Origin of the sequence: Kitasatospora sp. NPDC127060 (assembly GCF_042724935.1) — a bacterium.
Lineage (GTDB): Bacteria > Actinomycetota > Actinomycetes > Streptomycetales > Streptomycetaceae > Kitasatospora.
Window position 1 is genome coordinate 8,992 of record NZ_JBHXEG010000048.1, and the last position, 55,569, is coordinate 64,560.

Annotated in this window: 52 protein-coding genes and 3 riboswitches (1 of these 55 only partly in view); of the genes, 31 read left to right on the top strand and 21 right to left on the bottom strand. The window is 72.8% G+C overall.

Annotation, left to right across the window (positions count from 1 at the left end; translation table 11 throughout):
* Positions 1 to 1,433 (bottom strand): cysteine desulfurase family protein (locus ACFWIS_RS24505; RefSeq protein WP_380523992.1); only part of this gene is annotated, 1,433 nt, incomplete at its 3' end.
* Positions 1,434 to 1,802: 369 nt separating this feature from the next.
* Between ACFWIS_RS24505 and coxB the strand changes: the two genes are divergently transcribed.
* From coxB to ACFWIS_RS24525, 4 genes are all read left to right on the top strand, one after another.
* On the top strand, positions 1,803 to 2,657 hold the full coding sequence (gene coxB / locus ACFWIS_RS24510) for a cytochrome c oxidase subunit II (RefSeq protein WP_380463153.1): 855 nt from the start codon (positions 1,803 to 1,805) through the stop codon (positions 2,655 to 2,657).
* Positions 2,654 to 4,429 (top strand): cytochrome c oxidase subunit I, encoded by a 1,776-nt coding sequence (gene ctaD / locus ACFWIS_RS24515; RefSeq protein ID WP_380463156.1) that lies wholly within the window; start codon positions 2,654 to 2,656, stop codon positions 4,427 to 4,429. Before coxB ends, ctaD begins: the two co-directional genes overlap by 4 nt.
* Complete coding sequence (locus ACFWIS_RS24520; RefSeq protein ID WP_363436136.1) at positions 4,429 to 4,845, top strand: cytochrome c oxidase subunit 4; 417 nt, start codon at positions 4,429 to 4,431, stop codon at positions 4,843 to 4,845. Before ctaD ends, ACFWIS_RS24520 begins: the two co-directional genes overlap by 1 nt.
* Positions 4,846 to 5,023: 178 nt before the next feature.
* On the top strand, positions 5,024 to 6,280 hold the full coding sequence (locus ACFWIS_RS24525) for an Ig-like domain-containing protein (RefSeq protein WP_380458906.1): 1,257 nt from the start codon (positions 5,024 to 5,026) through the stop codon (positions 6,278 to 6,280).
* A 53-nt stretch (positions 6,281 to 6,333) separates the two neighbouring features.
* Here ACFWIS_RS24525 and ACFWIS_RS24530 read toward each other — a convergent pair whose 3' ends face one another.
* From ACFWIS_RS24530 to ACFWIS_RS24550, 5 genes are all read right to left on the bottom strand, one after another.
* Complete coding sequence (locus ACFWIS_RS24530) at positions 6,334 to 6,705, bottom strand: GntR family transcriptional regulator (protein WP_380458903.1); 372 nt, start codon at positions 6,703 to 6,705, stop codon at positions 6,334 to 6,336.
* A gap of 117 nt (positions 6,706 to 6,822) precedes the next feature.
* A complete protein-coding gene (locus tag ACFWIS_RS24535) occupies positions 6,823 to 8,481 on the bottom strand; it encodes a cytochrome bc complex cytochrome b subunit (protein WP_380458901.1) in 1,659 nt (552 codons plus the stop codon).
* On the bottom strand, positions 8,478 to 9,530 hold the full coding sequence (locus ACFWIS_RS24540) for a Rieske 2Fe-2S domain-containing protein (RefSeq protein ID WP_380458899.1): 1,053 nt from the start codon (positions 9,528 to 9,530) through the stop codon (positions 8,478 to 8,480). Before ACFWIS_RS24540 ends, ACFWIS_RS24535 begins: the two co-directional genes overlap by 4 nt.
* Positions 9,531 to 9,538: 8 nt before the next feature.
* Complete coding sequence (locus ACFWIS_RS24545) at positions 9,539 to 10,348, bottom strand: c-type cytochrome (protein ID WP_380458896.1); 810 nt, start codon at positions 10,346 to 10,348, stop codon at positions 9,539 to 9,541.
* A 187-nt stretch (positions 10,349 to 10,535) separates the two neighbouring features.
* The gene (locus tag ACFWIS_RS24550; protein ID WP_188303997.1) at positions 10,536 to 11,156 is read right to left on the bottom strand and encodes a heme-copper oxidase subunit III; all 621 of its coding nucleotides are present in this window, start codon (positions 11,154 to 11,156) and stop codon (positions 10,536 to 10,538) included.
* Positions 11,157 to 11,553: 397 nt separating this feature from the next.
* On the opposite strand from ACFWIS_RS24550, the gene ACFWIS_RS24555 reads away from it, so the two are divergent.
* From ACFWIS_RS24555 to ACFWIS_RS24565, 3 genes are all read left to right on the top strand, one after another.
* A complete protein-coding gene (locus tag ACFWIS_RS24555; RefSeq protein WP_380458893.1) occupies positions 11,554 to 11,979 on the top strand; it encodes a hypothetical protein in 426 nt (141 codons plus the stop codon).
* A gap of 117 nt (positions 11,980 to 12,096) precedes the next feature.
* Complete coding sequence (gene trpD / locus ACFWIS_RS24560) at positions 12,097 to 13,173, top strand: anthranilate phosphoribosyltransferase (RefSeq protein WP_380458891.1); 1,077 nt, start codon at positions 12,097 to 12,099, stop codon at positions 13,171 to 13,173.
* 179 nt (positions 13,174 to 13,352) lie between these two features.
* A riboswitch (SAM riboswitch) is annotated at positions 13,353 to 13,470 on the top strand.
* 52 nt (positions 13,471 to 13,522) lie between these two features.
* Positions 13,523 to 14,887, top strand: coding sequence for an aminotransferase class V-fold PLP-dependent enzyme (locus ACFWIS_RS24565; RefSeq protein ID WP_380458889.1), 1,365 nt, complete (start codon positions 13,523 to 13,525; stop codon positions 14,885 to 14,887).
* Between the two features lie 17 nt (positions 14,888 to 14,904).
* Here the strand turns inward: ACFWIS_RS24565 and ACFWIS_RS24570 are convergent, their stop codons facing one another.
* Both ACFWIS_RS24570 and ACFWIS_RS24575 read right to left on the bottom strand, forming a co-directional pair.
* On the bottom strand, positions 14,905 to 15,186 hold the full coding sequence (locus ACFWIS_RS24570) for an Lrp/AsnC ligand binding domain-containing protein (RefSeq protein WP_030240061.1): 282 nt from the start codon (positions 15,184 to 15,186) through the stop codon (positions 14,905 to 14,907).
* A 41-nt stretch (positions 15,187 to 15,227) separates the two neighbouring features.
* On the bottom strand, positions 15,228 to 16,010 hold the full coding sequence (locus ACFWIS_RS24575) for a rhomboid family intramembrane serine protease (RefSeq protein ID WP_380458886.1): 783 nt from the start codon (positions 16,008 to 16,010) through the stop codon (positions 15,228 to 15,230).
* A 230-nt stretch (positions 16,011 to 16,240) separates the two neighbouring features.
* Between ACFWIS_RS24575 and ACFWIS_RS24580 the strand changes: the two genes are divergently transcribed.
* The 6 genes from ACFWIS_RS24580 to ACFWIS_RS24605 all read left to right on the top strand — a co-directional run bounded on the left by ACFWIS_RS24580 (position 16,241) and on the right by ACFWIS_RS24605 (position 23,409).
* Positions 16,241 to 16,504, top strand: a complete 264-nt coding sequence (locus ACFWIS_RS24580) for a hypothetical protein (RefSeq protein WP_380458883.1) — start codon at positions 16,241 to 16,243, stop codon at positions 16,502 to 16,504.
* 130 nt (positions 16,505 to 16,634) lie between these two features.
* Complete coding sequence (locus ACFWIS_RS24585; RefSeq protein WP_380458881.1) at positions 16,635 to 18,071, top strand: NYN domain-containing protein; 1,437 nt, start codon at positions 16,635 to 16,637, stop codon at positions 18,069 to 18,071.
* Positions 18,072 to 18,272: 201 nt separating this feature from the next.
* Complete coding sequence (locus ACFWIS_RS24590) at positions 18,273 to 19,307, top strand: NlpC/P60 family protein (protein WP_380458878.1); 1,035 nt, start codon at positions 18,273 to 18,275, stop codon at positions 19,305 to 19,307.
* 336 nt (positions 19,308 to 19,643) lie between these two features.
* Positions 19,644 to 19,798, top strand: a riboswitch (cyclic di-AMP (ydaO/yuaA leader).
* Between the two features lie 10 nt (positions 19,799 to 19,808).
* A complete protein-coding gene (locus ACFWIS_RS24595) occupies positions 19,809 to 20,927 on the top strand; it encodes an NlpC/P60 family protein (protein ID WP_380458875.1) in 1,119 nt (372 codons plus the stop codon).
* 227 nt (positions 20,928 to 21,154) lie between these two features.
* Positions 21,155 to 22,201, top strand: coding sequence for an NlpC/P60 family protein (locus ACFWIS_RS24600; RefSeq protein ID WP_380458873.1), 1,047 nt, complete (start codon positions 21,155 to 21,157; stop codon positions 22,199 to 22,201).
* A 53-nt stretch (positions 22,202 to 22,254) separates the two neighbouring features.
* Positions 22,255 to 23,409 carry a hypothetical protein gene (locus ACFWIS_RS24605; RefSeq protein ID WP_380523993.1) on the top strand — a complete coding sequence of 385 codons (1,155 nt, stop codon included), beginning with the start codon at positions 22,255 to 22,257 and terminating at the stop codon, positions 23,407 to 23,409.
* Between the two features lie 58 nt (positions 23,410 to 23,467).
* On the opposite strand, the gene ACFWIS_RS24610 is transcribed toward ACFWIS_RS24605, so the two are convergent.
* The gene (locus tag ACFWIS_RS24610) at positions 23,468 to 24,841 is read right to left on the bottom strand and encodes a glycosyltransferase 87 family protein (protein ID WP_380458868.1); all 1,374 of its coding nucleotides are present in this window, start codon (positions 24,839 to 24,841) and stop codon (positions 23,468 to 23,470) included.
* A 212-nt stretch (positions 24,842 to 25,053) separates the two neighbouring features.
* Between ACFWIS_RS24610 and ACFWIS_RS24615 the strand changes: the two genes are divergently transcribed.
* On the top strand, positions 25,054 to 26,190 hold the full coding sequence (locus ACFWIS_RS24615) for a glycosyltransferase family 4 protein (protein ID WP_380458866.1): 1,137 nt from the start codon (positions 25,054 to 25,056) through the stop codon (positions 26,188 to 26,190).
* Positions 26,191 to 26,262: 72 nt separating this feature from the next.
* Here ACFWIS_RS24615 and ACFWIS_RS24620 read toward each other — a convergent pair whose 3' ends face one another.
* A complete protein-coding gene (locus ACFWIS_RS24620; protein ID WP_380458864.1) occupies positions 26,263 to 28,056 on the bottom strand; it encodes an AMP-dependent synthetase/ligase in 1,794 nt (597 codons plus the stop codon).
* A 358-nt stretch (positions 28,057 to 28,414) separates the two neighbouring features.
* Here ACFWIS_RS24620 and ACFWIS_RS24625 point away from each other — a divergent pair, with 358 nt between their 5' ends.
* From ACFWIS_RS24625 to ACFWIS_RS24645, 5 genes are all read left to right on the top strand, one after another.
* Positions 28,415 to 28,849: an SRPBCC family protein gene (locus ACFWIS_RS24625; RefSeq protein WP_380458862.1), complete on the top strand. Its 435-nt coding sequence runs from the start codon at positions 28,415 to 28,417 to the stop codon at positions 28,847 to 28,849.
* Between the two features lie 33 nt (positions 28,850 to 28,882).
* On the top strand, positions 28,883 to 30,055 hold the full coding sequence (locus ACFWIS_RS24630; protein WP_380458860.1) for an ArsA family ATPase: 1,173 nt from the start codon (positions 28,883 to 28,885) through the stop codon (positions 30,053 to 30,055).
* A gap of 93 nt (positions 30,056 to 30,148) precedes the next feature.
* Entirely contained in the window at positions 30,149 to 30,553 is a 405-nt protein-coding gene (locus ACFWIS_RS24635) for a DUF5304 family protein (protein ID WP_380458858.1), read from the top strand.
* Between the two features lie 192 nt (positions 30,554 to 30,745).
* Positions 30,746 to 31,687: an ROK family glucokinase gene (locus tag ACFWIS_RS24640; RefSeq protein WP_380458856.1), complete on the top strand. Its 942-nt coding sequence runs from the start codon at positions 30,746 to 30,748 to the stop codon at positions 31,685 to 31,687.
* A gap of 148 nt (positions 31,688 to 31,835) precedes the next feature.
* Complete coding sequence (locus ACFWIS_RS24645; RefSeq protein ID WP_380458854.1) at positions 31,836 to 32,594, top strand: endonuclease/exonuclease/phosphatase family protein; 759 nt, start codon at positions 31,836 to 31,838, stop codon at positions 32,592 to 32,594.
* Between the two features lie 20 nt (positions 32,595 to 32,614).
* Here ACFWIS_RS24645 and ACFWIS_RS24650 read toward each other — a convergent pair whose 3' ends face one another.
* Entirely contained in the window at positions 32,615 to 33,463 is an 849-nt protein-coding gene (locus ACFWIS_RS24650) for a hypothetical protein (RefSeq protein WP_380458852.1), read from the bottom strand.
* A 10-nt stretch (positions 33,464 to 33,473) separates the two neighbouring features.
* Entirely contained in the window at positions 33,474 to 34,268 is a 795-nt protein-coding gene (locus ACFWIS_RS24655) for an alpha/beta hydrolase (RefSeq protein WP_380458850.1), read from the bottom strand.
* A gap of 190 nt (positions 34,269 to 34,458) precedes the next feature.
* Here ACFWIS_RS24655 and ACFWIS_RS24660 point away from each other — a divergent pair, with 190 nt between their 5' ends.
* The 3 genes from ACFWIS_RS24660 to ACFWIS_RS24670 are packed head-to-tail and all read left to right on the top strand — an operon-like array spanning position 34,459 to position 37,272.
* A complete protein-coding gene (locus ACFWIS_RS24660) occupies positions 34,459 to 35,301 on the top strand; it encodes a lysophospholipid acyltransferase family protein (protein ID WP_380458911.1) in 843 nt (280 codons plus the stop codon).
* 34 nt (positions 35,302 to 35,335) lie between these two features.
* Positions 35,336 to 36,562: a MacS family sensor histidine kinase gene (gene macS / locus ACFWIS_RS24665; RefSeq protein WP_380458848.1), complete on the top strand. Its 1,227-nt coding sequence runs from the start codon at positions 35,336 to 35,338 to the stop codon at positions 36,560 to 36,562.
* Positions 36,562 to 37,272 (top strand): response regulator, encoded by a 711-nt coding sequence (locus ACFWIS_RS24670; RefSeq protein WP_380458846.1) that lies wholly within the window; start codon positions 36,562 to 36,564, stop codon positions 37,270 to 37,272. The genes macS and ACFWIS_RS24670 overlap by 1 nt, the downstream gene beginning before the upstream one ends.
* Positions 37,273 to 37,314: 42 nt before the next feature.
* Here the strand turns inward: ACFWIS_RS24670 and ACFWIS_RS24675 are convergent, their stop codons facing one another.
* Positions 37,315 to 39,255, bottom strand: coding sequence for an anthranilate synthase family protein (locus ACFWIS_RS24675; RefSeq protein ID WP_380458844.1), 1,941 nt, complete (start codon positions 39,253 to 39,255; stop codon positions 37,315 to 37,317).
* A gap of 302 nt (positions 39,256 to 39,557) precedes the next feature.
* Between ACFWIS_RS24675 and ACFWIS_RS24680 the strand changes: the two genes are divergently transcribed.
* Positions 39,558 to 40,907, top strand: a complete 1,350-nt coding sequence (locus ACFWIS_RS24680) for a class II 3-deoxy-7-phosphoheptulonate synthase (RefSeq protein ID WP_380458842.1) — start codon at positions 39,558 to 39,560, stop codon at positions 40,905 to 40,907.
* 223 nt (positions 40,908 to 41,130) lie between these two features.
* The gene (locus ACFWIS_RS24685) at positions 41,131 to 41,418 is read left to right on the top strand and encodes a bacterioferritin-associated ferredoxin (protein WP_380458840.1); all 288 of its coding nucleotides are present in this window, start codon (positions 41,131 to 41,133) and stop codon (positions 41,416 to 41,418) included.
* Positions 41,419 to 41,434: 16 nt separating this feature from the next.
* Here the strand turns inward: ACFWIS_RS24685 and bfr are convergent, their stop codons facing one another.
* The gene (gene bfr, locus ACFWIS_RS24690) at positions 41,435 to 41,914 is read right to left on the bottom strand and encodes a bacterioferritin (RefSeq protein WP_380458838.1); all 480 of its coding nucleotides are present in this window, start codon (positions 41,912 to 41,914) and stop codon (positions 41,435 to 41,437) included.
* Positions 41,915 to 42,144: 230 nt separating this feature from the next.
* Between bfr and ACFWIS_RS24695 the strand changes: the two genes are divergently transcribed.
* Positions 42,145 to 42,774 carry a molybdopterin-dependent oxidoreductase gene (locus ACFWIS_RS24695; RefSeq protein ID WP_380458836.1) on the top strand — a complete coding sequence of 210 codons (630 nt, stop codon included), beginning with the start codon at positions 42,145 to 42,147 and terminating at the stop codon, positions 42,772 to 42,774.
* Between the two features lie 13 nt (positions 42,775 to 42,787).
* On the opposite strand, the gene pknB is transcribed toward ACFWIS_RS24695, so the two are convergent.
* From pknB to thiO, 4 genes are all read right to left on the bottom strand, one after another.
* The gene (gene pknB / locus ACFWIS_RS24700) at positions 42,788 to 44,566 is read right to left on the bottom strand and encodes a Stk1 family PASTA domain-containing Ser/Thr kinase (protein WP_380458908.1); all 1,779 of its coding nucleotides are present in this window, start codon (positions 44,564 to 44,566) and stop codon (positions 42,788 to 42,790) included.
* A gap of 88 nt (positions 44,567 to 44,654) precedes the next feature.
* Entirely contained in the window at positions 44,655 to 45,452 is a 798-nt protein-coding gene (locus ACFWIS_RS24705) for a thiazole synthase (RefSeq protein ID WP_380458834.1), read from the bottom strand.
* Between the two features lie 3 nt (positions 45,453 to 45,455).
* On the bottom strand, positions 45,456 to 45,665 hold the full coding sequence (gene thiS / locus ACFWIS_RS24710) for a sulfur carrier protein ThiS (protein WP_380458832.1): 210 nt from the start codon (positions 45,663 to 45,665) through the stop codon (positions 45,456 to 45,458).
* Complete coding sequence (thiO, locus tag ACFWIS_RS24715) at positions 45,662 to 46,837, bottom strand: glycine oxidase ThiO (RefSeq protein ID WP_380458831.1); 1,176 nt, start codon at positions 46,835 to 46,837, stop codon at positions 45,662 to 45,664. Before thiO ends, thiS begins: the two co-directional genes overlap by 4 nt.
* 3 nt (positions 46,838 to 46,840) lie before the next feature.
* A riboswitch (TPP riboswitch) is annotated at positions 46,841 to 46,953 on the bottom strand.
* Between the two features lie 91 nt (positions 46,954 to 47,044).
* Between thiO and ACFWIS_RS24720 the strand changes: the two genes are divergently transcribed.
* The 3 genes from ACFWIS_RS24720 to thiE are packed head-to-tail and all read left to right on the top strand — an operon-like array spanning position 47,045 to position 49,305.
* Positions 47,045 to 48,244 (top strand): NAD(P)/FAD-dependent oxidoreductase, encoded by a 1,200-nt coding sequence (locus ACFWIS_RS24720; protein WP_380458829.1) that lies wholly within the window; start codon positions 47,045 to 47,047, stop codon positions 48,242 to 48,244.
* 42 nt (positions 48,245 to 48,286) lie between these two features.
* Positions 48,287 to 48,652, top strand: a complete 366-nt coding sequence (locus ACFWIS_RS24725) for an Rv2175c family DNA-binding protein (protein WP_375893249.1) — start codon at positions 48,287 to 48,289, stop codon at positions 48,650 to 48,652.
* Positions 48,652 to 49,305: a thiamine phosphate synthase gene (gene thiE, locus ACFWIS_RS24730; protein WP_380458827.1), complete on the top strand. Its 654-nt coding sequence runs from the start codon at positions 48,652 to 48,654 to the stop codon at positions 49,303 to 49,305. Before ACFWIS_RS24725 ends, thiE begins: the two co-directional genes overlap by 1 nt.
* Before the next feature lie 21 nt (positions 49,306 to 49,326).
* Here thiE and ACFWIS_RS24735 read toward each other — a convergent pair whose 3' ends face one another.
* Positions 49,327 to 50,433, bottom strand: a complete 1,107-nt coding sequence (locus ACFWIS_RS24735; protein ID WP_380458825.1) for a polyprenyl synthetase family protein — start codon at positions 50,431 to 50,433, stop codon at positions 49,327 to 49,329.
* 185 nt (positions 50,434 to 50,618) lie between these two features.
* Here ACFWIS_RS24735 and metF point away from each other — a divergent pair, with 185 nt between their 5' ends.
* Both metF and ACFWIS_RS24745 read left to right on the top strand, forming a co-directional pair.
* Complete coding sequence (gene metF, locus ACFWIS_RS24740) at positions 50,619 to 51,533, top strand: methylenetetrahydrofolate reductase [NAD(P)H] (RefSeq protein WP_380458823.1); 915 nt, start codon at positions 50,619 to 50,621, stop codon at positions 51,531 to 51,533.
* 165 nt (positions 51,534 to 51,698) lie between these two features.
* Positions 51,699 to 52,586, top strand: coding sequence for a hypothetical protein (locus tag ACFWIS_RS24745; protein ID WP_380458822.1), 888 nt, complete (start codon positions 51,699 to 51,701; stop codon positions 52,584 to 52,586).
* A 16-nt stretch (positions 52,587 to 52,602) separates the two neighbouring features.
* Here the strand turns inward: ACFWIS_RS24745 and ACFWIS_RS24750 are convergent, their stop codons facing one another.
* Positions 52,603 to 54,096, bottom strand: a complete 1,494-nt coding sequence (locus ACFWIS_RS24750) for a phytoene desaturase family protein (protein WP_380458820.1) — start codon at positions 54,094 to 54,096, stop codon at positions 52,603 to 52,605.
* Between the two features lie 11 nt (positions 54,097 to 54,107).
* Positions 54,108 to 54,722 carry a DUF4126 domain-containing protein gene (locus ACFWIS_RS24755; RefSeq protein WP_380458818.1) on the bottom strand — a complete coding sequence of 205 codons (615 nt, stop codon included), beginning with the start codon at positions 54,720 to 54,722 and terminating at the stop codon, positions 54,108 to 54,110.
* Between the two features lie 583 nt (positions 54,723 to 55,305).
* Here ACFWIS_RS24755 and ACFWIS_RS24760 point away from each other — a divergent pair.
* Positions 55,306 to 55,569: the 5' end (the start) of an SAV_6107 family HEPN domain-containing protein gene (locus ACFWIS_RS24760; protein WP_380458816.1), read on the top strand. Its footprint extends 282 nt past the window's final position; 264 of the gene's 546 nt are visible here — the first part of the coding sequence; it begins with the start codon at positions 55,306 to 55,308; its stop codon lies off the right edge, out of view.

Genomic DNA, 55,569 nt, shown 5'->3' on the forward strand with positions numbered 1-55,569 from the left:
TGCCCGCTCACCTCCGGGCGCTCGGACCCGGCGCCGACACTCTTCGCTCCGGCACTCCCTCCTGCGTCGGTCGCTTGTCCCTCATCGCTCTCGGCGCCGGCGCTCCCTCCGGCTCGCGGGGTGACCTGCCCGCTCACCTCCGGGCGCTCGGACCCGGCGCCGACACTCTTCGCTCCGGCACTCCCTCCTGCGTCGGTCGCTTGTCCCTCATCGCTCTCGGCACCGGCGCTCCCTCCGGCTCGCGGGGTGACCCGCCCGCTCACCTCCGAAGGGGCCTCCGGCGCGCTGACCGACGCGGGCGCGGGCAGGTCCAGCCCGAGCGGTGCCCGCACCCCGGCGATCAGCTCCGGCAGCACGGCGAGGAAGCGCTCCACGTCCGCCTCGGCCGTCCCGTACGGCAGCGAGACCCGGACGTTGCCCTCGGTGAGCACCCCCATCGCGGCCAGCACATGGCTCGGCGTCAGGGTGGAGGAGGTGCAGGAGGAACCGGAGGAGACCGCGAAGCCCGCCCGGTCCAGCTCGGTCAGCAGCACCTCGCCGTCCACGTACAGGCAGGAGAAGGTGACGATGTGCGGCAGCCGCCGCACCGGGTCGCCGACCACCTCGACCTCGGGCACCAGTTGCGGCACGCGGGTGCGGATCCGCTCCACCAGCGCGTGCAGCCGGGCGTTCTCCCGTTCCGACTCGGCCCGTACGGCGCGCAGCGAGGCGGCCGCGGCCACGATCGCCGGGACGTTGACGTAACCCGGGACCCGCCCGCCCTCGCGCTCGTCGGCCGGCAGCGGTGAGACGTAGCGGACGCCCTTGCGCACCGCGAGGATCCCGACCCCGGCCGGCCCGCCCCACTTGTGGGCACTGGCGGTCAGCAGTGACCAGCCCGCCGGGACGTCCGTCCGCCCGGCGCTCTGCGCCGCGTCGACCAGCAGCGGCACGCCGACCGCGGCGCACAGTGCGGCGACCTCGCCGACCGGTTGGACCGTTCCCACCTCGTGGTTGGCGCTCTGCAGGGCGGCCAGCGCGGTGTCCGGCCGGAGCAGGGCGCCGAAGGCCTCCGGGTCCACCCGTCCGGCGCCGTCCACCGGGGCGACCGAGACCTCGGCGCCGTCCGCCTCCCGGCGCTCGGCGACGTGCAGCACGCTGGAGTGCTCGACCGCGGAGTGCACCAGGTGCCCGCCCCGCCGCCGGTTCCCGGCCAGGCCGCCCAGCAGGCCGAGTTGGACGGCCTGGGTGCCGCTCGCGGTGAAGGCGATCTCGTCGGCGCGCGCGCCCAGGACGTCGGCGACCGTCTCGCGGGCGGCGTCCAGCAGCATCCGGGCCTGTCGGCCGGAGCGGTACAGCCGGGCCGGGTCGGCCCAGCCCTCGTCCAGGGCGGCGGTCAGGGCCTGCCGCGCGACGGGGTGCAGAGGGGCCGTCGAAGCCACGTCGAAGTACACGGTCACATTTAACGACACACCCAGAAGCTTTCCGCTCGCCCGGAATTGCTCACCAGCCGTCAGTCGATCACCCGGAATGTCCGCTTCGTCCGGTCCCGACGGGTCGTCACCCACGTTGTTCGAGGTCATCCCCCGATCGGGCGTAAGGACCTCGAATGCCTACGATGACCTGGGGCGCAGCCCCCGCCGGGCCTGATCGGGCGACCGGGCGGCGCGTTACCGGGGGCTGCCCGTCAGGAGCGCATAAGGCTGGAGTAGGGTTTGGCCCGCATAAGCATTCAAACCGTGCCCGTGGACGGGTCGCCGGAGGGGCTCACAATCTCCTCCCGGTGCGACGCGAAGGCGGGCGAGACTTCGGGAAGGCGCTACGTGAGTCCCAACGGCTCCGACCGCTCGCCGCGGCGCACGATGCGGCGGAAGCTGCCTCAGGCGCTGGCACTGGGCCTCGTCATCGCGACCGCCACCGGCTGCTCGGCCAACGACCTCCCCAGGCTTGGCCTCCCGAGTCCGGTCACGAAGGAAGGACCCATGGTCCTCCAGATGTGGCAGGGCTCCTGGATCGCGGCGCTGGTGGTCGGCGTACTGATGTGGGGTCTGATCATCTGGAGCGTGATCTTCCACCGGCGCAAGCGCACTGGCGTGGAGATCCCTCCGCAGACCCGGTACAACGTGCCCATCGAGGCGCTCTACACCGCGGTCCCCATCATCATCGTCTCGGTCCTCTTCTACTTCGTCGCCCGCGACGAGTCGAAGCTGACCGCCGTCTCCGCCAAGCCGCAGCACTACGTCAACGTGGTGGGCTTCCAGTGGAGCTGGGCGTTCAACTACGAGAACACCGAGACCCCCGACCCGGCCAACAAGGACGCCGCGTACGACGTCGGTACGCCCAAGGACGTTCCGACGCTCTGGCTGCCGGTCAACGAGACGGTGCAGTTCCGGCTCACCTCTCGTGACGTCATCCACGACTTCTGGCCCGTCAACTTCATGATGAAGATGGACGTCGTGCCGGGCGTGGTGAACAAGTTCGAGGTCACCCCGACCGTCAAGGGTGAGTACATGGGCAAGTGTGCCGAGCTCTGCGGCGTCGACCACTCGCGCATGCTGTTCAACGTCAAGGTCGTCGACCGCGCCGACTACGACAAGCACCTGGCCGACCTCCGTGCCAAGGGCCAGAACGGTGCGGTGCCCTCCGGCGTCATCACCATGGGAAGTGAAGCGAAGTGACCATCCTCAACGAGCCCGCCGCGGCCGGCGGGGGCGCCGAGGCCGTCACGGTCGGGGCGCAGCGGACCCGGAAGCCGGGTTCGACCATCATCAAGTGGCTCACCACCACTGACCACAAGACGATCGGCACCCTGTACCTGGGCACGTCGTTCGCCTTCTTCCTGATCGGCGGCATTCTCGCCCTGGTCATGCGTGCCGAGCTGGCTCGTCCCGGGACCCAGATCCTGTCGAACGAGCAGTTCAACCAGGCGTTCACGATGCACGGCACGATCATGCTGCTGATGTTCGCGACGCCGCTGTTCGCGGGCTTCGCGAACTGGATCATGCCGCTGCAGATCGGCTCCCCGGACGTGGCCTTCCCGCGTCTGAACATGTTCGCGTACTGGCTGTACCTCTTCGGTTCGTCCATCGCGGTCTGCGGCTTCCTGACCCCGAACGGCGCCGCCGACTTCGGCTGGTTCGCCTACTCCCCGCTCTCCGACGCGGTGCACTCGCCCGGCGTCGGCGGCGACATGTGGATCATGGGTCTGGCCTTCTCCGGCTTCGGCACGATCCTCGGTGCGGTCAACTTCATCACCACGATCATCTGCATGCGCGCTCCGGGCATGACGATGTTCCGGATGTCGATCTTCGTCTGGAACGTCCTGCTGACCTCGGTGCTGGTCCTGCTGGCCTTCCCTGTGCTCGCCGCCGCGCTGTTCGCCCTGGAGGCGGACCGCAAGTTCGGGGCCCATGTCTTCGATCCCGCCAACGGCGGGGCGATGTTGTGGCAACACCTGTTCTGGTTCTTCGGTCACCCCGAGGTGTACATCATCGCGCTGCCGTTCTTCGGCATCGTGTCGGAGATCATCCCGGTCTTCAGCCGCAAGCCGATGTTCGGCTACTCCGGCCTGATCGCGGCCACCATCGCGATCGCCGGTCTGTCCGTGACGGTGTGGGCGCACCACATGTACGTCACCGGGCAGGTGCTGCTGCCGTTCTTCTCCTTCATGACCTTCCTGATCGCGGTCCCGACCGGTGTGAAGTTCTTCAACTGGGTCGGCACCATGTGGAAGGGCTCGCTGAGCTTCGAGACCCCGATGCTCTGGACGGTCGGCTTCCTGGTCACCTTCCTCTTCGGTGGTCTGACCGGTGTCCTGCTGGCCTCGCCGCCGATCGACTTCCACGTCTCGGACTCGTACTTCGTCGTCGCCCACTTCCACTACGTGGTCTTCGGCACCGTCGTGTTCGCGATGTTCGCCGGCTTCCACTTCTGGTGGCCGAAGATGACCGGCAAGATGCTGGACGAGCGCCTCGGCAAGATCACCTTCTGGACGCTGTTCTTCGGCTTCCACACCACCTTCCTGGTGCAGCACTGGCTCGGCGCGGAGGGCATGCCCCGCCGTTACGCCGACTACCTGGCCTCGGACGGCTTCACCACGCTGAACACCGTCTCGACCATCGGCTCCTTCGTGCTCGGCCTGTCGATCCTGCCGTTCCTCTACAACGTCTGGAAGACCGCCAAGTACGGCGAGAAGATCACCGTGGACGACCCGTGGGGCTTCGGCCGCTCCCTGGAGTGGGCGACCTCCTGCCCGCCGCCGCGGCACAACTTCCTCACCCTGCCCCGGATCCGCTCCGAATCCCCGGCCTTCGACCTCCACCACCCGGAGATCGCCGCGCTGGACTACCTGGAGAACCACGGCGAGCCGGCGAAGCACCTCGCCGGTGTGACCCCGGCGAAGTACGACGCCCCGAAGCTGGGCAAGGGCAAGCAGGAGGGTGACGCCTGATGAAGGAACAGGGAAAGATCTTCCTGGGCCTGTCGGTCTTCGTGCTGGCGATGGCCATCACCTACGGCCTGTGGACCAACCACTCGGGCCCGGGCCTGGAGGCCGCCGGTACCACCGCGCTGTTCCTGGCCTTCGGTCTGTGCGCCTTCATCGGGTACTACCTCGCCTTCACCGCCCGTCGGGTGGACAGCGGCGCGGGTGACAACCCCGAGGCCGAGGTCGCCGACGACGCCGGCGAGCTGGGCTTCTTCGCCCCGCACAGCTGGCAGCCGCTGTCGCTGGCGCTCGGTGGCGCGCTCGCCTTCCTGGGCGTGATCTTCGGCTGGTGGCTGATGTTCTGGGCCGCCCCGATCATCCTGATCGGCATCTTCGGATGGGTCTTCGAGTTCTACCGGGGCGAGAACCAGAACCAGTAGGTTCCACCTCCGACAGCAGGGCCGGTCCTCCCGCAAGGGAGGACCGGCCCTGCTGCTTCCCGGGGGTGACCGCCTCACTCAGCCGGGTGAACGGAGGGTCGCTCGGATGTCGCTTGATGCGAGCCGTTCCTACGATCTGATCAATCGTGCGAAATGTGCGAACACCCCGGAGGCGGTCATGGCCGACAGGCGCGGAATCGCAGGCATCGGCAGCATCTCGCTGGCCCTGGCAGTACTGGCGCCGCTGGCCGCCTGCTCGTCCGGTGACGATCAGCCCGCCGGGCCGCACCGGATCGACGCTGCCCCGCTCGTCCACCTCTCGGCCGAGGGCAAGGTCGACCCCTCCAAGCCGGTCACCGTGACCGCCGTGGCGGGCAGCCGGCTCACCGACGTCACCGTGGTCGGCCCGGACGGCCGGGTGGTGGCCGGCCGGCTCGCCGATGACCAGCACAGCTGGCAGACCACCGGCCGACTGAAGGCCGGCACCGCCTACGCCGTCCGGATCTCCGCCGACGACGGCCGGAACGGCCGGGGCGACACCACCCAGAACTTCAGCACGATGGCCGCCCAGCGCCTGCTCGGCGTCAAGCTCGGCCCGGACTCCTCCGGCAGCGGCGTCTACGGGGTGGGCCAGCCGCTCACCGCGCAGCTCTCCGAGGCGGTGAAGGACCCCCAGGCCCGGCAGGAGGTCGAGCGCGCCCTGACGGTGGCCTCCCAGCCGGCCGTCACCGGCGCCTGGTACTGGGTGGACGACAAGAACCTGCACTTCCGCCCGGAGGAGTACTGGCCGGCCGGGACGACCGTGTCGCTGGCCTTCGACGGCACCGGCAGCCGGATCTCGGACGGCCTCTACGGCGGCGACCGCAGCTCGCTGCGGCTGCGGATCGGCGACCGGGTCGAGTCGGTGGTCGACGCGGCCGCCCACGCACTCACCCTCAAGCGTGACGGCGAGGTGGTCCGGACCATCCCGGTCACCACCGGCAAGCCCGGCTTCGACACCCGCAACGGCATCAAGGTGGTGCTCGGCCAGGAGCGCTCGGTCCGGATGAACGGCGAGACGATCGGCATAGCGGCGGGCAGCTCCGAGGCGTACGACCTCGACGTGCTGTGGGCCACCCGGGTGACGTGGAGCGGCGAGTACGTCCACGCGGCGCCCTGGTCGGTCGGCTCGCAGGGCTATGAGAACGTCAGCCACGGCTGCACCGGGATGAGCACCGACAACGCCAAGTGGTTCTACGACAACACCCGGATCGGGGACCTGGTGACGGTGGTGAACAGCCGCGGCGCCACCATGGAGCCCTTCGGCAACGGCTTCGGGGACTGGAACGTCTCCTGGACGGACTGGGTCAAGCACAGCGCCCTCGGACAGCCCTTCAGTACCACCGTCCCGGCAGGCCAGGCCCCCGCCTCGGGCATGACGCGCCCCGAGCTCTGAGGGGCGGTGGCTGCCCCTCAGGAGCGGGGCCGGGCTTCGGGCCAGGCCCCGGGCTAGGCCTCGGGGTAGGCCACCTGCAGGGCGGTCAGCACGGCGGCCAGGGCGTCCGGGTGGGACAGGCCCAGTCGGCCCACCCGTTCGGCGTACTCGGCGGCGGCCTCGGCGGCCAGCCGGTGGGCGGTGTCCCCGGTGGCCGCGATCAGGGTGCCGCGCCGCCCGTGGGTCTCCACCACGCCGTCCGCCTCCAGCTCCTTGTAGGCCCGGGCGATCGTCCCGGCGGCCAGCCCCAGCTCCTCGGCGAGGGCCCGGACGGTGGGCAGCCGCTGACCGGTCGGCAGCGCGCCGGAGCGGGCCTGCTCGGCGATCTGGGCGCGGATCTGCTCGTACGGGGGAGTGGCGGCGGCGGGGTCGACGGACAGCTGCACGGAGGGCTCCTGGGGGCGGTGCGGGGGCGGGGCTGGTAGGTCGGCAACGGCCGAGGGCCGCTGACCAGATGAACTCTGGTCAGCGGCCCTCGGGGTGAAGCGGGAGTGCGTACGGGATCAGTGGTGGCCGTGGCCGCTGGTGATCTCGTGGTGCTCCTCGGCGGTGGGCTTGGGGATCTGGCTGCCCTCGCCGTAGAAGCCGCGGGAGAGCTTGGCCCGGGTGCGGGTGAGGGCGCCGGCCTTGCGGGCCACGCCGTTCTCGTCCGTCTGGGCCGGCAGCTCGACCGGCTGGTTCTGCTCGTGCGCCGTGAGCTTGTGCAGGTCCTTCTGCGGCAGCTGGGCGTGCACCTCGACGAACTCACCGTGCGGCAGGCGCTTGATGACGCCGGTCTCGCGACCGTGCAGCACCTTCTCCTTGTCACGGCGCTGGAGGCCGAGGCACCAGCGCTTGGTGACGATGAAGGTGATGACCGGCACCAGGAAGAAGCCGGCGCGCACGAAGTAGGTGATCGAGTTGAGCGACAGGTGGAAGTGGGTGGCGAACAGGTCGTTGCCACCACCGACCAGCAGCACCAGGTAGAGGCTGATCCAGGCGGCACCCAGGGCGGTGCGGACCGGGGCGTTGCGCGGGCGGTCCAGGATGTGGTGCTCGCGCTTGTCGCCGGTGATCCAGCCCTCGATGAACGGGTAGACCGCGATGGCGACCAGGACCAGCGGGAAGATCATCAGCGGGATGAACACGCCCAGGTTCAGGGTGTGGCCCCACAGGCTGATCTCCCAGCCCGGCATGACGCGGATCAGACCCTCGGAGAAGCCCATGTACCAGTCGGGCTGGGCGTCGGTCGACACCTGGTCCGGACGGTACGGGCCGTAGGCCCAGATCGGGTTGATCGTGGCGATCGCCGAGATGGCGGCGATGATGCCGAAGACCAGGAAGAAGAAGCCACCGGCCTTGGCCATGTAGACCGGCATCAGCGGCATGCCGACGACGTTCTTCTCGGTCTTGCCCGGGCCCGCCCACTGGGTGTGCTTGTGGTAGAAGACCAGGATCAGGTGCGCCACCAGCAGGCCGAGCATGATGCCCGGGATCAGCAGCACGTGGATGGTGAAGAACCGCGGCACGATGTCGTGGCCGGGGAACTCGCCCCCGAACAGGAACATCTGGATGTAGGTGCCGACCAGCGGGACCGCGAGGATCGCGCCTTCCATGAAGCGGATACCGGTACCCGACAGCAGGTCGTCCGGCAGCGAGTAGCCGAAGAAGCCGTCGAACATGCCGAGGACCAGCAGCAGGAAGCCGAAGACCCAGTTGATCTCACGCGGCTTGCGGAACGCGCCGGTGAAGAACACGCGCATCATGTGCACGAGCATCGCGGCCACGAAGACCAGCGCGGCCCAGTGGTGGATCTGGCGGATCAGCAGACCGCCGCGGATCTCGAAGCTGATGTCCACCGTCGAGGCGTACGCCTCGGACATCCCGATGCCCTTGAGCGGCACGTACGAGCCGTTGTAGACGACCTCGGCCATCGACGGCTTGAAGAACAGCGTCAGGTAGACACCGGTCAGGATGATGATGACGAAGGTGTAGAGGCAGATCTCGCCCAGCATGAAGGACCAGTGGTCCGGGAAGATCTTGCGCAGGTTGGCCTTGGCGAGGGAGTAGATCCCCACCCGGCCGTCCGTCCAGTCAGCCGCGGCCTCCCACTTGTTGGCGGGATTGGCGCGCGTGCTGGAGGGCTTGGCGGCACCGGTCTTGGTGCTGCTCGCGCTACTCATCGAGCACGCTCCCAGAAGCTCGGGCCGACAGGCTTCTCGAAGTCGCCGGTGGCGATCAGGTTGCCCTTGTCATCAGTGGTGATCTTCAGCTGCGGCAGCGGGTGGCCGGCCGGGCCGAAGATGACGCGCGCGCCGTCCGCCAGGTCGAAGGTCGACTGGTGGCAGGGGCAGAGCGCGTGGTGGGTCTGCTGCTCGTACAGGCTGATCGGGCAGCCGACGTGGGTGCAGATCTTGGAGTAGGCGAGGATGCCCTCGAAGCCCAGCTCCTTGGACTTGTCGTCCTTGATGTCGTCCGGCGCGATGCGCACCAGCATCAGGGCGTCCTTGGCGATCCGCTGCTGGAAGTCCTCGTCGTGGGTGGTCAGACCCTCCGGCATCGCGAAGGTCAGCGAGCCGATCACGAGGTCCTCGGGCTTCATCGGCTGCATGGTGCTCATGTTGACGAGCTGCAGCGGCTTGGCCGGAGTGGCTTCCTTCCAGCCCGTCTCCTGGAGCTTCTTCTCCGGCAGCGGGCCCAGGTCGCGGAGCAGGACCACGCCGGAGAGCGGGACCAGCGCCATCGACCCGATGAGGGTGTTGCGGATCATCTTGCGGCGACCGAAGCCGGACTCGGCGGCACCGGTCTTGAACTGCTCGATGACGTCGTTGCGGACCTCGTCGGAGGCCTCGATCGGGTGACGCTCGGCCGGCAGCTCGACGTCCGACATCAGGGTGCGGGCCCAGTGGACCGCGCCCGCGCCGATCATGAACAGCGCGACGCCCAGGGTCAGGCCCAGCGCGAAGTTCAGCGCGCTGACGTGACCCAGCGGGAAGATGTAGACGATCTTGTCCGGGTCGATGGCCACGTACGAGGCGATGAAGCCGACGGTGGCGAGCATCGAGACCACGAACATCAGCGAGACCTGACGCTCGGCCCGCTGGGCGGCCCGCTCGTCGATGTCGGTGCGACGGGGCTCGTGGGCCGGCAGGCCCGGGTCGGCGAACGGGTTGCCGTGGTCGGCCACCTCGCCGGCGGAGCCGTGCGGCTCCGGGAGCTTCTCTTCTGACATGTCGTGGCTCATGACTTCTTGGCCTTGGTGGTGTGGGCGGCGACCCAGATCGCGACCGCGATGAGCGTGCCGAGGCCGAAGATCCAGCCGAACAGGCCCTCGGTCACCGGACCGAGGCTGCCGAGGGTGAGACCGCCGGGGTTGGGCTCATCGTTGGTGGTGTGGCGAACGAAGGCCACGATCTGCTTCTTCTGCTCCTCGGGCATCGTGCTGTCCGGGAACGACGGCATGTTCTGCGGGCCGGTCTGCATGGCCTCGTAGATGTGCTTGGCGTCCACGCCCTCCAGCGACGGGGCGTACTTGCCCTTGGTCAGGGCACCGCCCTGACCGGCGAAGTTGTGGCACTGGGCACAGTTGGTGCGGAACAGCTCGCCACCCTTGGAGATGTCGTCAGGGTTGGTCGAGGTGTACTGCTTCGCGTCCGGGGCGATCGGGCCGGGGCCGAGCGACTGGACGAACGCGGCGAGCTGGTCGATCTCGCCCTGGGTGTAGATGGCCTTCTTGCGCGGCACCTGGGCACCGGGCTGCTGGGCCGGCATGCGGCCGGTGCCGACCTGGAAGTCGACGGCGGCGGAGCCCACGCCGACCAGGCTCGGCCCGTCACTGCTGCCCTGGCCGTTCAGGCCGTGGCAGGAGGAGCAGCCGACGGCGAAGAGCTTCTTGCCCTCATCGATCGCGAGCGACTGCGCGGCGACGTCGGCCTTCGCCTTGTCGGCGGGCGCGAACATGCCGTACAGCCCCCCGGTTGCCGCCAGGGCGAGAAGTAGGACGACCAGCGCCGCCAATGGGTGGCGCCGTCGTGCGGAGAGCTTTTTCACGGAATAACCCCGGTGTCAGGATCTGGTCGACTGGTGGGTGCACCCGGCTGCCGGTCTGGCCGGCACGAGGCTGCCTGTCCAAGGCTGCGCGCGCGGTCGGTCGGTGGGAGCGTCGGCACCGGCAGAAGCGGCCCGTCGCCGGTGAGGGCGGGGGCCGCAGCCGGTGGCCAGCGACCTGATCAGCTGGTTACTTGATCAGGTAGATGGTCGCGAACAGGCCGATCCACACGACGTCGACGAAGTGCCAGTAGTAGGACACGACGATCGCGGCGGTGGCCTGCTCGTGCGTGAAGCGCTTGGCTGCGTACGTCCGTCCGAGGACCAGCAGGAAGGCGATCAGACCACCCGTCACGTGCAGACCGTGGAAGCCGGTGGTCAGGTAGAACACCGTGCCGTACGGGTCGGAGGACAGCGAGAGGCCGTCGTTCTTGACCAGCTCGGTGTACTCGTAGACCTGGCCGCCGATGAAGATCGCGCCCATGAAGAACGTGAGGATGAACCAACCGCGGAGCTTCTTCACGTCACCGCGCTCGGCGGCGAACACGCCGAGCTGGCAGGTGAGCGAGGAGAGCACCAGGACGGTGGTGTTGATCGAGGAGAACGTCACGTTGAGGGCGTGCGCCTTCTCGGCCCAGAACTCGGCTCCCTTGACGGAGCGGAGCGTGAAGTACATCGCGAAGAGGGCCGCGAAGAACATCAGCTCGGAACTGAGCCAGACGATCGTTCCGACGCTGACCATGTTCGGTCGATTGACCGATCCGTGCGCGTGCCCGGTTTCTGTTGCTGTTGCTGTCGCCACGACGGACATTATGTCGGTCCCTTATTCCGTCTTCACGTCGGGGGGTGTCCCTCGGAGTGTCCGGTGCGTGCGGTATGCCCGCTTGGGGGCCGACGGGGTGTCCGGACGGGGGCCGAGCAGCGGCGTGTCCCTTTTCTGACGGTTCCTCGGAACGGCCCGCTACCCCGTTGCCCGGCGCGTCGTTGCCCGGTCGGCGCAGCGTCGGATCGTAGGGGAGGGAGAGGCGGCATCGGCCGTCCGGGTGGACCTGGCCGACCCGGGTGACGGGCCGTCCTCCGGGCGGGTGAGTCGTGGGCGCGGCGGCTTGAGGGGGAACGTGCGCGAGGGGGACCGGCGACGGGTGAAACGGGGGTAGCATCCGGATCAGGTGAACGTGGTCCGGATCACACTTGAGGGAGCAGGGCCCATGGCGTACACGACCGACGAGACGCTCACCGTCCTCGTCTACAGCGACGACCGCAACACCCGCGAGCAGGTGCTGACGGCACTCGGCCGTCGGCCCGCCGAGGATCTTCCGGAGCTGTCCTACCTCGAGTGCGCGACCACCCCCGCGGTGATCAAGGCGCTGGAGAAGGGCGGCATCGACCTCTGCGTGCTGGACGGCGAGGCGGTGCCGGCCGGCGGCCTCGGCCTCGGGCGCCAGCTCAAGGACGAGATCTACGGCTGCCCGCCGGTGCTGGTGCTGATCGGCCGGCCGCAGGACTCCTGGCTCGCCGCCTGGAGCCGGGCCGACGCCGCGATCTCCCACCCGGTGGACCCGGTGGCGCTGGCCGAGGCGGTCGCCACCCTGCTGCGGGCACGGGTGGCCAAGCGGGCCCCGGCCACGCGTTGAACAGCGCCGTCTCAGTACTAGAGAAGACGGGGCCGTAGGGACCCCGCCGCTCGATAGGCTGGCTCCATCCGTACGGACGTCCCCCGAGCGGGGAACCGACAACAGCTGGAGTCAGCCATGGTGAACGTGAACCCTGCGAACGGTGGTACCGACCCCGCGCAGGTGGTCCGCACCTGGCCGGACCTCCTGGCGGCGCTGTTGAAGGGGGAGGACCTCGACCGCTCGTCCACCGCGTGGGCGATGGACCGGATCATGAGCGGCGAGGCGTCCCCCGTCCAGGTGGCCGGGTTCATGGTGGCGCTGCGGGCCAAGGGCGAGACGGTCGACGAGGTCGCGGGCCTGGTGGACGCGATGTACGAGCACGCCGAGCCGCTGGAGATCCCCGGCCCGGCGGTCGACATCGTCGGCACCGGCGGGGACCGGGCGAAGACCGTCAACATCTCGACCATGTCGGCGATCGTCGCGGCGGCGGCCGGGGCCAAGGTGGTCAAGCACGGCAACCGGGCCGCCTCCTCGTCCAGCGGGTCCTCGGACGTGCTGGAGAAGCTCGGGGTGGTGCTGGACCTCTCCCCCCGGCGGGTGGCCGAGGTGGCCGAGGAGGTCGGGCTCACCTTCTGCTTCGCGGCGAAGTTCCACCCCTCGATGCGGCACGCCGCCACCGCGCGGCGCGACCTCGGGGTGCCCACCGCGTTCAACCTCCTCGGCCCGCTGACCAATCCGGCGAAGGTCACCTCGCACGCCATCGGCTGCTTCGACACCCGGCTGTCCGGGCTGATCGCCGGGGTGCTCGCCCGGCGCGGGGCGACGGCGCTGGTGTTCCGCGGCGACGACGGCCTGGACGAACTGACCATCACCACCACCTCGCGGGTCTGGGTGGTGCGCGACGGGGGGGTCACCGAGACCACCTTCGACCCGCGGGACGTCGGCATCGAACTGGTCGGCATCGAGGCGCTGCGCGGGGCCGACGCCGCGTACAACGCCGAGGTGGCGCGCCGGCTGCTGGCCGGGGAGCGCGGGCCGGTGCGGGACGCCGTCCTGCTGAACACCGCGGCGGCGCTGGTCGCGCTCGACATGGGCGACGCGCCGCTGGCCGAGCAGCTCGCGGCGGGCATGGTGCGGGCGGCGGAGGCGATCGACTCGGGCCGGGCGCAGGACCTGCTGCGGCGTTGGTCGGAGGCCACCAGCCGGATCTGAGGCGGCACTTGAGGGCCCGTGCCGGTTCGTCGGCACGGGCCCTTCGCGCGCGCCCCGAGCCGATGCGCCCCGAGCGTCGGCGCCGGGTCGGAGCGCCCCGGAGGCGAGGGGCGAAGACGCCGTCCGGATGGTGGATGGCCGTTTGACCGTCCGACGTACCCGACCTAGAGTCTTCGCCAGGTCATGAGTGACAGCGTCAAGCCCCAGCTTGCTGTCCGGCAACCCTCCGTCCGTGGCGGGGTGCCCTGGGTGAGGACCGGGTCGCCGGGCACACCGTCCGCGCGACAAGCGCGGACACCGGACGACGAGTACTCCCGGGGTCCCTTACCCCGTGAAGGAGTGCATCCTCATGTCCCTCGCTCTCGAAACCGCCGCCCCGCTCGCCGTCCTCGGCCACGACGTCCAGGTGCCGCTGGCCAGCGGTGCGAAGGTCGGCTACGCGGCGCTCGACTACGCGGCCAGCGCGCCGGCGCTCCAGCGGGTGTGGGACGACGTCGCCGCCTACGCGCCGTACTACGGCAGCGTGCACCGCGGGGCCGGGTACCTCTCGCAGCTGTCCACCGACCTGTTCGAGCAGAGCCGACGGACCGTCGCCGAGTTCCTCGACCTGCGCGAGGGCGACCAGGTGGTCTTCACCCGCGCCACCACCGACTCGCTCAACCTGCTGGCCGCGGCGGTGCCGGCCGGCACCCGGGTGTTCGCCTTCGAGACCGAGCACCACGCCTCGCTGCTGCCCTGGGCGCACGCCGGGCTGGAGGTCGGGTACCTGCGGGCGCCGCGCTCGCGGGCCGAGGCGGTGGAGGCGCTGGAGACCGCGCTGGCCGCCGCGCCCGAGGGCCCCAAGCTGCTGTGCGTCACCGGCGCCTCCAATGTGACCGGCGAGCTGTGGCCGGTCGCCGAGCTGACCGCGACCGCGCACCGGTACGGCGCCCGGGTGGTGCTGGACGCCGCCCAACTGGCCCCGCACCACCGGGTCTCGGTGCGCGAGCTGGGCGTCGACTGGATCGCCTTCTCCGGCCACAAGCTGTACGCGCCGTTCGGCGCCGGGGTGCTGGCCGGGCGGGCCGACTGGCTGGACGCGGCCGAGCCGTACCTGGCCGGCGGCGGGGCGACCCGGACGGTGGCCCGGGAGGCGGACGGCTCGGTGGCGGTCCAGTGGCACACCGGCCCGGCCCGGCACGAGGCCGGCTCGCCCAACGTGATCGGCGCCTACGCGATCGCCTCGGCCTGTCGGGCGCTCACCGAGGCCGGCTTCGACGCGCTGGAGGCCCGGGAGCGGCAACTGGTCGACCGGCTGACGGCCGGGCTGGCGGAGATTCCGGAGGTCCGGGTGCTGAACCTGTTCGGCGCCGGCTCGGCCCGGGTGGGCGTGCTGTCCTTCGTCGTCCGGGGCTGGAACAGCTCGCACTTCTCGGCCGCGCTGTCCGCCGAGTACGGCATCGGGGTGCGCGACGGGCTGTTCTGCGCCCACCCGCTGGTGCGGACCCTCCTGGGGGACGAGGACGTCGCTCCGTCCGAGTGCGGGGCGCCCGAGCCCTCGCTGCCGGGCGAGCGCAGCCTGAACGCGATCCGGGTGAGCTTCGGGGCGGGCACGCCGGACGAGCACGTGGAGCGCTTCCTGACCGCCGTCCGCGAGCTGGTCACCGACGGCGCGGCGTGGAACTACCGCAACGAGGGCGGCCGTTGCGTCGCCGACACCCGACGCGAGGGCTGAGGGGTGCGGGCGGACCGCTACTCGTCCAGGCCGAGGGCGAAGGCCGCTTCCAGGTCGTGCTGGGAGTAGGTGCGGAAGGCGATCTGGGTCTCGGTGTGGGCCACGCCCGGGACCTTGTTGAGCCGGCCCGGGATGACCTCGGCCAGGTCGTCGTGACGGCGCACCCGGACCATTGCCACCAGGTCGTAGCCACCGGTCACCGAGTACACCTCGCTGACCCCCTCGATCGCGGCGATGGCCTCGGCGATCTCCGGGATGCGGTCGACACTGGTCTTGATCAGGACGATGGCAGTGATCACTGTGCGGGCTCCTTCATGGGGTGCGGCCAGCGTATCGGGCCTCAGCCGGGCCGTCTCGGGGGGTGTCCGACCACGGTGCAGGCGTACAGGAAGCCGGCCGAGAAGCCGATCACGTGCACCAGGTAGGCCACCCCGGGCCCGGCCGAGTGCACCGACCACCACTGCAGGGCGAACCACAGGCCGAGCACCAGCCAGGCCGGGAAGCGCAGCGGGAGGAAGAGGAGCAGCGGGACCAGGGTGGTCACCCGGGCCCGCGGGTGGAAGCGCAGGTAGGCGCCGAGGGCGGCGGCGATCGCGCCCGAGGCGCCGATCAGGACCCGGGTGGAGTCCGGCGAGCGGGCCTCGGCGAGCGCGAAGCCGTACGAGGCCAGGCTGCCGGCGGCAAGGTAGAAGAGGAGGTACCTGGCCCGGCCGACCCGGCGTTCGACGGTGGGGCCGAAGACGTGGAGGAAGAGCAGGTTGCCCAGCAGGTGCAGCCAGCCGGCGTGCAGGAAGAGGCCGGTGAGGGCGGACACGGCGGGGTGCTTGCCCGGGGTGGGGGCGGCGGGGCAGCCGGGGACCGGGTCGGGGGCCTCGGCCAGCTGCTCGGCGGTGAGCGGGTGGCCGGTCAGCAGTTCGGCGGGGACGGCTCCCCAGCGCTGCTCGTAGCGCTGCTCGGCGCAGATCCGGGCCTGGCCGGTGCCGTACAGCGGGTTGACGCCGGCCGCCGGGCCGAGCAGGAAGACCAGGGTGTTGACCGCGATCAGGGCGTAGGTGACCGCCGGGGCGGCCACCGCCGGGCGGCCGTCCCGGGCGTCGGTGTGGCCGGGGGTCGCGAGCGCCATGCGGCCAAGCATCCCTCCGGGCGCGGCAGGTGACACGGCGGTTTACGGCAGGTGGACTACCGGTCCGTCCGGTGGGCCGGAACGGGCTCCGGTCATCTCGGCTGACCGGTGGTCCTGATGGTTGCCCCAGGCAATAGGCTTGGGCCGGGCAATCCCGCCTCCCGCCGCCGACGCCGGGGCTCCGGGGGGAGCGCCTAGCCCACCCAGGGAACCAGCCGAGAGGATCCCCGATGACCGTCCCCGCCCTGACCGCCGAGACGCGCTGGCGCTGCACGCTGTGCGGCAACCTCACCCGCTTCGACGTGACCCGTACCGCGCGGGTGACCGAGTTCCTGCACTTCGACCTGGCCGGCGAGTCCGAGGTCGAGGAGACCGAGGTGCACAGCGAGACGATCGAGTCGGTGCGCTGCCGCTGGTGCAACGCGGTGGACCAGGTCGAGCTGGTGGCCCGCCCGGGCGCCGAGGGCGCGGAGGCCCCCGCCGCGCAGGGCTGACCCCTCCGGTGCGGCGGGCGGTGCGCGACGCGGCCGTCCACCGCACGGGACAATACAGACAAGACGCACGGAGCGTGACGACAGGGGCGGCCGCGGCCGCACCCGCTGGATCAGGATCGGAGCCGAGGACGTGGTGGACGCAGCGAGGGAGCCCGGCGAACCGCAGGGGCTTCAGCCCGCTGCGCAGGCACCGCAGCCGGCCGCCGGGACGGTCCCGTCCGAGCCCCCTGCCCCGGGTGCCGCGGCGGAGCACCCGGCCGAGAAGCTGGACCGGCCGCTGCCCGAGGGCGTGCGCCGACGGGTGGTCGGGCTGGCCTCGGACGCGCTGGGCGGGCTGCCGCCCGGGGAACTGCCGCAGAGCCTGCGTCAGTACGCCAAGTTCACCCCCGCGCGGCGGGCGAAGTACGCGGCCACCGCGCTGGCGGCGGCGCTGGAGTCCGAGCCGGCCTTCCGGGTGCGGATAGCGGAGCGGCTGCGGCTGGGCCAGCCGGACCTGGTGAAGGCGCTGGAGTCGGGCACCGTCCCCGGCGCCGCCGATCCGATGGACGTCGCGGCAGCCGCCTACCTGGTGCGGTCGGCGGGCTGGAGCCGGCTGGTCGCCGAGGTCGGCGAGGAGGCCGAGCGGGCCGGCGCCGAGGACGCGGTGGCGGAGGCCTCCCGGCTGGTGGAGAAGCTGCAGGCCGAGCTGGCCGAGGTGCGGGCCGCCGCCCGGGCGGACCTGGACCGCCAGCGCGCGGAGTTCGAGGGCGTCCGGCGGGAGGCCGAGTCGCTGCGCAAGAAGGTGCGGTCGCTGGAGAGCGACACCCGCCGGGCGCAGGCCGAGACCCGGCGGGTGGCCGGCGAGCTGGAGGCCGCCAGGGCGCAGGCCGCGGGCGAGCGCAGTGCGGCCGAGAGCGAGGCGCGGCGGCTGCGGCACCGGGTGTCCGAGCTGGAGAACGCGGCCGAGCAGGGCCGCCGCTCGGCCCGGGAGGGGCGCAGCGTCGAGGACATGCGGCTGCGGCTGCTGCTGGACACCGTGCTGCAGTCGGCGCAGGGGCTGCAGCGCGAGCTGGCGCTGCCGGTCTCCCAGATCCGCCCTGCGGACCTGGTGGAGGCGGTGGTGCCGGGGGCGGCCTCGCCGCACGACGTGGCCCGGCGCGGCCTGGCCGACGACGACCCGGCGCTGCTGGACCAGCTGCTGGCGATCCCCCAGGTGCACCTGGTGGTGGACGGCTACAACGTGACCAAGACCGGGTACCCGACGCTGCCGCTGGAGCAGCAGCGGATCCGGCTGCTGGGCGGGCTGGCGATGCTGGCCCAGCGCACCCAGGCGGAGGTCACCTGTGTGTTCGACGGGCAGGACCTGGACGTCCCGGTCATCATGGCGCCACCGCGCGGGGTGCGGGTACGGTTCAGTCGGACCGGCGAGACCGCGGACGAGTTGATCCGCCGTCTGGTCCGGGCCGAGCCGCAGGGCCGTCCGGTGGTGGTGGTCTCCACCGACCGGGAGGTCGCGGACGGCGTGCGGAAGGCGGGCGCGCGCCCGGTGGCCTCGGTGCTGCTGCTGAACCGGCTGGCCCGGCCCTGACCTGCGGCCCGGGCGGCGTGACGGCAGGTCAGCGCCGTCGTCGGGTGAGTGTGCGGATCCGGTGAAGTCACTGGGAGAACCGGAGTTCACGCCTTCGGGGGAGTGGCAAAACGGGTAGATCTTCACTAGGGTCTGGCGTCAAACCTATTTTCCGGTATCTCACCCGAACAGGTGAGTCCGTTGGAAGAAGGAGCGGGTCTCTTGGCCTCCCACCGCCGTCCCAAGCAGCCGAGCCGCGCGCGGGTCTCCGTGCTCACCGCGGCCGCTGCGACCGCGGTCGCCCTCTCCGCCCAGGTGGCCGCACACGCCGCGCCGCAGCCGAACACCAGCGACGTCAAGGCGCAGATCGACCAGCTCCAGCAGGAGCAGGAGCAGGCGGCGGAGAAGTACAACGGCGCCAAGGAGCGCGCGGACCAGCTCCGCAAGCAGGCCGACCAGCTGCAGGACCAGGTGGCCCGCAGCCAGGACCAGATGAGCCAGCTGCAGACCGGCCTGGCCCAGGTCGCCGGCGAGCAGTACCGCACCGGCGGCATCGACCCGTCCGTCCAGCTGATGCTCTCCTCCGACCCGTCGGGCTATCTGGAGAAGGCGTCGAGCGTCCAGCAGGCCAGCACCACCCAGACCGAGGCGCTCAAGGGCCTGCTCGACCAGCAGCGCCGGCTGGACCAGGAGAAGAGCGAGGCGGCCGCCGTGCTGGCCTCGCTGGACTCCACCACCAAGGACCTGAACCAGGCCAAGACGGACGTCAACACCAAGCTGAAGACCGCCCAGGACCTGCTGAACTCGCTCAGCGCCGCCGACCGCGCCGCGCTGAAGGCCCAGCAGCAGCAGGACGACCGCGCCTCGCGCGGCGCCGACCGGGTCGACCTCAGCAGCCTTCCGCCGGCCAGCGGCTATGCGGCCGTTGCCGTCGCCAAGGCGATGAGCAAGCAGGGTTCGCCGTACGTGTGGGGCGCCACCGGGCCGAGCACCTTCGACTGCTCGGGTCTGATGGTCTGGGCGTACGGCCAGGCCGGCGTCTCGCTGCCGCGCACCTCGCAGGAGCAGGGCCACATCGGGACGGCCGTGACGCTGGCCACCGCCCAGCCCGGGGACCTGGTGATCTACGGCGGCGACATGCACCACGTCGCGATGTACATCGGCAACGGCATGGTGGTCCACGCGCCGCACACCGGTGACGTGGTGAAGGTGATGAAGGCCGACGCGATGTCGATCAACACGATCCGCCGGATCTGACGAGCCGACACGCCCGAAGGGTCGGCTCCGGCCCTGTGATCCGCGCCACCTCCCGACGGGGGTGGCGCTTCGGGTTTGCCTGCCTCATGGCCGATCGGTGAGAGGTGATCAGCTTTGCGTGCGGCGGCGATCACCATCAGTCATTTTCACAAAAGAACATGGGTAATCTTCCGTCTTTTTTCTGACAAGGATTTGAACGGATCACGGTTCAGTTACTAGGGTCGTGCCTCGAACCACCGCACTGTCGATCACCCAGCCTGGGTGGCGGCGGTGGTTACCGTCGAGTTCGCGAAACAGCGGGGCAGGTCGAAGCGACTGCCCGACAGGGGAGCCCAGTAGTCGGGGGCGCTGCGGAGCGGAGCCGGGGAACCACGTTCCTCCGGGGTGAATCGGCGCCAGGTCGGCCGCAGGTGAGGCCGGTGAGGCGCCGTAGGGCATGCTTCCGGCCCGAACCCGTCAGCTCACCCGGTAGGCGGATGTAGGAAGAAGGAGTCCGCCTTCGTGGCGTCCCATCGTCGTCCCAAGCCCGCCAGTCGCGCTCGTGTCTCGATCCTGACCGGTTTCGCCGCCGCCGCCGTCGCGCTCTCCGCGCAGACCGGCGCGCACGCCGACCCGCAGCCGACCAAGGACCAGGTCAAGGAGCAGGTCGACCAGCTCAACGAGCAGGCCGAGCAGGCGACCGAGAAGTACAACGCCGCCCAGGAGAAGCAGCAGGAGCTGGAGAAGCAGGTCTCCGGCATGCAGGACCAGGTGGCCCGGCAGCAGGCTCAGGTGACCGATCTGCAGGGCGGCCTCGCCGAGATCGCGGGCGAGCAGTACCGCAACGGTGGGATATCCCCGACCGTCCAGCTGATGCTCTCCTCCAGCCCGGACAACTTCCTGAACCAGGCCGGTGCGCTCAACCAGGCCGGCAGCACCCAGAAGAACCAGCTGAAGCAGCTCCAGGACCAGCAGCGCAAGCTGGACCAGGACCGCACCGAGGCCCAGGGCAAGCTCGGCGAGCTGGAAGCCACCACCACGCAGCTGAAGGCCTCCAAGGACGAGGTCCAGAACAAGCTGAAGGCCGCCCAGGACCTGCTCAACACGCTGACCGAGCAGGAGCGCCAGGCGCTCAAGGCGGCCGAGGACAAGGCCGCCGCCGACGCCAAGGCCAAGGCGGACGCCGCCGCGAAGGCCGCCCAGCCGGCCGACCGCGCCTCGCGCGACAGCAGCCGCAGCGACCTCGGCTCGGGCGCCGCGGCCGCGCCGGTCAAGGTCGCCCCGGGCAGCTCGCACGGCGCGGCCGCGCTGGCCGCCGCCGCCACCAAGGTCGGCAGCCCGTACGTCTGGGGCGCCACCGGCCCCGGCTCCTTCGACTGCTCCGGCCTGATGGTCTGGGCGTTCAACCAGGCCGGTGTGTCGCTGCCGCGCACCTCTCAGGAGCAGGCCGGCGCCGGCACCCGGATCGGCTCGGACATCTCCCAGGCCCAGCCCGGTGACATGCTGATCTTCTACGGCGACGCCCACCACGTCGGCATCTACGCGGGCAACGGCCAGGTGCTGCACGCGCCCAAGCCGGGTGCGTCGGTCCGCTACGAGGCCGTCTCCAACATGCCGCTGACCTCCATCGTCCGGGTCTGATCCCCGCTCGAAGGTTCACGGGCCCGGTCCTCCGTCACGGAGGGCCGGGCCTGCGGCTTTTCCGGCTGCTCGGCCTGGTGTCCGAATAGGGGTCAAATATTCGGGTCGGTAGGGGTTTGGACTCACTTGCCCGGACTCGCTAACGTCTGCCACCGGACTCCCGCTCGACGGCCGCCCAGCAGGGCGCGGCCGCGGGGCCGCGCCGCAGGAATGGAGCCGCTGCCGCCATGCCCGTGCACCGTCGTTCCCAACTGCTCGCCCGTGCGCTGGTACTGACCGCGGCCGCCACCACGGCCCTGGGCGTGGCGACCGCCGGCAGCGCCCAGGCCACCCCCGGCGCGCCGGACGCGCCCGACCGCAAGGACGTCAAGGCTCAGGTCGAGCAGCTGTACGACGAGGCCGAGCAGGCGTCGGAGAAGTACAACGCCGCCCAGGAGGCGCAGAAGCGGCTGCTCGGCGAGACCACGATCCTCCAGGGCGAGGTCGCCGCCGCCCAGGACCAGCTCAACCAGCTGCGCGGGGACCTCGCCACGGTGGCCGGGGCCGAGTACCGCGGCGGAGGGATGGCCCAGACCGCCCAGCTGATGCTCTCCACCGACCCCGAGGGCTACCTGGCCCGCGCCCGGACCCTCGGCCAGGCCGCCGAACGGCAGCAGGAGACCCTGCACGAGCTGGTCACCCGTCAGCGCCGGCTCGACCAGCGTCGCACCGAGACCGCGGCCAAGCTCGCCGAGCTGGACCAGGCCCGCCGCTCGCTGGCCGAGAACAAGCAGCAGATCCAGCAGCGGCTGGCCAAGGCCCAGAAGCTGCTCAACAGCCTGGGCGCCGCCGAGCGGACCCGGATGATCGCCCAGGACGCCCGGGACGCCGAGTCGCGCGCCACCCGCGGCACCGACCGGCTGGACCTCGGCAGCGCCCCGGCCGCCTCCGAGCGCGGGGCCGCCGCGCTGGCCGCCGCGGTGCGGATGGTCGGCTCGCCCTACGTCTACGGGTCCACCGGGCCCCGTGCCTTCGACTGCTCCGGTCTGATGTACTACAGCTGGCGGCAGGCCGGAGTGACCCTGCCGCGGACCTCGCAGGCCCAGGCGTACGCCGGGCAGCGGATCAGCCTCTCCGAAGCACGGCCGGGAGACCTGGTGATCTTCTACCGGGACATGCACCACGTCGGGATGTACGCCGGCGGCGGGGTGATGGTGCACGCGCCGTACCCGGGGGCCAAGGTCCGGTACGAGAGCGTCAACGCGATGCCGGTCTCGGGAGTGGTCCGGCTCTGAGCGCGACGCCCGGCGGGCCGGACGGCCCCCACCCGATAGACCCGGCGCGCTGCGTGGTGTCCCGGCGCGGTGCGCTGCTGCTGGCGGCCGGCGGGCTGGCCCAGCTGTCGCTGCCGCCGGCCGTCCCGGCGACGGTGCCCGACGGGCGGGACGCCGACCTGCGGGCCGAGGTCGCCGGGCTGCTGGCGGCGCGGGCGAGCTCGCTGCCCGTCTGGTCGGGGCTGACCGGGGCCGAAGCGGCGTACCGCGACCTGGTGCTGTCGCCGGCCGACGGGCCGGACCGGCCGAGGCTGACCGTCTCCGTCGAACTGGCTGTGCGGATCACCGGCTACGACGAGTACCCCGTGGTGTACCCGCGCCGGATCGAGCTGGTCCGGGACCGGGGCGGCTGGCGGGTCGAGCGGGAGGAGGGCACCGGCGGGCCCCCGGCGCTGTGGGACCTCGGCCCCGTCCGTACCGCCCCCGGCGCCCACTGCCTGGTGCTCGGCCTGGCCGGTGGGCCCGACCCGGCCGGTCTGGTCGCGGTGGGGGACAACGCGGTGCCCGCCGTCAGTGCGGTCTGGGGCAGTGCCTGGCCCGGCCGGCTGCTGCTCGAACTGCCCGCCACCGAGCCGCAGTTCGCCCGGCTGCTGGAGGCCGACCCGGCCGGCTGGACGGGCATGGCGGCGGTCACCGTGGCGGCCCCCGGCGCGCCCTGGCACACCCCGGCGGACCGGGTGGTGATCAACCCCGAGGCGTTCGGGCGGCTCAGCGACTTCGGCCGGCAGGTGGTGGTCACCCACGAGGCCACCCACGTCGCGACCCGGGCCGACACCCGGGCCTGGACCCCGCTGTGGCTCTCCGAGGGCGTCGCCGACTGGACCGCCTACCGGGAGTCCGGCCGCCGCCCGCAGCAGATCGCCCCCGAGCTGGCCCGGGACGTCGCGGCCGGGAAGCTGCCCACGGCGTTGCCCGCCGACGGGGACTTCGCCGCGGGCGCCACCGGCATCGCCCAGGCCTACGAGCAGTCCTGGCTGGCCTGCGACCTGATCGCCCGCCGGTACGGCACCGGGCGGCTGGTCGCCTTCTACCGGGCGGTCGGCGCGGGCGACGGCCAGGGCGAGGATCGCGAGCACCGCACCGACCGGCTGCTGCGCAGCGAACTGGGCGTCGGGCTGGCCGAGTTCACCGGGCTCTGGCTGGCCGAGGTGGCGGCTCTGAAGGGTTAGGGGCTGTCCTGGCGCGCGCTCCGACGTCGCGCGCCCGGCGGGAATCGTCAGACACGCCCTAACGGCCGTTGGAGGGCCGCGCGCCCGCCGGCTGGTCGATGCCGTCCAGGAGGTCCTGCTCGTACGCGATGCCCGGGCGCACCGGGTAGGCGGAGGCGGGCGGCAGGGCGGGGGGCTCGGCGAGCACCACGGTGGGCGGCAGCGGGGCCGGGGCGCGGGTGGAGCGCCAGAGCCGGACGCAGGCGAGCACGGTGGCGGTCAGCAGCAGCAGGTTGCGCAGGCCCAGTACGGTGACCGCGAGCGGCTCGCTGTTGAGGACCTGGGTGAACATCGTCGGGAACTCGAGCAGGGTGAGCGGGCAGGCCAGCAGGATCAGCAGGGCCACCGGCCGCTGGCTGGTGCCGCGCACGGTCAGGCAGACCGCGGCGACGCCGACCAGCCAGACCAGGTACTGGGGGCTGATCACCCGGCTGGTCACCACGAAGATCAGCAGCGCGCACAGCGCCGCGTCGTACATGGTGGCGGCGTTGCGGCGGCGGGCGGTGAAGCGCCACAGCAGCAGCCAGAGGAAGCCCAGCACGGTGCCGGCCATCATCACCTTGCTGATCACGCTGACCCACGGCCCGAGCATCTCGGGGGAGCCGTAGTTCATGGTGACCTTGCCGTCCCAGCCGCCGGCCAGCCGGGCCAGGTGCAACGGCAGCGCGCCGACCGACTCGACCTCGATGCCGCGGGCCCCCTGGAAGGCCAGGAAGCCGAAGGCGCCGTTCATCCCGGCCGCGAGCAGGAAGCCCACCGAGACGGCGGTGGCGGCGGCCAGCGTCCAGGAGCGGCGGGTGCGGCGGCCGGACGGGGTGCCGATCAGGCCGAGCAGCGGCCAGACCTTGACGATGCCGCCCAGGCCCAGCAGCAGGCCGCCGATCGCCGGGCGGCGGATCAGCGCGAGCAGGCCGGCCAGGGCGAGCGCGGTGACCAGGAGGTCGAAGCGGTTGTAGATCATCGGGCCGAGCAGCGGCACCGCGACGACCCACAGCCAGGCGCCGGTCAGCGTCCGGCCCTTGCGCAGCCCGGTGCGGATCAGCAGCGCGGCCGCGGCGGCGTCGGCGATCCCGCAGATCACCCAGAACGAGGTCAGGTACGACCAGGGCAGCAGACCCGGCAGCAGGATGACCAGGGCGGCACCCGGCGGGTACTGCCAGGTGACGTCGTCGAACGGGAAGGTGCCGGTCTGCAGCACGCCGTACCAGGCGTGGTAGATCATCCAGACGTCCGCGGTGACGTCGCCGCCGGGCGACTTCAGCACGCCGGTCACCAGCAGCACCAGAACGGTGCGGGTGGCCACCCAGGTCGCCCCGAGGGCGGCGAGCGCCCCGAGCGGGCGGCCGAGGCGGCCGCGTGAAGAACCGGACTCGGTGGCCGGGGCCAACTCCACTGCGCTCCCTCGTTCGTCTCGACGTCCTCACCGGAGGCGTCGTACTGACGGACGCCCGGGCCGCCGTGTCCGCGGCCTAGGTACTAGGACTGACCCGGTGGGCAAACGGTTGCCGTGGGCGGATCCGTTCCCGGCGGGTCATGGTGTTGACCTATCGTACGGATCACCCAGCGGTACACCGAGCACCCCCCGACCGAGCGAGCCGTGGCCTGATGCACAGAACCTTGATCGTCACCAATGACTTCCCGCCCCGTCCGGGGGGCATCCAGGCCTTCGTGCACAACATGGCCGTCCGTCAGCCCGCCGGGAGCGTCGTGGTGTACGCCTCGACCTGGCGGGACGGCACCGAGGTGCGGGCCTTCGACGCCGAGCAGCCGTTCCCGGTGATCCGGGACCGCACGAAGGTGATGGTTCCCACACCCCGGGTCACCCGGCGGGCCGCCGAGATCCTGCGCTCGGAGAAGTGCGACTCGGTCTGGTTCGGCGCCGCTGCCCCGCTCGGCCTGATGGCGCCGACGCTGCGCCGGGCCGGGGCCGGGCGGCTGCTCGGCATGACCCACGGGCACGAGGCCGCCTGGGCCCAGCTGCCGGGCTCCCGGCAGCTGCTGCGGCGGATCGGCGCGGGCACCGACGTGCTGACCTACCTGGGCGAGTACACCCGCTCGCGGATCGCCGCCGCGGTCGGACCGCAGGCCACGGCCCGGATGGTGCAGCTGCCGCCGGGCGTGGACGAGACGACCTTCCACCCCGGTTCCGGCGGCGCCGAGGTGCGCCGGCGGCTGGGGCTGGCGGACCGGCCGGTGGTGGTCTGCGTCTCCCGACTGGTGCCGCGCAAGGGCCAGGACACCCTGATCGAGGCGATGCCGCAGATCCTGGCGGACGTGCCGGACGCGGTGCTGCTGATCGTCGGCGGCGGCCCGTACCGGGCGGAGCTGGAGAAGCTCGCGGACGCCACGGGCGTCCGGGCCTCGGTGCGGTTCACCGGCTCGGTGCCCTGGGAGGAGCTGCCCGCCCACTACGGCGCCGGGGACGTCTTCGCGATGCCCTGCCGGACCAGGCGCGGCGGGCTGGACGTGGAGGGCCTGGGGATCGTCTACCTGGAGGCCTCGGCGACCGGCCTGCCGGTGGTCGCGGGGGACTCCGGCGGGGCGCCGGACGCGGTGCTGGAGGGCGAGACCGGGTACGTGGTGCCGGGCGGCTCGGCCGCGGCGGCGGCGGAGCGGATCGTCCGGCTGCTGCGGGACGAGGAGCTGCGCCGGCGGATGGGCGAGGCCGGGCGGCGCTGGGTGGAGCGCTCCTGGCGCTGGGACCTGCTGGCCGGGCGGCTGACCGCGCTGCTGGCGGGCTGACGCCGAGCACGCCGAAGGGCCCCGGGGTACGCCCCGGGGCCCTTCGGCGCACGGTCCTATTTCTGGACGGTCCTACTTCTGGTACAGCGCCTCGATCTCGGCCGCGTAGTCCTTGAGAACGACGTTGCGCTTGAGCTTGAGCGAGGGCGTCAGGTGGCCGCTCTCCTCGGAGAACTCGGTGTCCAGCAGGCGGAACTTCTTGACCGCCTCGGCGTGCGAGACCGCCGCGTTGCCGTCGTCCACCGCGGCCTGGAGGGCGGCCAGCAGGTCCGGGTCGGCGGCCAGCTCGGCGACGGTGGCGGTGGCGGGCTTGCCGTTGAGCTCCTTCCACTTCGGGAAGAAATCCGGGTCGACGGTGATCAGGCAGGCGATGAAGGGCTTGCGGTCGCCGACCACCATGACCTCGCCGACCAGGGCGTGGGCCCGGATCCGGTCCTCGATCACGGCCGGGGCGACGTTCTTGCCGCCCGCGGTGACGATGATCTCCTTCTTGCGGCCGGTGATGGTCAGGTAGCCCTCGGAGTCCAGCGAGCCGAGGTCGCCGGTGGCGATCCAGCCGTCCTTGAGGGTGTCGGCGGTGGCCTGCGGGTTGTTCCAGTAGCCGGTGAAGACGTGCGGGCCCTTGAAGTAGACCTCGCCGTCCTCGGCGATCCGGACGGAGGAGCCTGGGACGGGCTGGCCGACCGTACCGATCTTCGGCTTGTCCCACGGGTTGAAGGCGGTGGCCGCACAGGTCTCCGTCAGGCCGTAGCCCTCCAGGACGGTGAAGCCGATGCCCCGGTAGAAGTGGCCGAGGCGCTCGCCGAGCGGGGCGCCGCCGGAGATCGCGTGGGTGGCCCGGCCGCCGAGGGCGGCGCGCAGCTTGCTGTAGACCAGCTTGTCGAAGACGGCGTGCTTGAGCCGCAGGACCAGGCCCGCGCCCCCGGCGTCCAGCGCCCGGCTGTAGGCGATCGCGGTGTCCGCGGCCTTGTCGAAGATCTTGCCCTTGCCGTCGGCCTGGGCCTTGGCGCGGGCGGTGTTGTAGACCTTCTCGAACACTCTGGGCACGCCCAGGATCAGGGTCGGCCTGAACGAGGCCAGCTCGGCGGTGACGTCCCTGATGTCGGAGACGTGGCCGAGCTTGATCGGGGCCATCGCCGGGGCGATCTCGGCGATCCGGGCGAGCACGTGGGCCAGCGGCAGGAAGAGCAGTACGGAGCTCTCGCCGGTGCGGAACAGCGGGGCCAGGCGCTCGACCACGTTGCCGCACTCGGCGAGGAAGTTGCCGTGGGTCAGCTGGCAGCCCTTGGGGCGGCCGGTGGTGCCCGAGGTGTAGACGATGGTGGCGACGTCGTCGGGACCGGCGATCGAGCGGCGCTGCCGGACCGTCGCGTCCGGAACGTCCCGGCCGGCCTCGGCCAGCGCGGCGAGCGCGCCGCCGTCGATCTGCCAGGTGTGCTTCAGCTCCGGCAGCCGGTCACGGACGTCGGCGACCACCTTGACGTGCTGGTCGGTCTCGGTGAGGACGGCGACCGCGCCCGAGTCGCCGAGGATCCACTCGACCTGCTCGGCGGAGGAGGTCTCGTAGACCGGCACGGTGATCGCGCCGGCCGTCCAGATCGCGAAGTCCAGCAGCGTCCACTCGTACCGCGTGCGGGACATGACGCCCACCCGGTCGCCGGGCTCGATGCCCGCGGCGATCAGGCCCTTCGCGGCGGCGTGCACCTCGGCGAGGAACTGGACCGAGGTCAGGTCCTGCCAGTGGCCGTCCACCTTCCGGCTGAGCACCGCGACGTCCGGGTGCTCCTCGGCGTTCCGGTGCACAGGGTCGGAGAGGTTACCGCCGCTCGGTACCTGATAGAGGGCCGGAAGGCTGAAGTCGAGCAAGACTGCTCCTCGTTCGCGACGCTGCGGGACGGCAGGACGTTACTGCCCGGTAGGCAGCTTCGACCAGGGGGGTCGGCCCCGGTGTTCGAAGTGTCACACCCGGCCGGATCCGACCAGGCCGTGACCGGGTCGTTCGACTGGCACCCTACGGCAGCCCGCTGGTACCGGCCGGTAGCATGCCCCGCGGCCCGCCCGCCGCCCGCCCGCGGCGCCCGCCGCCCCAGGCCCCGCCCGCCGACGCCGGTGCCCGCGCGGCCGAGTCGATCTCCGGTCGCGATAGCCTGCTCCGGGCGGATCGGGTCGAGCGCGCCTCGACCGGACCGGCAGGCGGCAGAGGGACGAGGCGGAGGGCCATTCCATGGCGGAGCACACCAGGTCGAGCATCACCATCGACGCGACCCCGGCCACGGTCATGGCCGTGATCGCCGACTTCGCCGCCTACCCGGCCTGGACCGGCGAGGTCAAGGAGATCGAGGTCCTGGAACCCGGCGAGGACGGCCGCGCCGCCCAGGTCCGGCTGCTGCTCGACGCCGGCGCCATCCGCGACGAGCACACCCTGGCCTACACCTGGGACGGCGACCGCGAGGTCAGCTGGACCCTCGTCCGCAGCCAGATGCTCCGCTCGCTGGACGGCTCCTACACCCTCGCCCCGCTGGCCGGCGGCCGTACCGAGGTCACCTACCAGCTCGCCGTGGACGTCAAGATCCCGATGCTCGGCATGATCAAGCGCAAGGCCGAGAAGGTCATCATCGACCGGGCGCTGGCCGGTCTGAAGAAGCGCGTCGAGGGCTGACGGGACCGGCACGGCGGAACGGGGGATGACGGCATGACGGCGACGCGCACCATCCTGGTCAGCGGCGACGCGGGCGCGCCCGCCGTGGCCGCCGCCACCGCCCTGCACGCCGCCCGGCGCGGCCACCGCACCTGGCTGCTGGCCGCCGACGACCCCCACCGCGCCCTGGACTCCGCGCTCGGCACCCGCCTGGAGCCGGTGCCGCTCGGCTACGCGCCGGGCCTGACGGTCTCCCGGATCGACGAGCAGGCCGCCTTCCGCTACGCCGTCGGCGAGCTCACCGGCCGGCTCAAGCCCGCCCTCGACCTGCTCGGCGCCGAACAGCTCGACCCCGAGGAGCTGACCGCCCTCCCCGGCATCGCCCGGCTCGCCCTGCTGCGCGCCCTGCCCGCCGCCGACCAGGACGTCCTGGTGGTGCTCGCCCCGCCACCCGCCGAACTGATCTCCACCCTCGCCCTGCCCGAGCAGCTCGCCCGCTACCTGGAGCGGCTCCTCCCCGAGCAGCGGCAGGCCGCCCGGGCGCTGCGCCCGCTGCTGGCCGGGCTGGCCGGCGTCCCGATGCCCGCCGAGTGGCTGTACGAGGGGCGCACCAGGGCCGCCGCCGTCCTGGCCGAGTCCCGCGCCGCGATCGGCGACCCGGGCACCAGCGTGCGCCTGGTCGTCCCGGCCGACGGTCACCCGTACGAGGAACTGCGTCGGATCCGGGCCGGGCTCGCGCTGTACGGGCACCGGCCGGACGCCGTCGTGGTGCACGGCGCGCTGCCGCCCGCCGCCCTCGCCTCGCCCGACCCCTGGCTGGCCGGGCTGGCCCGCCGCCGCCAGGAGGAGCTGGACCGGCTCATCGCCGAAACCGACGCCCCGGTGCTGGTCACCGGCCTGGCCGAGGGCACCCTGGAAGCCGTGGCCGACCGGCTGTACGGGGACGGGCCCGGTCCCGAGCGGCTCGAAGCGCAGCCCTGGACGGTCGAGGACCGGCTCGCCGAGGAGGGCCTGCTGGTCTGGCACCTCGACCTGCCCGGCGCCGACCGCGCCGGACTGGACCTGGTCCGCCGGGGCGACGACCTGGTGGTCGGCCTCGGCGCCCACCGCCGGGTGCTGCCGCTGCCGTCCGCGCTGCGCCGCTGCACGGTCGCCGGGGCGGGGCTGCACGAGGGAGTGCTCTCGGTGCGGTTCGCGCCCGACCCTTCGCTCTGGCCGCGGGGCTGACGGCCTTTCCGGCCTTTCCGGGTGGTACGGCCGGTCGGGTAGCGTCGGGCCGAAGGGCCGCGCGGTGCGGCCACGGCTGAGGAGGCGCCCGCGATGACCAGCACCGACGACCGTACCGAGCCCGGCACCGAGCAGGGGGGCGGACCGTCCCACCCGTTCGGGCCGGAGCTGGGCCCGCTGGTGGACGAGGTGCGCCGGCTCGCCACCGCCGTCGGCGAGAAGGCGCAGGAGACCAGCGCCACCACCCTGATCACCCTCTCCGGGCTGGCCGACCGCCTGCGCACCCAGCAGCCGGAGGTCTACGCCCACCTCGCCGCGGCCGGCTCCGGGCTGGCCGCCGCCGGCGCCGAGCTGCTGGCCGCCTACCGTTCCGCGGTGGCCGGGCACGAGCGGCGCTGGACCTCGGGGGAGGGGGCGCCGGTGGAGAAGATCGACCTCGACGCACCCGGCCGGGCCGAGGGCTCCGGCGAGGCTGACGGGCCGTCCGCCAAGCAGTGAATCCGTAACCTCCGCAGCGTGATCGGACTGCTCTCGTACGTCACGAAGATGGAGATTAGATACGACTTTTGAAGCATTGCGGCCCGGCTGTCCCAAAATTGTCTTCGGATAATGTATGCGAGGCTGTGTACGGGGGCTGGGTTGGGCGGTACCGTTCCGTCCAGCGGGAACGAGTGAATAGCTGAGGGACACATGGCTCTGACCATCGGCGTCGATGTCGGCGGAACCAAGATCGCGGCAGGCGTGGTCGACGAAGCGGGTGCGATCCTGGCTCGGACCCGGGTCCCCACCCCGGCCGACCCCCAGTGGGCGGTCGACGCCATCGCGCAGGCCGTGCGCGAGCTCAAGGAGCAGCACCCCGGCGTCACCGCCGTCGGCGTCGGCGCCCCCGGTTTCGTCGACAGCAACCGCTCCACGGTGATCTTCGCGCCCAACATCGACTGGGAGAACGAGCCGCTGCGCGGCCGGATCGAGGAACTCGCCGGCCTGACCACGGTCGTCGAGAACGACGCCAACTGCGCCGCCTGGGCCGAGTTCCGCTTCGGCGCGGCCGCCGACCACCAGGACATGGTGCTGATCACCGTCGGCACCGGCATCGGCGGCGGCATCGTGCTCGACGGGCGGCTGCACCGCGGCCGCTTCGGCGTCGCCGGCGAGATCGGCCACCTCAACATGGTCCCGGACGGACTGCAGTGCGGCTGCGGCGGCAAGGGCTGCTGGGAGCAGTACGGCTCCGGGCGCGCGCTGCGCCGCTACGGCCGGGAGAAGGCCGCGGCCGACCCGGTGCGCGGCCGGCGGATGCTGGAGCTCAACGACGGCGTCGCCGAGACCATCCGCGGCATCCACATCACCGAGGCGGCCGAGGCGGGCGACCCGCTCGCCCTGGAGTGCTACGCCGAACTGGCGGACTGGCTGGGCCGCGGCATGGCCGACCTCGCCGCGTTGTTCGACCCGGGCGTGTTCGTCCTCGGCGGCGGCGTCTCCGACTCCGGCCGACTGCTGCTCGACCCGGTCGCCAAGGCCTTCGAGCACTACCTGACCGGCGGGGTGCACCGCCCCCGCGCCGAGGTCGTGCTCGCCTCCATGGGCTCCGCGGCCGGCATCGTCGGCGCGGCGGACCTCGCCCGCACCTGAAGGTGACACCCCCTGCGCCGGTCCTGCGGCCCAGGGGGAGCTGAAGACCCGCCGGCGGCGGTGTGACCGGGCCCCGACCAATCCCGGCCGCGCCGTCGCCGTCGCATTAGCGTCCTCCTTGGTGACACCGCGAAGGGGAGGACCACGGATGACCGCCGCGCCCATCGAACCGCCGCCCGCAGGCCCGCGCCGACTGCGCCTGCTCAGCTACAACATCCGCTCGCTGCGCGACGACCGGCGGGCGCTCGCACGGGTGATCCGGGCCTGCGCGCCCGACCTCGTCTGCATCCAGGAGTCCCCGCGCTACTGGCGCCCCGAGGGCCAGGCCGCCTGGCTGGCCCGGTCCACCGGGACGGTCGTCCTGTCCGGGGGCGGCCGGACCGCCGCCGGGCCGCTGCTGCTCGGCCGGCCCGGGGCGGTGGAGGTGCTGGGCGTGCACGACCGGCTGCTGCCCAAGACCCGCGGCCTGCACGCGCGCGGCTTCGCCACCGCCCTGCTGCGGCTGCCCGGCGCCGCGCCGTTCACCGTCACCAGCTGCCACCTCAGCCTGGACCCGGCGGAGCGGTACGGGCAGTTCGAGCTGCTGCTCGACCAGCTGACGATCGCCGAACAGGGCATCGTGGCAGGGGACTTCAACGAACACCCGGACGGGCCGGGCTGGCAGCTGCTGGCCTCGCGGATGTGGGACGGGTACCCGACCGCGCCCTGGGGCGGTGAGTTCACCTCCGTACCGGAGAACCCCTACCAGCGGATCGACGCCGTGTTCGCCACGCCCGGGATCACCGTCCTCGGCTGCGGGGTGCCGCACGGGCTGCCCGGCGTCACGGAGGCCGACCTGCGGGCCGCGACCGACCACCTGCCGGTGCTGGCCGTGCTGGAGCTGCCGAACCCCCTGGAGCGCGTCTGACAAGACCCGCCGGGCAGGCCCTAGACGACGGCGCCGTGGTCCGGGTCCTCGGGCTCGTCCTCGTCGCGGTCCTTCATCCGGGCGACCAGGGTGACGAAGCCGCCGAGGAAGGCGGTGACCCCGACCCAGGCGGGCCAGCCGGAGATCTCCCGCCACACCACGGCGTCGATCAGCAGCAGGGCCGGGCCGCCGAGCACCGCGAGCCAGGCGAACTTGGCGGTGGTGTCGGCGGGCGGCAGCGGCGGGGGCTCCGGCGGGACGTAGTGGCCCTCGTCGGGGTCCTCGGTCAGCTCGAAGTCGCGCGGGCCCGGGCTCGCGGCCGGGAGCACGGGGCCGTTCGCGCGGGGGCGGGGCTGCGGGGCGAGGTCGGCGAGGTCGTCCGGACCGCTCCGGCCGGCCCCGGGGCCGCTGCCGTCCTTGAAGCCGCCCTTGAGCTCGTTCTGCGCCCGGAGGTTCTCGACGTCCGGCCAGTTGGGGTTGGTGAGGTCGACCGGGTCGTCGAACTGGGCGACCAGGGCGGCGAAGATCGCGTCCTGCTCGGCCTGGCTGCGCTCGGGGGTGCTGCGGCGCGGGCGGGGCTCCACGGGGGCCGGGGCGTCCGCCGCGGGGGCGGTCTCGGTGGCGGGTGCGGTCGGCGCGGCGCCGTCGGGCCCCGGGCCGGAGGTCGTCGGGCCGCTCTGGACGGTGCCGTCCCCGTGGACGGTGGCGTTCCCGGGGACGGTCGGCGTCCCCTCGGCGGCGTCCCCCCGGGCGGTGGCGTCCTGCGCCGTCCCGTCCGTCCGTGCCCCGTCCGTTCGCGCCCCGTCGGTCCGCGCGCCGTCCTCACGGGGCTTGTCGTCCCCGCTGCCCGCAGTGCTGCTCTCGTGCACTTCCGGCCCTTCAGCCATGGTGATCGTCGGATTCGGCCCTGTCGGCACCCGCCGCGTGCGCGGGAGCCAGCCGTCGGATGAAGTCCAGGCTCGCCGCGAATATTTCCGCCGCGTCGTGGTCCAGCGTCGCGACGTGGAAGCTGCGTTGGCACAGCCGCTCCGTCACGTCGGTCGAGGATATCCGGGCCAGCACCAGTTCCGAGTTGGCCGGCGAGACCACGTGGTCCTGCGGGCTGTGGAACAGCAGCACCGGCTGGGTCACCTCGGGCAGCCGTCGCTGGACCTCCTGCCAGAGCCGCCCCAGCGACCAGGCGGCGTGCAGCGGCGTCCGGTCGTAGCCGACCTCGTGGGCGCCCGGCTTCCGGATGTCGTTCGCGATCCCGGGGATGCTCGGGACGAGGTGCCGGAGCACCGGGAGCAGCACCCCCGCGGGGTTGTCCGAGCGCACCGACGGGTTGACCAGCACCAGCCCGGACACCGTCGGGCCGTGCAGCGCGGCCAGTCGCAGTGCCAGCGCGCCGCCCATCGACAGCGCGCAGACGAAGACCTGCTCGCACTCCTCGGCGAGGGTCAGCAGTTCGCGCTCGACCTCCGCGTACCAGTCCTCCCAGCGGGTGACCTGCATGTCCTGCCAACGGGTGCCGTGCCCCGGCAGCAACGGGAGCGAGACGGTGAACCCGGCCGCCGCCAGCTCGTCGGCCCACGGGCGCAGCGACTGCGGCGACCCGGTGAAGCCGTGGCACAGCAGCACCCCGACCGGTCCGCCGTGGTGGCGGTACGGTTCGGCACCGGGCAGCAGCGACATGGCGGACTCCTTCGCGGGCGGGTGGCGCTGGGGGAGGGACGCTGGGAGGGGAGCTGCGGGAATCCGCATCGTCCCACGCCCCGCGCCGGGCCGTACACCCCCTACGGCGGGGCCGGGCACAGCCGACGGTCGCGGGGCATTAGGATCGACCGGTCCGCATAACAGGAGGCCCGGGTTGTTCTACCGACTGATGAAGATGATCGTCGCGCCACTGCTTCGGATCTTCTTCCGGCCGTGGATCGAGGGTGAGGAGAACATCCCCACCGAAGGTGCGGCGATCATCGCGAGCAACCACCTTTCCTTCTCGGACTCGTTCTTCTTCCCCGCGCTGATCAAGCGCCGGGTGACCTTCATCGCGAAGGCCGAGTACTTCAACACCCCCGGCCTCAAGGGCCGGTTGACCGCCGCCTTCTTCAAGGGCGTCGGCCAGCTGCCGGTGGACCGCTCGGGCGTGCGCGGCGCCGGCGAGGCCGCGATCCGCAGCGCCATCGCGGTGCTGGACCGCGGTGAGCTGTTCGGCGTCTACCCGGAGGGCACCCGCTCGCCCGACGGCAAGCTGTACCGCGGCAAGGTCGGCGGCCTGGCGCGGGTCGCGCTGGCCACCGGCGCCCCGGTCATCCCGGTGGCCATGATCGACACCGAGAAGGTGCAGCCGCCCGGCCAGGTGGTCCCGAACTTCGGCATCCGCCCCGGCATCCGGATCGGCCGCCCGCTGGACTTCTCCCGCTACCACGGGATGGAGAACGACCGCTTCATCCTCCGTTCGGTGACGGACGAGGTGATGTACGAGATCATGCGGCTCTCCGGCCAGGAGTACGTGGACATCTACGCGACCGCCGCCAAGCGGCAGATCGCCGACGAGAAGAAGAAGGCCGACGCCGAGCGCCGGGCCGCCGCCAAGGCGGAGAAGGCCGAGGCGGAGAAGGCGGCCGAGGCGGAGAAGGCCGAGGCGGAGAAGGCCGACCAGGCCGCGTCGCAGGACGAACAGGACAAGCGGGACCAGCAGGAGCAGAAGGACACCGGGTCGGCCTGACCGACCCGGTCGGGTCCAGGGGAGGGGCCGAGGCATGGCGGAGGGCGCGAGAACGGCCGGCACGGCGGTGGGCGGCGCGGTGGCGGCCGGCGGCATGTCCGTCGAGCTCCCGCTGTGGAAGGCCATCTCCTACTTCCGGATGCTGGCGCTCTGCTACGCCCTGCTCCGGTACTTCAACTCGTACCTGCACTTCCTGCACCCGGTCGCGGGCTGGATCTACTTCGGCGCGCTGATCCTCTGGACGCTCGCCAGCACCCGGGCCTTCTCCAACCCGCAGCGCTGCACCTGGTACGTCCTCGGGTTCGACCTGTCGCTGGCCGTGACCGGCATCGTGATGAGCGGGATGACCGACGCCCCGGCCCGGATCAGCCACGGCGCGCCGACCCTGCCGACCATCTGGGCCGCCGGCACGGTGCTCGGTTTCGCCGCCAAGGGCGGCTGGCGCCCGGCGGCGGCGTCCGGCGCGGTGATCGGGGTCGCCAACATCCTCGGCCACGGCGGCCCGACCGGCGACAACGTGCACAACATCGTGCTGCTGCTGGTGGCCGGCTGCGCGATCGGGTACGTGATCGAGCTGGCCCGCGCGAGCGAGGCCACCCTGACCCGGGCGCTGCAGGTCGAGGCCGCCACCCGGGAGCGCGAGCGGCTCTCCCGGGACATCCACGACGGCGTGCTCCAGGTGCTGGCGCTGGTCCAGCGCCGGGGCGCGGAGCTGGGCGGCGGCAGCGGGAACGGTACGGACTTCGCCGAGCTGGGCCGGCTGGCCGGTGAGCAGGAGCGGGCGCTGCGGGCGCTGATGACCGGCGGTCCGCTGCCGGCCCAGCGGCTGCCGGAGGCCGACCGCGCCCAGGAGCCCGACCCCGCCGGGCCGCAGGACCTCACCGCCCTGCTGCGCCCGTACGCCGGCGAGCGGATCACGCTCTCCGCCCCCGGCACCCCGGTGCCACTGCCCGGTCCGGCGGCCCGCGAACTGGCCGCGGCGGTCGGTGCGGCCGTGGACAACGTCCGCCGGCACGCCGGGGAGTCGGCTCGGGCCTGGATCCTGGTGGAGGACGAGCCGGAGGCCGTCACGGTCAGCATCCGCGACGACGGTCCGGGCTTCGCCCCGGGCCGGCTCGGCGAGGCGGAGCGGGCCGGGCGGCTGGGCGTCTCCCAGTCGATCCGCGGCCGGGTGCTGGACCTCGGCGGCACGGCCGAGCTGTACTCGGCGCCCGGGGAGGGCGTCGAGGTCGAACTGCGCGTTCCGAGGAAGGCCGCCTGATGACCCACCAGCCGATGACCGACCAGCCGATGACCGATCAGTCGGAGACCGACCGACCGGTTCGGGTGATGGTGGTGGACGATCACCCGATGTGGCGGGACGCCGTCTCCCGCGACCTGGCCGAGGCGGGCCTGGACGTGGTGGCCACGGCGGGCGACGGCGAGGAGGCGGTGCGCCGCGCCCGGGCCTGCACCCCGCAGGTGGTCGTGCTGGACCTCAACCTGCCCGGCCTGTCCGGCGCCGAGGTGTGCCGCCAGGTGGTCGCGGCGGACCCGGCGGTGCGGGTGCTGGTGCTGTCGGCCAGCGGTGAGCACCAGGACGTGCTGGAGGCGGTGAAGTCCGGCGCGACCGGGTACCTGGTGAAGTCGGCCGGGCGGGAGGAACTGCTGGACGCGGTGCGCCGCACGGCCGTCGGCGACGCGGTGTTCACCCCGGGCCTGGCCGGGCTGGTGCTCGGCGAGTTCCGCCGGCTGGCCGCCGAGCCGGCCCCGGCGTCGGCGCCGGCCGTTCCGCAGCTGACCACCCGGGAGACCGAGGTGCTGCGGCTGGTGGCCAAGGGCCTGTCGTACCGGCAGATCGCCGACCGGCTGGTGCTGTCACACCGGACGGTGCAGAACCACGTGCAGAACACCCTGGGCAAGCTGCAGTTGCACAACCGGGTGGAGCTGGTCCGGTACGCGATCGAGCAGGGGCTGGACGAGGAGCTGTGAGCCGGTCCCGGGCGGCGGCGCCCGGGACCGGTCCGACCGTGCTCAGCCCCGGACGGCCGTCGCCTCCCGCAGCAGGGCCGCGACGATGTCCACGCCGTCCCGGGTGAGCACCGACTCGGGGTGGAACTGCAGGCCCGCGAAGCCGGGGCCGCGCAGCGCGTGGACGTCGCCGGTGGCGGCGTCCCGGGCGACCTCGACGCCCACGGCGGCGAGCCGGGCCGCGTCGGCGTCCGAGCAGCGGGCGGTGAAGGTGTTGTAGAAACCGACCGTGCGCTTGCGGCCGAACAGGTCGATGCTCTCCTGGGCGCCCTGGTACGGGACGGCCTTGCGGCCCAGGGCGAGCCCGAGTTCGGCGGCGAGCAGCTGGTGGCTGAGGCAGACGGCGAGCAGCGGGGCCGTCCGGGCGCCGGAGCGGACGGCGGCCAGCGCGTCCGCGACGACCGGGCGCAGCACCGCCATCTTGGGGTCGCCGGCGAGCGCCGGGTCGCCCGGGCCGGGGCCGAGCACCAGCGGGCCGCGGTGGGCGGCGACCAGCTCGCGCAGGCCGGGCTCGTCGAAGCGGACCACGGTGACCTGGTGGCCGAGCGAGGTCAGCAGGTGGGAGAGCATCGAGGTGAAGGTGTCCTCGCCGTCCACGACCAGGGTCGGCTCGGGCTCGGTGACCGGGGACGGCGCCTGCATCCGCAGCCAGAACGGGGCGAGGTCGGCCCGGCGGGCGTCCAGCGCGGCCTGTACCCGGTGGTCGTCGGCGAGCCGGGGCCCGCCGGGGTGGGGCAGCCGGGCGGGTGCCGGCCGGGCGCCGATCGCGGTGAGCACCCCGGCGGCCTTGGCGTGGGTCTCGGCGACCTCGGACTCCGGGACGGAGTGGCGCACCAGGGTGGCGCCGACCCGGACGACCAGTCGCCCGGTGGCCGGGTCGATGTCGGCGGTGCGGATGCAGATCGGCGAGTCCAGCAGCTGCCCGCCGCTCGCGGAGCGCCCGATCAGGGCGAGCGCGCCGGAGTAGTAGCCGCGCCCGCCGGGCTCGTAGCGGCGGATCACCCGGGTGGCGTTCTGCACCGGGCTGCCGGTGACGGTGGCGGCGAACATCGTCTCGCGCAGCACCTCGCGGACGTCCATCGAGGTGCGTCCGCGCAGCTCGTACTCGGTGTGGGCGAGGTGGGACATCTCCTTGAGTCGGGGGCCGAGCACCTGGCCGCCGAGGTCGCCGACGGTGCACATCATCTTCAGCTCCTCGTCGACCACCATGGTCAGCTCCTCCAGCTCCTTGGGGTCGTGGAGGAACTGGAGGAGCGAGTCGAGGTCGGAGCCGCCGGCCGGGTAGCGGTAGGTGCCGGAGATCGGGTTCATCACGACGGTGCCGCCGCTCTGCCGGACGTGCACCTCGGGGGAGGCGCCGACCAGCACCCTTTCCCCGGTGTGCACCAGGAAGGTCCAGTACGCGCCGCGCTCCTGCTCCAGCAGTCGGCGGAACAGGGTGAGGGCGAGCGCGGGGGAGCAGTCCTCGAGCGTGGCGTGGAAGTCGCGCCGGATCACGAAGTTGGCGCCCTCGCCGTTGCCGATCTCGTCGTCGATCACCCGGCGGACGATCGCCGCGTACGCCTCGTCGTCCACGTCGAACGCACCGCCGGACAGGGTGACCGGCAACTGGGGCAGGGCGGTGGTGAGTTCGGCCAGCGGCAGCGCGTACTGCTCGGTCACCGCGAGGGCCTGCAGCGGGGTGCCGTCGTCGTGCGCCTCGAAGCCGCGCTCGCGGATCTGCCGGTACGGGACCAGCGCGAGCAGGTCGTGGACCGGCCCGGAGGCCGGGATGCCGGCCCGGACCGGGAGGTCGGCGAGGTGCCGGTAGCTGTCGACGGTGCCGAGCAGCACCTCGACGGTGTCCGGGGCGTGCCGGGGGGTGCGGCGGTGCAGCAGGGCGAAGGCGGGGGCGCCGGGAGCGGTGAGGCGGGCGAGCAGCTCGCTGGAGGCGGGGGTGGTCACGAGTACGGCTTCCTTCCGGGGTGGATGGCGAGGCGGTGCTGGTTCCGCTCCCGGAGGGCCGTCTGCTCGGACGCACGACGGCCGCCCCGAGGGGCGGCCGTCGTGTTCGTCTAGGAACGCGCGATCTGTGGGCCACCCAGGGGGGAGGCCCACCACCAGGAGTGGGTGTGGGGCGCGTGCATGGGGTGGAGCCTATCGGATGGGGCCGTGCGGGTGAGGCCGGTCACGTGCAATGTCCGGGACGTGTCTCATCCCTCGGGCAATGGTCACGAATCGCTCGCGCCACCCCGTAGCCTTGCCGTGTGACCGCAACGACTGAGACCACGAGGACTGGCCACTCCTGGCAGTCCCTGCCCGCGGCGCAGCAGCCTGAATGGCCGGACCAAGAGGCTCTGCGCAAGACCCTTGCCGAGCTCGCCTCGTATCCGCCGCTCGTCTTCGCCGGTGAGTGCGACCAGCTGCGCGCCCGGCTCGGCGCCGTGGCGCGGGGGGAGGCGTTCCTCCTCCAGGGCGGCGACTGCGCCGAGGCCTTCGACGGCGTGTCCGCGGAGCACATCCGCAACAAGCTGAAGACCCTGCTGCAGATGGCCGCCGTGCTCACGTACGCGGCCTCGGTGCCGGTCGTGAAGGTCGGCCGCATCGCCGGCCAGTACTCCAAGCCGCGCTCGAAGTCGACCGAGACCCGGGACGGCGTGACCCTGCCGGTCTACCGCGGCGACTCGGTGAACGGCTTCGAGTTCACCCCGGAGTCGCGGATCCCGGACCCGGAGCGCCTGAAGCGGATGTACAACGCGTCCGCCGCGACGCTGAACCTGGTGCGCGCCTTCACCACCGGTGGTTACGCCGACCTGCGCCAGGTGCACGCCTGGAACCAGGACTTCGTGCGCAACTCGCCGGCCGGTCAGCGCTACGAGCAGCTCGCCCGGGAGATCGACAACGCCCTGGCGTTCATGAACGCCTGCGGGGTGGCTCCGGAGGAGTTCAAGACCGTCGAGTTCTTCTCCTCTCACGAGGCGCTGATCCTCGACTACGAGACCGCGCTGACCCGCGTGGACTCGCGCACCGGCGAGCTGTACGACGTCTCCGGCCACATGGTGTGGATCGGTGAGCGCACCCGCCAGCTGGACCACGCGCACATCGAGTTCGCCTCCAAGATCCGCAACCCGATCGGGGTCAAGCTCGGCCCGACCACCTCGGTGGACGAGGCGCTCACCCTGATCGAGAAGCTGGACCCGGAGCGCGAGCCCGGCCGGCTGACCTTCATCACCCGGATGGGCGCGGGCAAGGTCCGCGACCACCTGCCCACCCTGGTGGAGAAGGTCACCGCCTCCGGCGCCAAGCCGGTGTGGATCTGCGACCCGATGCACGGCAACACCTTCGAGGCCTCCAGCGGCCACAAGACCCGCCGCTTCGACGACGTCCTGGACGAGGTCAAGGGCTTCTTCGAGGTGCACCGGGCGCTCGGCACCCACCCGGGCGGCATCCACGTGGAGCTGACCGGCGACGACGTCACCGAGTGCGTCGGCGGCGGCGACGAGGTGCTGGTCGACGACCTGCACCAGCGCTACGAGACGGCCTGCGACCCGCGGCTCAACCGCAGCCAGTCGCTGGACCTGGCGTTCCTGGTGGCGGAGATGTACCGCGGCCAGTGATCCGCCGGCCCTGAGCCACCACCGCCCTTCGGCCCGGCGGCGAGCGGGCGAGTGACTGTGACGAAGGCCCCTCCGGATTCGGGACTCCCGAAGCCGGAGGGGCTTTTTCGTGCCCGGATCGCCGGGTAAGGTGAGGCTTAGTGAACTAAGGCAAGCCTTAGTCAAGATCCACTCCGCGCTTCACCTGCGCTTCACTCCGGGAGAGACCGCTATGTACGTGTGCATGTGCCATGCGGTCACCGAGGACCAGGTGAAGAAGGCGATCGACGGGGGCGCCAACAGCCCGCGGCAGATAGCCAAGGGCTGCAAGGCCGGTACGGACTGCGGCTCCTGCGTCCGCCGGATCCAGGCGCTGCTCGGCGAGCACGGCGCCCGGCCCTGCCCGACCGCCCGGCTGGCCGCCAAGCTCGGACTCGCCGACCCGGAGGTCCAGGACGAGCCCGGGTCGGCCGCGCCGAAGCCGGCGCCGGTGGCGCCGATCGCCCCGGTGGTCCCGCTGCGGGTGGCCTGAGCCGGGGCGCCGGGTCTCAGGACTCCGGCTGCTCGATCAGCTGGGCGAGGTAGAGGGCCTCGCCGAGCTTCTCCAGGAGCTCCAGCTGGGTGTCGAGGTAGTCGATGTGGTGCTCCTCGTCGGCCAGGATGGACTCGAAGATGTTCGCCGAGGTGACGTCGTTCTTGGCCCGCATCACCACGATCCCGCGCTTGAGCCGGTCGATCGCCTCGACCTCGACCTGCCGGTCGGCCTCGAACATCTCCTTGACCGTCTGGCCGATCCGGACGTGGAACAGCCGCTGGTAGTTGGGCAACCCGTCCAGGAACAGGATCCGGTCGGTGAGCGTCTCGGCGTGCTTCATCTCGTCGAACGACTCGTGCCGGGTGTACTTGGCGAGCTTCGTCCAGCCGAAGTTCTCCTGCATCTTGGCGTGCAGGAAGTACTGGTTGATCGCGGTGAGTTCGGCTGTGAGTTGCTCATTGAGGAACTCGATGACCTCCGGGTCGCCCTGCATGGTGCTGCCTCCCTGCGTCACGTCCTGCGGTGAGTACTGCGCTGGGCATCCTGGCACCGTATTGGGAGGAAATTCCAGTAAGTTCACACTCACTAGGACATGTGTCGGAATATCCGATTTGGGTGATAGCCGGGGGTATGCGATCGACCATTGGCCCGTACGGGCGGGGCGTGAACGGGAGCCCAAGGGGCGCGCGCCGGGGCCCGTCCGCCGTCTGTCACCATGGAGCCATGGGTCAGTCCGAACGAGAACCGCTTCCGCCGTCTGACCCGAGCCTCCCCCCGGGCCAGCGCGCGCAGCGCGGCTGGCCCGCCCTGCACTACGGGCCGGTGCCCCGCTTCAAGCCGCTGAGCTGGGACCTCCAGGTGTTCGGCGCCACCGCCTCGGCCGAGAAGCACAGCTGGGACCTCACGGCCTTCGACGCCCTGCCGCGCACCACCGTGGTCGCCGACCTGCACTGCGTCACCAAGTTCTCCCTCCTCGGCAACGAGTGGACGGGCGTGCCCGCGGCCCTCCTGCTCGACCTGGTGCCTCCGGCGCCCGGCGTCACCCACGTCATGGTCTGGGCCGAGTACGGCTACAGCGCCAACCTGCGGCTGGCCGACTTCGCCGACCCCCGCACCCTGCTCGCCACCCACCGCAACGGCGAGGCGCTGACCGCCGAACACGGCTTCCCGGTGCGGCTGGTGGTGCCCCGGCTGTACGCCTGGAAGGGCCCCAAGTGGGTGCGCGCGGTGGAGTACATGCGGGCCGACCGGCGCGGCTTCTGGGAGGAGCGCGGCTACCACAACCTGGCCGACCCGTGGCGCGAGCAGCGCTACTCCTACCAGGAGGAACCGGGCGACGGGCCGCTCCGCTGAGCCCCGGATCCGCTCAGAACAGCGAGAAGTTCACCGTCACCACGGACTTCTGCGGGCGCCGCTCGCCGGCCGCCGGGGACTGGCTGCTCACCTTGCCCATGCCGAGCGTCCAGTCGGTGGAGGCCTTCATGGTGAAGCCCGCCGCCTGCAGCGCCCGCTGGGCGTCGTCCCGGCCCATCCCGCTGACGTCCGGGACCGGCACCATCCCCTTGCTGACCACCAGCGAGACCGCGGCGTTCTCCTGCAGCATCTGCCCGGCGCCCGGCGAGCTGCTGATCACCGAGCCCTCCGGCACGGAGTCGTTGTAGGTCTGGGTCACCCCGCCCCTGGTCAGCTGGGCGCCGGCCAGCGCGGCGGCCGCGTCGTCCGCGGTCTTGCCGGTGAGGTCCGGCACCGCGATCCGCTTGGGGCCCTTGGAGAGGGTGACCGTCACCGAGTCGCTCTTGCGGGTGCGCGCCCCCACCCCGGGATCGGTGGAGATCACCTGCCCGGCCGGGACGGACTCGCTGAACACCTCGACGAACCGGCCGTGCATGCCCGCCCGGTCCAGCACCCGCTGCGCCTCGGACCGGTCCTTGCCGAGCACGCCCGGCACCGAGCCGTACAGCCCCTCGGAGATCCCGTACGTGACACCGCCCACTGCCAGCACCAGGGCGGTCAGCGCGGCCGTCCAGATCATCGGCTTGCGCGGGAGGCGGCGCAGCCGGCTCGGCCGGCGGGGCCGGACCGGGGTCGGCTCGTCGTACGGGCGGGGCTCGACCAGTAGCTGCTCCATCAGCTCCGCCGGGACCTCCAGCACGCTGGTGGGCTCCGGCGCCGGGGCGTCGGCGGGCCGGGGGAGCGGCTGGATCACCGAGGTCGGTTCGCTGGTGGGGTAGCGCGGGCTGGTCCGGGTGGAGGCCGGTGGCTCGGCGTCCAGCTCGGTCGGGGTGAGCGTGCGGCGGACCCGCTGAAGGGCGGCGAGCAGCTCCACCGCGTCGTACGGCCGGGCGTCGGCGGCCCGGGCGCAGGCGCCGGCCACTATGGCGTCCAGGGCCGGGGGGACGGTCGGGGCGGTCAGCGAGGGGGCGGGGACGTCCTCGTGCAGGTGCTTGTACATGACCTGGACGGGGTTGTCGCCGGTGTGCGGGCGGCGGCCGGTGAGCATCTCGTAGAGCAGGATGCCGGCCGCGTAGACGTCGACCCGCTGGTCGGTGGGGGCGTCCGGGAGGATCTGCTCGGGGGCCAGGTAGGAGACCGTGCCCATGACGGTGCCCCCGGTGGCGGTGCTGGTCGAGGTGGGCGCGCCGTCGGCGGTGCCGAGGATCCGGACCAGGCCGAAGTCGGCGACCTTGACCAGGCCGCTCTCGGTGATCAGCACGTTCTCCGGCTTGACGTCCCGGTGGACCAGCCCGGCCCGGTGGGCGGCGCCGAGGGCGGCGAGCACCGGCTCCAGCACGTCCAGCGCGGCCCGTACGGAGAGCGCGCCGCGGTCGCGCAGCAGGTCGCGCAGGGTGCGGCCGGGGACGTACTCCATGGCGAGGAAAACGTTTCCGCCGTCCGCGCCCTGGTCGAAGACGTTGACCACGTTGGGGTGGGTGAGCTTGGCGATCGCCTTGGCCTCGCGGATGAAGCGGGCGGTGAAGCCCTCGTCCCCGGCCAGCTGGGGGTGCATCACCTTGAGGGCGACCACCCGGTCCAGCCGGGTGTCGGTGCCCTTGTACACGGTGGACATCCCGCCGGTGGCGATGCGCTGCTCGACCCGGTACCGGTTGTCGAGCAGGGCGCCGATCAGCGGGTCGTGCAATGCCATGTCCACCCGGGGGAGTCTAGTGGGGCGGGCGGAGACCGGTCCCGGCGGACACCGCCACCGGGACCGGCTTGTGACATGCGCGACGGGTTCAGAAGGCCGGCCGCTCCCGGGAGTCCAGGTCGGCCCGGCCGGCCATCGCGGAGGAGGCCTCGGCGTGGAAGCGGCGCGGGATGCGGCCGGCCCGGTGGGCGAGCCGACCCGCCTCGGCGGCGTGCCGCATCGCCTCGGCCATCAGCACCGGGTCCTGAGCCCGGGTCACCGCGGAGGCGAGCATCACCGCCGAGCAGCCCAGCTCCATCGCCAGCGCCACGTCGGAGGCCGTCCCGGCGCCGGCGTCCAGGATCACCGGGACGCCGGCGCCCTCCACGATCAGCTGGAAGTTGTGCGGGTTGCGGATGCCCAGGCCGGAGCCGATCGGCGAGCCCAGCGGCATGATCGCCGCACAGCCGACGTCCTCCAGCTTGCGGGCCAGCACCGGGTCGTCATTGGTGTACGGGAGCACCGTGAAGCCGTCGTCGACGAGCGTCTCGGCGGCGTCCAGCAGCTCGATCGGGTCGGGCAGCAGGGTGCGCTCGTCGGCGATCACCTCCAGCTTCACCCAGTCGGTGCCGAGCGCCTCGCGGGCCAGCCGGGCGGTCAGCACGGCCTCGCCGGCGGTGAAGCAGCCGGCCGTGTTGGGCAGCACCCGGATGCCGTTGCGGGTCAGCACGTCCAGGACGGAGCCCTGGGTGGTGGCGTCCACCCGGCGCATGGCCACGGTGGTCAGCTCGGTGCCGGAGGCGAGCAGGGCACGCTCCAGGACCTCCAGGCTCGGCGCGCCGCCGGTGCCCATGATCAGCCGGGAGGAGAAGGTCGCCCCGGCGATGGTGAGAAGGTCGTCGGCCATGGCTCAGCCCCCCTGGACGGCGGTGAGGATCTCGATCCGGTCGCCGCTGTCCAGCGTCGTCCCGGACCACGAACTGCGCGGCACCACGGCCTCGTTGAGGGCGGCGGCGACACCGGTGTTGGCGGCGCTGACGGTGGCCACCAGCTCGGCGAGGGTGGTCGTGGCGGGCACCTCGCGGGGCTCGCCGTTGACGGTCAGAGCGATCTCGGTCATGCGGAGGCCTTCATCAGGGGGGATGCGGAGGAGAACCGGGTGGGCGTGAACGGCCTTGCCAGGTCAGGGACTTCGCCGGTCGTCAGGTAGTCGGCGAGCAGGTCGGCGGTGACCGGGGTGAGCAGTACGCCGTTGCGGTAGTGGCCGGTGGCGGCGACCAGTCCGGGCAGCGAGGTCGGGCCCAGCAGCGGGGCGTTGTCCGGCGAGCCCGGGCGCAGCCCGGCGGAGGTCTCCACCAGCGGGAGTTCGGTGATGCCCGGGACCAACTCATGGGCATCACGCAGGAGTTCGTACACCCCGCCGGCGGTCACCGTGGTGTCGTAGCCCTGTTCCTCGGTGGTCGCGCCGATCACCAGCTCGCCGTTCTCCCGCGGCACCAGGTACAGGTGCTGACCGCGCACCACCGCGCGGACGTTGCGGGACAGGAACGGCCGGTAGGCGTCCGGGACGTGCAGCCGGACGATCTGCCCCTTCACCGGGCGCACCGCGGGCAGCACCCCCTCGGGCAACCCGGGCAGCCGGTGGCTGTGCGGGCCGGCGGCGAGGACGACCTGCTCGGCGTGCAGGGTCTCCCCGGAGCCCAGCCGGGCGCCGACCGCGCGGCCGCCCTCCACCAGCAGCTCGACGGCCTCGCCCCGGTGCAGCCGGACCCCGGCCCGCTCACCGGCGGCGACCAGGGCGGTGAGCAGCCGGCGCGGGTCCACCTGGTGGTCGTCCGCGGCGTGCAGTCCGCCGCGCACGCCGGGCGCGAGCATCGGCTCCAGCCGGCGGGCCTCCCGGCCGGTCAGCCAGCTGGAGTCCAGGCCCAGCCGCTGGTGGAAGGCGTGCAGTTCGCGCAGTTCCTCGCGGTCGTCGGAGTCCAGCGCGACGGCGATGGTGCCGCACCGCCGGTAGCCGGTGTCGAGGCCGCCGCTGGCCTCGGTGAGCTCGGCGGCGAAGCCCTCGTACCGCTGGTTGGAGGCCGTCCCGAGGCGCAGCAGCGGCTCCTCGCCGTACTGCACCTCGGTGACCGGGGCGAGCATCCCGGCGGCCACCCCGGCCGCGCCCCCGCCGTGGTCGGGATCGACCACGACCACGTCCCGCAGCCCGCGCTGGGCGGCGCGCCAGGCCACGGCGAGGCCGATGACGCCCCCGCCGATCACCAGCACGTCCGCGCGGCTGCCTGCTGGCAAGCGTGACAAAGCTGCTCTTCTCCCTTCGCCGGTATGACCCGGATCAGGTTCGGACGGTCGCGGGCCGTGCCAGCCCGCCTCTCAGCCCGGTACGCCGGGCTCCCGTGTGGTGCGTCCACCTTAACGCCGGGGGTCGGCCCGGCCGAAGGGCCGTACGAAGGGTGGACGGCCCCGGGCGGCCGTGCGGCGCTGAGTACAGTGACGGGCGTGGCAGAGCTGAGCGGAACGGATCAGGTGGTTGTCGTCGTCGGGGCCGGGCTGGCCGGGGCGCAGTGCGCCCTGAAGCTGCGGGAGGGCGGCTGGCGCGGTCGGATCCTGCTGGTCGGCGAGGAGCCGCACGCGCCGTACGACCGGCCGCCGCTCTCCAAGGACGTGCTGCTCGGCAAGGCCGACGCCACCACCCTGGACATCGACTACGACGGGCTCGGCATCGAGCTGCTCACCGGCCGCCGCGCCACCGGTCTCACCCCGGGCGTGCTGCACACCGACGGCGGTGACCTCCGGTACGACTCGCTGGTGATCGCCACCGGCGCCGTCCCGCGCGCCCTGCCCGGCGCCGAGCGCGCCCACCTGCTGCACACCCTGGACGACGCGCTGGCGCTGCGCGCGCTGCTGCGCCCGGGGCTGCGGCTGGTGCTGGTCGGCGCCGGCTGGATCGGCGCCGAGGTGGCCACCGCGGCCCGGCAGGCCGGCTGCGAGGTCACCGTGGTCGAGGCCGGTCCGGCGCCGGTGCCGGGCGCCCTGCCGACCGAGGTCGGCTCGGTGACGGCCGCGTGGTACGCCGAGGCCGGGGTGGAGCTGCGCTGCGGGGTCGGCGTGGCCGCCGTGGAGCCCGGGGCGGTGCTGCTGGCGGACGGCTCCCACCTGCCCGCCGACGAGGTGGTGGTCGGTGTCGGCGCCCGGCCCGCGACCGGCTGGCTGGCCGGCTCGGACGTCGAGCTGGACGCCTCCGGCGCGGTCGTGGTGGACGGGCGGCTGCGCACCGGCCTGCCCGGGGTGTTCGCGGCCGGGGACTGCGTCAGCTACCCGTCGACCCGCTCCGGCGCCCGGCTGGTCGTCCAGCACTGGGACCACGCGCTGCAGTCCGGCGGGGCGGCGGCCGCCGCCGTGCTCGGGGCGGACGAGCCGTACGACCCGGTGCCGTACTTCTGGTCCGAGCAGTTCGGGCGGATGGTCCAGTACGCCGGTCGGCACACCGGGGGCGACGAACTGCTCTGGCGCGGCGGCCCGCAGGACGCCGGCTGGACGGTGCTGTGGCTGCGCGACGGGGTGCCGAGCGCGCTGCTGGCGGTGGACCGGCCGCGCGACCTCACCCAGGGCCGGAAGCTGATCGAGCGCGGCGCGGTGCTGGACCGCGCCCTCGCCGCGGACCCCTCGGTACCGCTGAAGTCGGCGGTCGCGGGGTAGCGGCTGGTGCGCGGCGGGCCGCGGAGGTGGCAGTCTGGTGGCGTGAGTGAGATCGAAAGCAAGATTGAAGCCCTGGTCACCGAGTGGGTGTACCTGCCCGACATCTCGGAGCAGTGGGGGGTCCGGGTCACCGAAGTGCGTGACCTGGTCAAGAACGGCGGCCTGATCGCCGTCCGGCGCGGTCCGAACAAGTCGCTGCAGGTCCCGGCGGCGTTCATCGACGGCCAGGGGCTGGTCAAGCACCTGTCCGGCACCCTGACCGTCCTGCGGGACTGCGGGTACAACGACGTGGAGATCCTGGAGTGGCTCTTCACCGAGGACCCGTCGCTGCCCGGCAGCCCGATCCAGGCGCTGCGGGAGAACCGCGGCACCGAGGTCAAGCGCCGCGCCCAGGCGATGCTGATCTGATGGCGGCGGACACGCTGCGTGCCCGCCTGGCCGACGCCCGGCTCTACCTGTGCACCGACGCCCGGCGCGAGCAGGGCGACCTGGCCGAGTTCCTGGACGCGGCCCTGGCCGGCGGGGTGGACATCGTCCAGCTCCGCGACAAGGGACTGGAGGCCAAGCAGGAGCTGGCGGCCCTGGAGGTCTTCGCCGACGCCTGCCGCCGCCACGGCAAGCTGCTGGCCGTCAACGACCGCGCCGACGTCGCCCACGCGGCCCGGCCGGACGTACTGCACCTCGGCCAGGACGATCTGCCGGTGCCGGCCGCCCGGGCGATCCTCGGCGAGGACGTGCTGATCGGGCGGTCCTGCCACGCCGAGTCCGAGGTGGACGCGGCGGTCGCCGAGCCGGGCGTGGACTACTTCTGCACCGGCCCGGTCTGGCCGACCCCGACCAAGCCGGGCCGGTACGCGCCGGGCCTGGGCCTGGTCTCCTACGCGGCCGGGCGGGCCACCGACCGGCCGTGGTTCGCGATCGGCGGGATCGACCTCGGCAACCTGGACGAGGTGCTGGCCGCCGGCGCCCGCCGGATCGTCGTGGTCCGGGCCATCACCGCGGCCGAGGACCCGCGGGCGGCCGCCGCCGAGCTCGCCCGCCGGGTGCGCCTGGCAGTGTGACCGCCGGGCCGCCGCCGTTCCTCAGTACTTGCGGACGGTGGCGGCCTCGGCCAGTGCCAGCAGCACCGTACGGGCCCGCTCGTCGGCCAGCGGCGCCGCCGCCAGCGCGGCCAGCGACTGCCCCATCAGCTCCTCGATCCGGGCCTCCACCAGCTCGGGCGCGCCGCTGCGGGCGACCAGCCCGCGCAGCTCGGCGACCTCCTCGGCGGCCAGGTCCGGCGCGCCCAGCCGGGCGTCCAGGTGCCGGGCGTCCGCCTGCGGCAGGGCGCGCATCGCGTGGGCGACCAGCAGGGTGCGCTTGCCCTCGCGCAGGTCGTCCCCGGCGGGCTTGCCGGTGACGGCCGGATCCCCGAAGACGCCGAGCAGGTCGTCCCGCAGCTGGAAGGCCTCGCCCAGCGGCAGCCCGAACGCGCCGAGCGCCTCGACCAGCTCCGGCCCGGCCCCGGCCAGCAGCGCGCCGACCTGCAGCGGCCGCTCGATGGTGTACTTCGCCGACTTGTAGTGCAGGACGGTCCGCGCCCGCTCCAGCGCGCCCTCGTCGGCCGAGTCGCCGGCCACCGGCTCCAGCACGTCCAGGTACTGGCCGAGCATGACCTCGGTGCGCATCAGGTCGAACCTCGGCTTGGCGGCCAGCACGGCGGCCGGGTCCAGGCCCGAGCGCAGGAACAGCTCGTCGCACCAGATCAGCAGCAGGTCGCCGAGCAGCACCGCGGCCGAGGCGCCGTACTGCTCGCGGTCGCCGCGCCAGCCGCTCTCCCGGTGCAGTGCCTCGAAGCGGCGGTGCACCGAGGGCAGGCCGCGGCGGGTGTCGCTGCGGTCCATCAGGTCGTCGTGCACCAGGGCGCTGGCCTGCAGCAGCTCCAGGGCGGCCGCCGCGTTGGCGATCCCCTCGCCGGCGGCGGGCCCGCCCGCGGCGCGCCAGCCCCAGTAGCAGAAGGCCGGGCGCAGCCGCTTGCCGCCGTCCAGCAGGAAGTCGCGCAGGGCGTCGGCGGCGGGCACCAGCTGCGGCGAGATCGTGCCGAGCAGCGCGGACTGGCCGTCCATGAACGCGGCGAGGGCCGCGTTGACGCGGGTGCGGACGTCCTCCACGTCCATGGGGTTGGCCGGCCGGTTGCTGGACGAGGTCACGATGAGGCTCCGCTGGTTCGCTGGGGTGCAGCAAGCGTAGCGGGGCGGCGGGGAACGGCCGTGCGAGCGGGGTGCGGCCGGGGTGCGCGGGGTGGGCGGGAGGGAAGCGGAGGCCCGTCCACTACTTGTCCCGAATCGTGGAATCGAGTTGTCCGGCCCCGTCGGGGCCCCGATAACCTGCCAACATGGCACTCGGCATCGCTTCCACGAGACCGGACCGCGCACTCACGGTCCGCGAACTCCTGGCGGCCGGAAAGCGCTCCTTCTCCTTCGAGTTCATGCCGCCGCGCACCGAGGCCGGTGAGCAGAAGCTCTGGGACGCCATCCGGCGGCTCGAACCGATGGACCCGAACTTCGTCTGCATGACGTACGGCGCCGGCGGCTCCTCGCGCGAGCGCACCGTCAACATCGTGGGCCGGATCGCCACCGAGACCACGCTCACCCCGGTCGCCCACCTGACCGCGGTGGACCACTCGATCGCCGAACTGCGCAACATCATCGGCCAGTACGCCGACCAGGGCGTGCGCAACGTCCTCGCCGTCCGGGGCGACCCGCCCGGCGACCCGATGGGCGAGTGGGTCCGTCACCCGGACGGCGTCACCTACGCGTACGAGCTGGTGGAGCTGATCAAGGGCATCGGCGACTTCTGCGTCGGCGTCGCGGCCTCGCCGAACATGCACCCGCGCTCGACCGACTGGGACGAGGACATCCGGCACTTCATCGCCAAGGTCCGCTCCGGCGCCGACTACGCGATCACCCAGATGTTCTTCGAGGTGGACGACTACCTGCGGTTCCGCGACCGGGTCACCGCCGCGGGCTGCGAGACGCCGATCATCCCGGAGATCATGCCGGTCACCAACGCCAAGCAGCTGGAGCGCTTCCCCCAGCTCAGCGGCTCGGCCTTCCCGGTCGACCTGGAGGACCGGCTGCGGGCGGTCATCGACGACCCGGCGGCACTGCGCGCGGTCGGCATGGAGCACGCCACCGCGATGGCCGAGCGGCTGCTCGCCGAGGGCGCGCCCGGCCTGCACTTCATCACGCTCAACCACTCGACGGCGACCCTGGAGATCTACCAGAACCTGGGGCTGCACCAGCGCTGACCACGGCTGTTCAGGAGCCCGTCACCCGTCCCCGGTGGCGGGCCCGGTCGTGTGCGGCCGGTGCCGTCGCCGGCGGGAACGCGATGCGGTACCCCGGCCGTTGAACCGGTACAGTCGCCGCACACGCGCGGCGCGCGCGGGCACGCGACTGGAGGTAGCGGGCGGATGGGCATCGGATACCTGCTGCTGTACGTCGCGTTGGCGGTGGTGGCGCTCTGGCTGGTCGCCGAGGTGCTGTTGCAGAACCGGGCGCCGGTGCACTGGCGGGCGCTGGCCCTGGCCGGGTTCCTCGGCGTGGCCGTCGGGATGAGCCTCGGCTCGGTCCTGGTGATCGGCGCCGGAGCGGGCCTGTTCGCGGTCGGCCAGGTCTTCGTCACCCTCTCGGTCAAGCGCGGCTACCAGAACGGCTGGTCCCTGCGGAAGGCCGACGGCAGCCTGCCCGGTCCGCTCGCCAGGGTGCCGCTGCTCGGCGCCCTGACCGGCGGCGCGGCGGTCGCGGCCGTCGAGGCGGCGGAGCGGAAGCGGGTCGGCGAGGTCAGCGCGGTCGAGGAGACCCCGGTCCCGTCCCCGGACACGGCCCGGGACAGCGCCCCGGCGCCGGTCGCCGAGGAGCTCCCGGAGGTCGAGCAGACCGCCGCCTTCGAGATGCGGGAACTGGCCCAGGACGGCGTCTACGCCCCCTCGTACTACGAGCAGTCGCAGGTCCAGCAGCAGCCGCAGGACCCGTACGCCCCGGCCTACCAGCCCGGCTACGACCAGCAGCAGTGGCAGACCCAGCAGCAGCCCGCCTACGCCTACGACCAGCAGTCCTACGGCGGCTACCCGCAACAGCAGCCGGACCCGTACGGCGGCTACCAGCAGCCCCAGGACCCGTACCAGGGCTACCCGCAGCAGCACCAGCAGGCCTGGGACCCGAACGCCCAGCAGCACCAGCAGCACGACCAGCAGCAGTGGCAGCCCCAGCCGGACCAGCACGGCCAGGGCATCCCGCAGCAGTCGGCGTACGACCAGAACTACGGCTACCAGCAGCAGAACACCTGGCACCAGGGCTGACCGGCCGGCCCCGCCCTCACGCCGGGCCGATCAGGTTGGCGGCGATGCAGGCGGACATGCCGACGCGGGAGAGGCCGCCGCCGGGGTGGGCGTTGCCGCCGATCAGGTGGAGCCCGGGCACGGGGGACTCGTTGGCGGCCTTCAGCCACCGGCCCGCGGACCCGGCCAGGACCGGGAGGGCGACCGCGCCGCCGAGGGCGCCGGTCTCCCGGCGGGTGTCCTCCGGGGTGCGCACGACCCGCCACCGGAGCCGCTCGCGCAGGCCCAGGCCGGCCGCGTCGACATGGGCGAGCAGCTGGTCGGCGTAGTGGTCGGCGACGCCGGGGGCGGTCCAGTCGAACTCGCCCTGGGCCGGGACGGTCGCGGTCAGCACCACGCTCTCGTGGGCGTCGTCGGGGCGCAGTGCCGGGTCGTCCGGGCGGAGCACCTGGACGGTGGGGCGCGCGCAGGGCGGCGCCGAGAGGGTCAGGGCGTTCTCCTCGGCGGCCGGGTCCACCGCGTGCACCACCGTCCGGTGCGCGGTGCCCTCCGGACGGCGGCCGCGCAGGGCCAGCAGCACGCTGAACCGGCCGGGCACCCCCCGGGGCTCCCAGTGCTCGGCCGGCAGTCCGGGCCACTCGGCGAGGCCGTGGCGGTACAGGGCGCCGGCGTCCATCGCGGAGACCACCAGATCGGCGTCGACCCGGCCGTCCGCCGTCTCCACCCCGCAGGCCCGGCCGTCCGCCACGACCACCCGGGTGACCGGGGTGTCGAAGCGGAACTCGACCCCGCGCAGCTCGCAGCGCCGGTACACGGCCTCGGCAAGGGCCCGCAGGCCGCCCCGGACGTACCAGACGCCGAAGGACTGCTCCATGTACGGCAGCACGGTGGCCCCGGCCGGTGCCCGGCCGGGGAGGAAGCCGTACCGGAGGGCGGCCTCGGCCAGCAGGGCGGTCAGCCCGGGGTGGCCGCCGAGCTCGCGCGCGGCCACGTCCCGGAGGGTCCACGGCCGGCGGCGGCGCAGCCGGGCCAGTCCGGTGGGCGCCGGGGCCGGGTACGGGTCGGTGCCCAGGAAGGCCCGGTCGGCCGGGAGCGGCTCCTCCAGCAGTGGGCGGCGGGTGGCCTCCCAGACCGTCCGGCCGTGGTTCATCACCGCACTCCAGCGGGCGCCGGAGCCCGCGCCGAAGGCGGCGTCCAGGGCCTGGCTGACCCCGCCGCGCGAGGCGTTGGGCAGGGTGACGGCGGTGCCGTCGGGGAACAGGTGCCGGCTCTCCGGGTCCACCGGCGCCAGCTCCACCAGCTGTTCCAGCGGCTCCTTGCCGGTCTTCAGCGCGAGGTCGCGGTAGACGGCCGGCAGCGGGAGCAGGCCGGGCCCGGTGTCGAAGGCGAAGCCGTCGCGCTCGTACCGGCCGACCATGCCGCCGTACGTGCCGCCCGCCTCGCAGACCGTCACCCGGTGGCCGATGGTCGCCAGCCGGGAGGCCGCCGCGAGCCCGCTCATTCCTGCGCCGATGATGACGATCCGTGCCATGGCACCAGATCCTAGGACCGACCTGCGTACGCTCCGGCCGCGGCCCTGGTGGCCCTGCGTTCGCGGCGGCGGGCCCGGAAGGCGCGGATCTTGCTGACCGCCAGCCGGACCAGCAGCAGGCCGGTCAGCAACAGGACGGCGGCGATCGAGGCGGCCAGCCAGGGGTGGAAGATCGCCAGGGTGACCAGGCCGGCCACCGAGAGGTCCTCCGCCAGGCTGACCACGATGTTGCTGAACGGTTCGGGCGAGGTGTTGACGGCCATCCGCAGCGAGGCCTTCACCAGGTGGGTGACCAGCGCCGTGGTGCCGCCCATCGCCCCGGCCGCGACCTCGCTCAGCGAGCCCGGGTCGTTGCTCGCGATCAGCACCCCGACGACGGCGCCGGCGATCGGCCGGATCACGGTGTGCACGGCGTCCCAGACGGTGTCCACGTACGGGATCTTGTCGGCCACCGCCTCCAGCAGGAACAGCACGGCCGCCGCGATCAGCACATCGGTGCGCTCCAGCGCGTGCGGCACCGACTCCGCCCCGGCGAACCGGCCCAGCAGACCGAGCAGCAGCACCACCGCGTACGCGTTGATGCCGCTGGCCAGACCGCTGGTGAAGATCAGCGGCAGGACCGTCATCGCGTCCCCCTCCTCGACATCCCGGGTCTCCCGACCCGGGCCGGGACCGCCCCGGTCCCGCCGTACCGTACCCGGAGCCGGGACGCCACGGGCCACCGCCGTGGTTCCGGGCCCGGCCGGCCGGGCCGACTGAGTACGGGTACTCAGATCCCCGGTTGAGTACGTCAGCGGATGGCCTCCGACCTGCCGGGACGGGAGAGTAGTGGCACCCGGGAGGACGGCGCGTCGGGCGCCGGCCACCCGGGTGGCGGATCCGTCCGCTCCCCGGCCGGGAGGGCCAGGGGGTGGTGGTTCGGGATCCGCGTCGGGCGCCGGTCACGGGCCCCGCACCGCCGACACGGGGCGGCGGAGCGGGCCGGGGGGAGACCGGTCTCCGAACGGGGGAAACGGGGGAAACGGGGGGAGTTCGCACCGCCGCCCGGTGGGGGGTGGGCGGAGCGACGGCAGACGGCGGCGGCGCGGATCGGGGGACCGCGTCCGCCGCCGGTACGCCCGTTCCCGGGGCCTGATTGTCAGTGGCGCCGTTCACGATGGAGGAGCACGGACCACCCGGTCCGCGCGCTGCCTCGGAACGGGGGAGACCATGACCATCAGCCACCCTGAGCCCGTCACCGCCCGCCTCCACCCCGCCGCCCTGCCGCACGCCCCCGGCCCCGCCGGGCAGGACGTGCACCCCGTGTCGCGCCGGACGGCCGCGCCGCCCGCCGCCCTCGACCTGCTCGCCGACGCCCACCGCACGCTGGCCCGCGCCCGCGCGCTGGAGGACCCGCTGGAGCGCTACGCCACCGCCCACCTCGCCGCGCTGCGCACGGTGGCGGCCGTGCTGGCCGTCCGCGGCCGGCCGGAG

What these genes read in the sequence shown, in the direction of transcription:
- ACFWIS_RS24535 (WP_380458901.1), bottom strand. Translation starts at nt 8,481, where the DNA reads ATGAGTAGCGCGAGCAGCACCAAGACCGGTGCCGCCAAGCCCTCCAGC.
- macS (WP_380458848.1), top strand. Translation starts at nt 35,336, where the DNA reads ATGGCGGAGGGCGCGAGAACGGCCGGCACGGCGGTGGGCGGCGCGGTG.
- ACFWIS_RS24705 (WP_380458834.1), bottom strand. Translation starts at nt 45,452, where the DNA reads ATGGCCGACGACCTTCTCACCATCGCCGGGGCGACCTTCTCCTCCCGG.
- ACFWIS_RS24580 (WP_380458883.1), top strand. Translation starts at nt 16,241, where the DNA reads ATGACCGTCCCCGCCCTGACCGCCGAGACGCGCTGGCGCTGCACGCTG.
- thiS (WP_380458832.1), bottom strand. Translation starts at nt 45,665, where the DNA reads ATGACCGAGATCGCTCTGACCGTCAACGGCGAGCCCCGCGAGGTGCCC.
- ACFWIS_RS24520 (WP_363436136.1), top strand. Translation starts at nt 4,429, where the DNA reads ATGAAGGAACAGGGAAAGATCTTCCTGGGCCTGTCGGTCTTCGTGCTG.
- pknB (WP_380458908.1), bottom strand. Translation starts at nt 44,566, where the DNA reads ATGGCATTGCACGACCCGCTGATCGGCGCCCTGCTCGACAACCGGTAC.
- ACFWIS_RS24540 (WP_380458899.1), bottom strand. Translation starts at nt 9,530, where the DNA reads ATGTCAGAAGAGAAGCTCCCGGAGCCGCACGGCTCCGCCGGCGAGGTG.
- ACFWIS_RS24660 (WP_380458911.1), top strand. Translation starts at nt 34,459, where the DNA reads ATGAAGATGATCGTCGCGCCACTGCTTCGGATCTTCTTCCGGCCGTGG.
- bfr (WP_380458838.1), bottom strand. Translation starts at nt 41,914, where the DNA reads ATGCAGGGCGACCCGGAGGTCATCGAGTTCCTCAATGAGCAACTCACA.
- ACFWIS_RS24750 (WP_380458820.1), bottom strand. Translation starts at nt 54,096, where the DNA reads ATGGCACGGATCGTCATCATCGGCGCAGGAATGAGCGGGCTCGCGGCG.
- metF (WP_380458823.1), top strand. Translation starts at nt 50,619, where the DNA reads ATGGCACTCGGCATCGCTTCCACGAGACCGGACCGCGCACTCACGGTC.
- ACFWIS_RS24635 (WP_380458858.1), top strand. Translation starts at nt 30,149, where the DNA reads ATGACCAGCACCGACGACCGTACCGAGCCCGGCACCGAGCAGGGGGGC.
- ACFWIS_RS24755 (WP_380458818.1), bottom strand. Translation starts at nt 54,722, where the DNA reads ATGACGGTCCTGCCGCTGATCTTCACCAGCGGTCTGGCCAGCGGCATC.
- ACFWIS_RS24525 (WP_380458906.1), top strand. Translation starts at nt 5,024, where the DNA reads ATGGCCGACAGGCGCGGAATCGCAGGCATCGGCAGCATCTCGCTGGCC.
- ACFWIS_RS24600 (WP_380458873.1), top strand. Translation starts at nt 21,155, where the DNA reads ATGCCCGTGCACCGTCGTTCCCAACTGCTCGCCCGTGCGCTGGTACTG.
- ACFWIS_RS24745 (WP_380458822.1), top strand. Translation starts at nt 51,699, where the DNA reads ATGGGCATCGGATACCTGCTGCTGTACGTCGCGTTGGCGGTGGTGGCG.
- ACFWIS_RS24550 (WP_188303997.1), bottom strand. Translation starts at nt 11,156, where the DNA reads ATGTCCGTCGTGGCGACAGCAACAGCAACAGAAACCGGGCACGCGCAC.
- ACFWIS_RS24575 (WP_380458886.1), bottom strand. Translation starts at nt 16,010, where the DNA reads ATGGCGCTCGCGACCCCCGGCCACACCGACGCCCGGGACGGCCGCCCG.
- ACFWIS_RS24645 (WP_380458854.1), top strand. Translation starts at nt 31,836, where the DNA reads ATGACCGCCGCGCCCATCGAACCGCCGCCCGCAGGCCCGCGCCGACTG.
- ACFWIS_RS24565 (WP_380458889.1), top strand. Translation starts at nt 13,523, where the DNA reads ATGTCCCTCGCTCTCGAAACCGCCGCCCCGCTCGCCGTCCTCGGCCAC.
- ACFWIS_RS24625 (WP_380458862.1), top strand. Translation starts at nt 28,415, where the DNA reads ATGGCGGAGCACACCAGGTCGAGCATCACCATCGACGCGACCCCGGCC.
- ACFWIS_RS24615 (WP_380458866.1), top strand. Translation starts at nt 25,054, where the DNA reads ATGCACAGAACCTTGATCGTCACCAATGACTTCCCGCCCCGTCCGGGG.
- ACFWIS_RS24655 (WP_380458850.1), bottom strand. Translation starts at nt 34,268, where the DNA reads ATGTCGCTGCTGCCCGGTGCCGAACCGTACCGCCACCACGGCGGACCG.
- ACFWIS_RS24630 (WP_380458860.1), top strand. Translation starts at nt 28,883, where the DNA reads ATGACGGCGACGCGCACCATCCTGGTCAGCGGCGACGCGGGCGCGCCC.
- thiE (WP_380458827.1), top strand. Translation starts at nt 48,652, where the DNA reads ATGGCGGCGGACACGCTGCGTGCCCGCCTGGCCGACGCCCGGCTCTAC.
- ACFWIS_RS24695 (WP_380458836.1), top strand. Translation starts at nt 42,145, where the DNA reads ATGGGTCAGTCCGAACGAGAACCGCTTCCGCCGTCTGACCCGAGCCTC.
- ACFWIS_RS24670 (WP_380458846.1), top strand. Translation starts at nt 36,562, where the DNA reads ATGACCCACCAGCCGATGACCGACCAGCCGATGACCGATCAGTCGGAG.
- ACFWIS_RS24555 (WP_380458893.1), top strand. Translation starts at nt 11,554, where the DNA reads ATGGCGTACACGACCGACGAGACGCTCACCGTCCTCGTCTACAGCGAC.
- trpD (WP_380458891.1), top strand. Translation starts at nt 12,097, where the DNA reads ATGGTGAACGTGAACCCTGCGAACGGTGGTACCGACCCCGCGCAGGTG.
- ACFWIS_RS24685 (WP_380458840.1), top strand. Translation starts at nt 41,131, where the DNA reads ATGTGCCATGCGGTCACCGAGGACCAGGTGAAGAAGGCGATCGACGGG.
- ACFWIS_RS24640 (WP_380458856.1), top strand. Translation starts at nt 30,746, where the DNA reads ATGGCTCTGACCATCGGCGTCGATGTCGGCGGAACCAAGATCGCGGCA.